This is a genomic window from Sphingomonas sp. FG14 (genome assembly GCF_057809675.1).
Genome location: NZ_JBMDKK010000002.1, coordinates 569,080 through 625,165 on the forward strand (window position 1 = coordinate 569,080; position 56,086 = coordinate 625,165).

Here is a 56,086-nt window from a genome sequence, read left to right on the forward strand (position 1 = left end):
ACGCTGGCGCGGCTTGCGGAGGCGACGCCAGGTGGCGGGACGACGCCTCGACGCTGAGGAGCGTGCGCTATGGGCGCGCGTGATCGCAAGCGTGACGCCGATCTCCGGACGGACCGAGACCGCCGCACCGGTTGAATCGGCGGCCGCGATGGCGCCCGCACGCCGCAAGGCTGCACCCATCGAACGCAGCGCCGTCGCGGCCGTGCCGCCGCCTGCCGGAAGCGCTGTCGCCTCGTCGGCCAATACGCTCGACGGAGGTTGGGACCGACGATTGCGGCGCGGCGTGATCGATCCGGACATGACCGTCGACCTGCATGGCCATACGCTCGATTCCGCGTGGCGCATGCTCGATTCAAGCCTGGCGCGGGCGATCGCCGGGGGCACGCGGGTGATCTTGCTGGTGACAGGCAAGCCGCCGCGCGGCGACCGGCGCGGGCGCGGCGCGATCCGTGGCGCCGTGGGCGACTGGCTGGCCTCATCACGTCATGCCCGTCGTATCGCGGCGGTGCGCAATGCGCATCCGCGTCATGGCGGCACCGGCGCGCTCTACATCATCCTCAAACGCGACCGCCTAACATCGTAAAGCTGATCTTTACGGATTTGTGGGAGAAAAAATTAATCCAGATGGCTGGATTGGGGACACCTCAGTGTCGCGCAGCGTGGGAGCATGATGGAAGGGATTTCGCTCAAGAGCCGGGCCATTGCATTCGCGATGTGCGTGGGCGCGGGATCCTTCATCCTGTCGATCATCGCGGGTGGCACCGGCGCGATGAACGGGCCGAGTGGTAGCGCGGCCGCCGCGAACGCGCTGGTGGTCGCCATCGTTTGCGCCGCGATGAGCTGGGCGTCGGCCGATCGCGCGCTCGCATCCGTCGCCGCGGCGGTCGACAGCGCGATCAAGCGGCTCGCCCAGGCGGCGCACGGCGATTTCGAAACGCGGACCCCTGCCGAGGTCAGGGAATTCCTGCCCGAACTGGCCGACAGCATGGATGCGCTGTTCACCGAGACGCGCTCGACATTCGACAGCATCCACAATCTGGCGATGTACGATCCGGTGACGACGCTGGCGAACCGCACCAATTTCCGGCGCGACGTCGAACGGATCCTGGCCGAACTGCCGGCGGATGCGCGCTCGGCGCTGCTTTTCGTCGATCTCGACAACTTCAAATCGGTGAATGACTCGCTCGGCCATGCGCATGGCGATCAGTTGCTCGCGAAGGTCGCGAACCGGTTGCGCGCGGTGATCAACGCGGAGGAGCTAACGGGCAGGGGCGGGACCGGGCGGGTCGGGCGGCTCGCCGGCGACGAATTCACGATGTTCCTGCCCGACATCGCATCGACCGAGGATGGACAGCGCGTCGCGCAGCGCATCCTTTATGCGTTGGGCGAAGACATCGATCTGTCAGGGCATTCGATCCGTGTCGGCGCGTCGATCGGCCTTGCCTTCCATCCCGATCACGGCCGTTCGCTGACGACGTTGATGAAGGCGGCGGATGTCGCCATGTATCACGCCAAGGCGTGCGGGCGGGCGCAGGTGCAGACCTATACGGACTCGCTTGCCGACGCGCTCGATGTGAAGCTGCGCCTTGAGCGTGATCTGCGGCGGGCGTTGACGGAGTCGCGCTTCGAGCTGGCGTTCCAGCCCCAGGTCGAACTGGTGGGTGGCCGAACCTTGTCGGCGGAAGCGTTGCTGCGCTGGAACCACCCGGAACACGGCTTGCAATTGCCCGGCACCTTCATCGAAACCGCCGAGGAGAGCAGCCTGATCGTCGAGATCGGCGATTGGGTGATCAACGCTGTCGCCGCCACGGCCGCGCGCTGGGAGAAGCTTGGGCTCGATCAGCGGCTGGCGATCAACATCAGTCCCCGCCAGATCGAGCAGCGCGATTTCTTCATACGGTTGCGCGATCGACTGGCGCATCATGGCGCGACGCCGCGGATGCTGGAGCTCGAGATCACCGAGGGGCTCGCCATGACCTGTGGGGAGACGGTGTTCAGTGAAATGGCGGCTCTGCGCGACGAAGGCGCGTTGATCGCGATCGACGATTTCGGGACGGGCTATTCGAATTTCTCGCGCCTGCGCGATATGCCCGTCGATCAGGTGAAGCTCGATCGCAGCATGATCGCGGATGTCACCAGTTCGGAACAGGCGCGCGCGATTGTCCATGCCGTCATTGGTCTGATCCATGGGCTGGGGCATCGCGTGATCGCGGAAGGTGTGGAAACGCGCGAACAGGCGGATGTGCTGCGCGTGATCGGCTGCGACGCGGTGCAGGGCTATGCGGTCGCGATGCCGATGGCCGAGCATGAATTCCTGCGCTGGACCGATGGCGGGCGCAAGGCGCTGATCGCCTGAGGATCTGTCAGGCCGGCCCGAGCGCTCGTCTGATCACCAGCCCGAAAATGTCGGTCAGCGCCACGATATCCTGAATCGCCGCCGCTTCGTCGAGCTTGTGCATCGTCGCGTTGAGCAGGCCGAATTCGACCACGGGGCAAAGCCGCGCCAGGAAACGCGCGTCCGATGTTCCACCTGTGGTCGACAGTTCGGGCACCAGTCCCGTCACGTCGCGGATGGCGCCGGAAACGAGATCGGACAACGCGCCGGGCTTCGTCAGGAAGGCTTCGCCGGAAATCCGCGCGGTGAGTGTCGCACGTGGCGATTCCTCCTCGCAGATGGCGCGGATGCGTTCGGTCAGCGCTTCGCCGGTGTGAAGCGCATTGAAGCGGATGCTCAGTCGCGCGGTCGCCTTCGCCGGGATCACGTTGGTCGCGGGATTGCCCACCTCGATGTCGGTGATCTCGATATTGGAGGGCTGGAACCATTCGGTGCCCTGGTCGAGTTCGATCGCCTCGATACGTGAAAGGATGCGGACGAGCGGCGGGATCGGATTATCGGCCAGATGCGGATAGGCGACATGGCCCTGCGTACCGGCGACATCGATCCACATATTGACCGATCCGCGCCGGCCGATCTTGATCATGTCGCCAAGTCGCGAAACCGATGTCGGCTCGCCGACCAGGCACAGGTCTGGGTGATGACCATTGGCCGTCATCCACTTGATCAGCTCGACAGTGCCGTAGACGGCATAGCCTTCCTCGTCGCCGGTGATGATCAGGCTCAGCGTGCCGGGATGATTGGCATGGCGCGCGGCGGCGGCGACAAAGGCGGCGATCGATCCCTTCATGTCGACCGCGCCACGCCCGTAAAGCAGGTCGCCCCGAATCTCGGGCGTGAAGGGATCATTGGTCCAGCCATCGCCCGGCGGCACGACGTCCAGATGCCCCGCATAGGCGAGATGCGGTCCGCCGCTGCCGCGCACGGCGAAGAGGTTTTCGACCGGCCCGTCGGGCGCTTCACCCGCGACGAAGCGGTGGACGGAGAAGCCTGTGGCGACCAGCGCCTCTTCCAGCACATCGAAGACCACGCCGGTGGCGGGCGTGACGCTGGGGCAGGCGATCAGGCGGGTGGCGAGATCGACGGGATCGATGGACGGAATCATGCCCGGCGCCTACCGATAGTCATGCGCTTTGCATAGCGGGAGGAATGATGCCGAAGCTCGATCTGGACGCGATTCCGCAAACCAACGCCACCGGCTATCCCGCCGAGTATGCCGATGTGGTGAAGGATCGCTGGTATCGCCGCCTCGCCCCGGCGATCGGCATCGCCGATTTCGGCGCCAGCCATGTCGTGCTGAATCCGGGAGCCTGGTCGTCGCAACGGCATTGGCATGAGGGCGAGGACGAACTGGTGGTGATGATCGCTGGCGAGGCGGTGCTGGTCGACGACAATGGCCGTCATACGATGCGGGCCGGCGATATCGCGGCCTTTCCCAAGAATGACGGCAACGGCCATGTGTTGATCAACGAAAGTGCCGCCGACTGCGTTTATGTCGCGATCGGTCGGCCCGCCGCGACCGATTGCCATTATCCCGATATCGACATGCATCTGTTCGCGTCACTCGGCGAACAACGACGAAAGGACGGCCGCCAGTTCTGACAAGGGGGCGGGAGTTCGAGACGTCACTCTGCCGGCGGAAGGACCGGCACGAACAATCCGCGTTTGCCGATGCCGAGCGCGACATTGGTGGTGAAGCGGCGGACATTGGAATTGTCAGCGATCATCCGTGACATCAGCGCATCGTAGGAATCGACGTCGGGCGCGGTGATGATCAACACGAAATCGGCGCTGCCGGTCACATAATAGACTTGCTGCACCTGATCTTCGTCGGCGAACCAGCGGCGCAGTTGCGCCAGCAGTTCAGGTCGCTCACGCTCGATCTCAAGCGCGACGATGAAGAAGGTCGGCTTGCCGATCGTGGCGGGATCGACGATCGCGACCGTGGCCGCGATCGCGCCTTCCGCCTTGAGCCGGCGCAGCCGCCGCAAGGTCGCGGAGGCGGAAAGGCCGACGCGTTCACCGATCGCGTCCGCGGTGAGTTCGCCGTCGCGCTGGACGATGTCGAGGATCCTGCGATCGAAACTGTCGAGGGTGCTGCGCATGATGGCGGCACTTTAACATCCGAATTTGCCGATTTCAGGCGTTTATTGGCCATGATTCGCCGAAAGATGGCAATATCGGACGACTATCCTTCGGCCATGACCTATCCAACTGCATCCGGCATCCTTGCCGCCGTTGACCGGATCGATCCGGTCTTTCTCGATACGCCGCTCCGACGGTCCGACACGCTCGACAGATTGTTCGGTGCGGCAATCACCTTCAAGGACGAGACCGCAAATCCGATCCGTTCGTTCAAGGGACGCGGGGCAGGCGCTTTCCTGGCCGGCATGGATGCTCCACCGCCGCTGATCTGCGCGTCCGCCGGTAATTTCGGCCAGGGCCTGGCCTGGGCCGCGCGAGGCGGAGGGCTTCCGCTCATCGTCGTCGCGTCGCGCGGCATCGTCGTCGCCAAGCGTGAGGCGATGGAGCGGCTGGGTGCCGACGTACGCCTGCTGGGGCGCGATTTCGACGATGCGAAGCGGATTGCCCGGGTAATGGCTGATGAGGAAGGGCGGCTGTTCGTCGAGGACGGTGCCGAAATCGTGATCGCCGAAGGCGCCGGTACCCTGGCGCTGGAAATGACCGAACGGGCCGGGCCCTTCGATGCGATGCTGGTGCCGCTCGGCAATGGCGCGCTGGCTTCGGGCGTGGGCACATGGATGAAACACGCTTCGCCACGTACCGAGGTGGTTCTGGTGGCGGCCGAGCGGGCGCCGGCCATGGCGGAGTCGGTGCGCACGGGACGTATCGTTGAAACGCCGGAAGCACCCACCATCGCCGACGGCATCGCGGTGCGCGTTCCCGTTCCCTATGCGGTCGAATCGGTGCGCCGGATCGCAGACGACGTCGTGCTTGCGAGCGAGAATGCGATCCGTAAGGCGATGGCGCTCGTCAGGGACCATCTCGGGCTGGTTGTCGAACCCGCGGGCGTTGCAGGGCTTGCCGCGATGGTCGCCGATCCCGAACGGTGGCGCGGGCGCAGCGTCGCGATTCCGCTGTGCGGCGGCAATGTCGATCCGCCGTCACATGAAATATCAGGCCCCGTCACGGAGGATACACAGTCATGATCGACCACCTTGAGCTCAGGACGCGCGATCTGGCCGCCAGCGTTCGTTTCTATTCCGATCTGCTCGCGCCGCTGGGTTATGCGCTGAAGGTGGACGGGGTCGCCAAGGGCTTTGGCGACGGGCGCTCGCTCGACCTGTTCCTGGTGGAAGGCGATCCGGCGTCCGATGCGCATTTCGCCTTCGCCGCGCCCGATCGAGCCACCGTCGACGCCATTTATGCGGCGGGCGGCAATGCCGGCCATCGACTGGACCGGGCACCCGCGCTCGCGCCGCATATCCACCCTGACTATTACGCCGGCTATCTGCGTGATCCTGATGGCCGGCTGGTCGAATTCGTCAGCCACGCCGCCGAGTAGGCGGATCAGACACCCTGCGGGCGCTCGAACTTCTCGATCACCCAGTCCTCCTCCTGCGCGCCGGCGATCCAGTCCTGCATGAAGGGATGGGTGATCACCGCGCGCATATAGGGCTCGGCGAAGCGTGCTACGGGAAGCTGATAGGTGATGAAGCGGGTGATCACGGGCGCGAACATGATGTCCGCCGCGCCGAAATCGCCGAACAGGAAATCACCTTCTCCCCCGAAGCGAGCGCGAGCCTCTGCCCAGAGCTGCATGATGCGGACGATATCCTGCTTGACGGCGTCCGATGGTTCGCGGGCTTCGTAGATCTGGCGGATATTCATGCTGTGCTCGCGGCGAAGCGCGGCGAAGCTCGAATGCATCTCGGCCGCCATCGATCGCGCCATGGCGCGCGCGGCGGCGTCTTCGGGCCAGAAACGCTCGCGTCCCGCCTTCTCCGCGAGGTACTCGATGATCGCCAGGCTGTCCCACACCACGGCGTCGTCGTCCCACAGGATCGGCACCTTGCCCGATGACGGCGCGAACTCGTCGCCCTCGCGGCGCTGATCCCAGTCCTGATCGTAGAGCGGAACGACATTCTCTTCGAACGGCAGGCCCGACTGACGCACCGCCAGCCAGCCGCGCAGCGACCAGGAGGAATAGGCCTTGTTGCCGATGAAGAGCTTGAGCATCCATGTCCTCCGCTTCTGCCCGCCGCTGAATCACGCGACGGAGGACCGATAGAGCATCGCGTGGAAAAGTGGGAACTGGTTTTCCGTATCGGCGATGCCCTCGACAGCAGACATCGCAGAAAAAAGGTCGGCACCCAAAGGCGCCGGCCCCTTTTGTTAATAGCTCTGTGAAGCTCAGGCCGGCGCGGGCAGCAGGCCCTTGCCGCCGGCGATGCGCATCATCGCCTTTTGCAGCTTCTCGAAGGCGCGCACCTCGATCTGGCGGACGCGTTCGCGCGACACGCCATAGACCTGGCTCAACTCCTCGAGCGTCTTGGGATCCTCGGCCAGACGGCGTTCGGACAGGATGTGCTTCTCGCGATCATTGAGATCGGTCATCGCTTCCACCAGCATGGTGTGGCGAACGTCGCGTTCCTCGGCATCGGCGATGCGCTCGTCCTGCAGCGGACCTTCGTCCTGCAGCCAATCCTGCCACTGGCCGTCGCCATCCTCACGCATCGAGACATTGAGCGACGTATCGCCGCCCATCGCCATGCGCCTGTTCATGCTGGTGACGTCATCCTCGCTCACGCCGAGATCGGTTGCGATCTTGGTGACGTCCTCTGGGCGCAGATCGCCATCCTCGAACGCGTCGAGCTTGTTCTTCATCCTGCGCAGATTGAAGAACAGCTTCTTCTGCGAGGCGGTGGTGCCCATCTTCACCAGGCTCCACGAGCGCAGGATGAACTCCTGGATCGAGGCGCGGATCCACCACATCGCATAGGTGGCGAGGCGGAAGCCGCGATCGGGCTCGAATTTCTTCACGCCCTGCATCAGGCCGATATTGCCCTCGGAAATCAGTTCCGAGACGGGCAGGCCGTAGCCGCGATAGCCCATGGCGATCTTGGCCACGAGTCGCAGGTGCGACGTGACGAGTTGTGCCGCCGCTGCCGGATCCTGATGCTCCTGATAGCGCTTGGCGAGCATATATTCCTGCTCGGGCGCCAGGATCGGAAACCTCTTGATCTCAGTCAGATAGCGATTGAGGCTCTGTTCACCACCCAGAGCAGGGATCGTCGCGGGGACGTTGGTGTTGCCGGCCATGGTCTTCATTCACTCCCTTCGACCGCCCTATAGAGGCACGGTCTTTCTTGAAACTTCTATACCACCAATGAGCTGAACAGTTCCTGCATATCCGCAGGCATTTTGCTATCGAACGCTAAAGTCGCGCTTGTGATCGGATGACGGAAGCCGAGGTGCGCGGCGTGCAGCGCCTGGCGATGGAAATCCAGTCGCTTCAACAACAGGCGCTGCGCCTCTTTCGGGCGCCCATAGACCGGGTCTCCCAACAGGGCATGGCCGATCGATGCCATATGGACGCGAACCTGGTGGGTCCGCCCGGTTTCCAGCCGGCATTCGACCAGCGCCGCATCGCGCAGCGGCTCGATCGTCCGATAATGCGTCACCGCGCGCTTGCCGCCCGCGACGATCGCGATCTTCTTGCGGTTGGCGGACGAACGCGCCAGCGGCGCGTCCACGGTGCCGGCCGGCGGCGCGGGGTGGCCGCCCACGATCGCGCGGTAGCGCCGATCGATCGAGTGCGCGGCGAACTGCTTGGCGAGTCCTTCGTGCGCCCGGTCCGTCTTCGCGGCGACCATCAGGCCCGACGTGTCCTTGTCGATCCGATGGACGATCCCCGGTCGCGCGACGCCGCCGATTCCCGACAGGCTGCCGCCGCAATGATGGAGCAGCGCGTTGACCAAGGTGCCGTCCGCATTGCCGGCCGCCGGATGGACGACGAGGCCCGCCGGCTTGTCGATCACGATCAGATGTTCGTCCTCGAACGCTATTTCCAGCGGAATGTCCTGCGCCTCGTTATGCGCCGGCTCGGGTAGTGGAATCTCGATCGCGAACGCCATGCCCGCCATGGCCTTCGCCGAAGGATCGCGCACCGGGTTTCCGGCGGCGTTGGAGACCTTGCCGCCAGCGATCAGCGCCTTGATCCGTTCGCGCGAAAGCGTGGGTACCGCGTCGGCAAGCGCGCGGTCCAGACGCCATCCGTCCGCGCTTTCCGCGATCCGTGCATCGACAGTGGAAACCCCCCGGTCCATCGCCTACGGAGATGGTGATGACGATGCGAATTTCAAGGGGCTTGCTCGAACGGTTGCATGGCGAGGCTGCTGCCGCGCCCGGCCATGAAATCTGCGGGCTGTTGCTGGGAAATGACGCCGAAATCCTGGATGCGGTGGCCACCCGGAACGTGTCTCCACGGCCCGAGGACAGCTTCGAGATCGACCCTCAGGCATTGTTCGCCGCAGTGCGCGCCGAGCGATCGGGCGGGCCGGCCTGGATCGGTCATTATCACAGCCACCCGCGCGGGCGGGCTGAGCCTTCGGCGCGTGATCGTGAGGCGGCGGCCGGAACTCCGGTGAAACTCTGGTTGATTCTGGCGGGCGGCAGCGCCGAATTGTGGCGCTTGGGCGACGATGCGGAGGGGCGACAGATTTGCCAACGGATCGCGCTGGTTGCATGAGGCGGCTGCCTTCGCCAGAAGGGCCGCCAATCGAATGAAGGGATCGGGATGTCGATCAACACCGTGGATTTCGCCAGCCTGCTTTGCTCGCGGCTTTGCCACGACCTGCTGAGTCCGGTCGGTGCGCTCAACAACGGGCTGGAATTGCTGGCGGACGAGCATGATCCGGAAATGCGGGCGCGTTGCCTGGAGCTGCTCAGCGAAAGCGCACGCACATCTGCAAACAAGCTGAAATTCTTCCGCCTGGCGTTCGGCGCGGCGGGTGGTTTCGGCGAGGAAGTGGATTCGCGGGAAGCCAAGGCGGCGATCGAGGGGCTTTTTGGCGTCGATGGCCGGATCGAACTCGGCTGGATGGTCGGTGAGGCCGCGCTTAGCAAGACGGCGATCAAGGTGCTGCTCAATCTGGCGCTGATGGGCGGCGATGCGCTGGTGCGTGGCGGCCGGCTGGACGTTGGCGCTGAGCGTAACGGCGTGAAGACCGAGATCGTCGTTCGTGCCGAGGGGCCGCGTCTGGTGCTCGACGCCGAACTGCGCAAGGCGCTGCTGGGCGAGGTCGCACCCGATGCGCTGACGCCGCGCGCCGCCGCGGCCTGGCTGGTTCACCAGATCGTGTCCGAAACCGGCGGCGTGATCCAGGTCTCGGAGCCCGACGATCCGGCGCTGTTGTTCGGCGCGGTGATCGGCGCCGATCCTGGCAAGGCCTGGCCGATCCCTCAGCCCGCCGCCAGCCTTGGCGAATAAGATCGGGGCGCAGCCATAACGGCTTCTTAACCACGCCTCCGCCATGACGGCTTTCCAAGCTGCTGGCGGACCCAATGGACGATATCCTCGCCGAATTCATCGCCGAGACTCGCGAGACGCTTGAGGCGCTTTCGGGCGAGCTGGTCGCGTGGGAGAATGATCCCGCCGACCGCGAACGGCTCGATGCGATGTTCCGCTTCGTCCACACTGTGAAGGGGAGCTGCGGCTTCCTCAATCTCGATCGTCTGGAACGGCTGAGCCATGCGGCGGAAGATGCGCTGGCGCAGGTTCGTGACGGCGCCCGCCCGGCCGACCGGGCCTTGGTGAGCGCCGTGCTGGCGATCGTCGATCGTATCGCGGAACTCGCGGAGGCGCTGGATACCGGCGAGGCGGTCCACGGCAGTGATGATCATCTGATCGCGGCCGTGCGCGTCGATGGCGGCGCGATCGATCCGCCGGCCGAAACCCAATCGCATGCGCAGCGCGGCGCGGCGCGCAGCATCCGCATTTCGCTCGATCTGCTCGACCGGATGATGGCGGGGGTGTCCGATCTTGTGCTCGCGCGAAACGATCTTTCGCGGCGCTTGCAGGACGCCGATCTCGGCATCGCGGTGGAGGGCGCCTTCGAGCGTCTTTCGCTGTGCGTGGCCGATATGCGCGACACGATCACCCGCACGCGCATGCAGCGGATCGAGAAGCTGTTCGCTTCGATCCCGCGCCTCGTCCGTGACCTTTCGGCCGAGCTTGGCAAACCGGTCGATCTCGGCATCGAAGGCGGCGATGTCGAACTTGATCGCGAGATGATCGAGCTGATCCGTGATCCCCTGACCCACATCATCCGCAACGCGCTCGATCACGGTATCGAAGGCCCGGAGGAGCGCGCGCGCATGGGCAAGTCGGCGCAGGGGCGGCTGCGCGTGACCGCGCGCCAGTCGGGCAATCAGATCATCATCGAGGTTTCCGACGACGGGCGCGGCATTGATTCGGAGCGATTGGTGGCTCGCGCCGTGGCGGACGGCATTATTCCTGCCGATCGCGCGGAGCGCTTGTCACAAGAGGCGCGGCTGGCCCTGGTCTTCGAACCCGGCCTGTCGACCGCGAGCGCCGTCACCGCGCTTTCAGGACGCGGCGTCGGCATGGATGTGGTGCGCGCCAATATCGAGCGGATCGGCGGCGTCGTCGATATCGCGAGCGTGATGGGCCGGGGGGTGATGCTCAGCCTGCGCATGCCCTTGACGCTTTCGATCATTCCGGCACTTGTCATCGGGGCGGGCAGTCATCAGTTCGCGATCCCACGCGCCGCCATTCGCGAAATCGTGCGTGAGAACAACGCCGCGCTCGCGATCGAGACCCTCGCCGGCACCGTGATCGCCCGGCTGCGTGAGGAGCGTATTCCGGTCGTATCGCTCGAAGCGATGCTCGGCGTGGAGCCTCTGCCGCAATCGATGCCGCGATCCTTCGTCATCCTCAATCCGGCCGGCGGGGCGCTCTACGCGCTCAGTGTCGCCGAACTGCATGACCACCAGGAACTCGTGATCCGCCCTGCTTGCCCGACGATTATGGCGGCTGGCGCCTATGCTGGCATGACATTGCCCGACACCGGGCTGCCCATGCTGCTGCTCGATCCCGCCGGCATCGCCGATATGGCAGGTATCGCCGCGACGGCCGGCGTTGACGAGGTGGCTGCACCGATGGTGACGGAGGATGACGGGGTTTCGACGCTGCTCTTCCGGGATCTGGACGGTGTCGAACGCGGTGTGCGCCTGAGCGTGATCGAACGGATCGAGGAGGTGGCGGGCGATCAGATCCGTTTCGGGGCGGGGCGCTTGCGCATGGCGGTGGAGGGACGGATCATTCCGATGGTCGGGTTCGACAATCTGACGGATCGGGCGACGGTGAATGTGCTGAGGCTCAACGACGGCAATGTCGAACTTGCTTATGCGATCGAGGAAGTGATCGATATCGTCAGTCTCTCGAATACGGTGGTACAGGCGCGCAATCAGGGCATCGTGGCGGGGGTGGCGTTGTTCGAAGGGCGCCAGATCGAGCTGCTGGATCCGCACTGGCTGTTCGCCGACGCGGTCGGATCGGTTCCCCTCGGTGTGGAGCGACCGCTCTGCCTGCTCGGTGACCGCGACGACATCTGGACGCGCGAGGTGCTGCGTCCACTGGTCGAGGCAGCAGGCTATCGGGTTGCGTTTGATGGAGAGGCGTCGCCCGATGACGCGCATATCGTGATCGCTGGTGAAGATGATACAGCCGGAGCAACCGTGCCGGAAGGACGATTGCTGCGGCTGCGCAGCGATATCGCCGCGCGCGCCTCCGATCCGTTCAGTGTTTATCGCTACGATCGTGCCGGGTTGATGACCGCCCTTCAGGCCGGTCGCGCGCGGCGGGAGGGGTGAGCCGGTGCGGACGCTGTATCTGATCGCCGAACTCGCCGGACAACGCATCGCGCTTGACGCGGCGCATATCGATTCTGTCGTCCATGTCTCGCACGTGACGCCGGTTCCGCTGGCGCCCCGCCATCTTCTGGGGCTTGCGGCACTACGCAGCCGGGTCATCACCGTGATCGATTGTCGCGCCGCGCTCTCGCTCGATCCAGTTGCGGCGGCGGCGGTGCGAACCGCCGTGGTGATCGATGTCGAAGGGCATCAATATGGGCTGGTCGTCGATCGGGTGGAGGATGTGCGAGAGATCGTGGCGGTTCCATCACCCGTCCGCGCCCGACTGGGTTCGGGCTGGAACCGCGCGGCGCAGGGCATGATGGACGACGGGGATTCGTCGCTGCTCCTGCTCGATCCGGTACGGTTGATCGCTGGCGCGCCACAGGCGGAGGCCGCTTAACCCCATGCTTACGCTTTGCATTTATCGCTTTTCAGGGGCCGCGTTCGATCGAACGCGAAGAGGTGGTTAGCATGTCCAGAAAGTGCCTGGTCGTCGATGATTCCAAGGTGATCCGCAAAGTGGCGCGTCACATACTGGAAACGCTCGATTTTTCGGTGGATGAGGCCGTTGATGGCAGCGACGCGCTCAACCAGTGCATGGCGGCGCCGCCTGACGTGATCCTGCTCGACTGGAACATGCCGGTGATGAGCGGCATGGAATTCCTTCGCGCACTTCGCGCAACCCATCTCACCGTGCGGCCCAAGGTCGTGTTCTGCACGACCGAGAACGGCATGGGGCACATCCGCGCGGCGATCGACGCCGGCGCCGACGAATATGTGATGAAGCCCTTCGATCGCGAGACGCTGGAGACCAAGCTGCAGTTGGTCGGGTTCGCCTGATCGGGCCGGCGATGGCGGGTCGGACTCTCCACGCGCAAGCGATATCGGCAAACGCCTCCGCGCTTCGGCCAATCCGGCTGATGATCGTGGACGATTCGGCGGTGGCGCGCGCGGTATTGTCGCGGATGATTTCCCAGGATCCGGCGTTCGAGATCGTCGATGCCGTCGCGAGCGCCGCCGAAGCGATCTCGCGGCTCCGCCAACTGGTCGATCCGCTTGACGTGATCCTGCTCGATATCGAAATGCCTGGGCGCAGCGGCATTTCCGCTTTGCCGGAACTGATCGCCGGTTCTGGTGGCGCGCGTGTGCTGATCGTTTCGGCACTGGCCGACGATGGCGCCGCCGCGACCGTTCAGGCCCTGACATTGGGCGCGGCGGATACGCTGCCAAAGCCGGGTACCGGCAGTTTCGGCGGCCAGTTCTCAGAGGTGTTGCGAGAGAGGCTGTTGCGCCTGGCGTGCCGTGATGCGGGTTCGGTGCAGACCGGTCCGCCCGTGGCTCCGCCCCGTGCCGCCGCCCCCGCATTCCGTTTTCGCGCCGAGCACGCGCTACTCGCCTGCATCGCCATCGGCGCGTCCACTGGCGGGCTTCATGCCATCGCCGCTCTTTTGCGTGCCCTGCCGCCCGCGTTCAACGTCCCAATCCTGATAACGCAGCACTTGCCCTCCGCATTCATGCCTTTCTTCGCCGATCAGATGCAGAGCCTGTCGGGACGAAAGGCGCTGGTGGCGCGAGAAGGCATGCCCGTTTTGCCTGGGCGATTGCATATCGCGCCGGGCCACGCGCATCTGTGCGTTGAGGAACATCACGGGCGCGTGACGGTGCGCCTGCTTCAGCATCGGACGGAGACGGGATGTCTGCCGTCGGTTGATCCGATGTTCTCGTCCGTCGTGCCGGTCTATGGGGCTGGGGCGGTCGGGGTGGTGCTGAGCGGCATGGGACGGGACGGGACCATCGGGGCGCGGGATCTGGCAAAGGCTGGAGCCGATGTCTTCGCCCAGAATGTCGAAAGCTCGGTGATCTGGGGAATGCCGGGCAGCGTCGCCAAGAGCGGGTTGGCAAGCGCGGTGCTGACGCCGGAGGAGATCGCGCATTGCCTGCAGAAGCGCTGGGAAAGCGCATGACCGCGGCGAGCGCGAATGCCATCCGCGTGCTGGCCGGCCTGCTTCAGGTCCGTACCGGGCAGCAGCTTGCGATCAGCCGGATCTGGCGTATCGAGACGTCGCTGAAACCGTTGTTGCGAGAACGCGGTTTCGATACGATCGACGCGCTCGCCGCCGCGGTGGTGCTCGATCGTGAAAGCGAGCTTGCGGGCGCGGTGGTCGATGCGCTGCTCAACAACGAAACCTATTTCTTCCGCGATCATGCGGTGTTCCGGTTGCTCGATGGGCCCGCGCTCGACATGATCCGGGCGGCGCGCGAACCGCGCCGGCGGTTGCGGATCTGGTCCGCCGGCTGCTCGACCGGCCAGGAAGCCTATTCGCTGGCGATCATGCTTGCCGACGAGGGTGAGCGCTGGGCGGGATGGACGATCGATATCCTCGGCACCGATGTCTCGGGCGACGCGATCGAGCGAGCGCGGCTCGGCCGCTTCTCGCAATTCGAGATCCAGCGCGGATTGCCGGTTCGCGTGATGTTGCGCTGGTTCGATCAGGTGGGCGAGAGCTGGATCGCGAAACGACAGCTCCGGCGCATGATCCGTTTCGAACGCCATAACGTCCTCGATCGGCCACCGCAGCCGGCGCATTTCGATCTGATCCTGTGCCGCAATGTCCTGCTCTATTTTCCGGCGGAGGCGCGCGCGGACGCGTTCGATCGCCTCTCGACCGCTATCGCACCAGACGGCGTGCTGATGCTCGGCGCGGGCGAAACGGTGCTGGGCCAGACGGGCAAGTTCACGTCGGAGCGGACGTTGCGGGGGCTTTATCGGCCAAGCTCGCATCGCCCGCATCAATCGCACCGCGCCGCCTGATTGATTCGGATATCGCCAGATATCGCGCGCGAGGCGCTTCCACCGCGCGCCATCAGCCTTTATGGCCCCAGGAGTGACTGCCCCGGCCCCGATCCGCTTCGGCACCCGCGACCTGCTTGTCGCGGCGATGATGAACGTCCTGTGGGGACTCAACATCATCGCCGTGAAGATGGGCGTGGAAGCGACCGGGCCGCTCACCGCCGCTGCGCTCCGCCAGGCGATCGTCTTCATGGTATGCGCGTCCGCGCTCCGCATCGTGCCCGGACGGATGCGGGAACTGATCGGGCTCGGCCTGTTGTCGGGCGGCATTTTCTACATGTTCGTCAACGCGTCGCTGTTCGTGGCCGACAATGTCAGCGCACTGGCGATCGCGGGGCAGGTGGGGGTGCCTTTCTCGATGATACTCGCCGTGGTGTTCCTGGGCGAACGTATCCATTTCATCCGCATGGCCGGCATGGGCCTCGCCTTTCTCGGGGTCGCGCTGCTTGTGTTCGATCCCGCCGCGGGACGCGAAATCCCCGGCATGCTCCTGACGGCGGCGGGCAGCTTCATCTGGGCCGTCTCCTCGCTGATCCAGCGGCGGCTGCGGGGCGTGCCCGTGCTCACCATCTATGCCTGGATGGGGCTGGTCGGGACGATCGTGCTCATGCCGGTCGCGGTCGTCTTCGAGCCCGGGGTGGTCCGCTCGCTGCCCGATCTGCCACTCGGCGATTTCGGTTGGATCGCCTTTTCCGCGATCGGATCGACGATCGGCGGGCATGGGGCGATGTCGTGGCTCCTTCAGCGCCATGCTGTCAGCGCCGTCGTTCCGCTGACGCTGGCGGCGCCGGTGATCTCGGTGGTGGTGGCGTCGCTTTTCTTTGCCACGCCGCTGACGCCGCTTATGATCGCCGGTGGCGTGGTTGCGCTTGTGGGCGTGGCGATCGTCACCATCCGCACCGCGCGCGTGAATGAAGGGGAGGGCAAATCAGCTTGATCGACAGGTCGTCCCCGGATCTCCCATCGCCCAATTTCGACGAACGCGCCGCACCGGTTTCGATGATCGTGCTGCATTATACCGGCATGGCCGATGCGGATGCCGCGCTCGCGCGGCTGACCGATCCGCAAGCGAAGGTGTCCGCCCATTATCTGGTCGACGAGGATGGCCGGCTGGTCAATCTGGTTCCCGAGGACAAGCGCGCCTGGCATGCCGGGCGCTCGCACTGGCGCGGCATCACCGACATCAACAGTGCCAGTATCGGCATCGAGATCGTCAATCCCGGGCATGACCACGGCTATCGCCCGTTTCCCGATGCGCAGATCGAAGCGCTGATCCCGCTCGTCGCCGATATCAAGGATCGCCATGCGATCACGCGCGGCAATATCGTCGGCCATTCGGACATCGCACCCACGCGCAAGCGCGATCCGGGCGAACTTTTCCCCTGGGGGAGGCTGGCGCGGCTGCGCCTCGCATTGCCAAGACCGACCCGCAACCTGCTCGATCCTGAATGGTCTGATGCCGGTTTCCTCTTGGCGCTCGAGCGCTTCGGATATGAGGTGGCCGATCCGCTGGCCGCTGTCGTCGCTTTTCAACGCCGCTTCAGGCCCGAGTTGATTGATGGCGAGATCGATGGCGAGTGCAGGGCGATCCTGCTCGCGCTTTTGCTGCCGCGGCCGCAGGGAGATGACTGAGCGCGTCATCAAGTCAATTTCGATAAGAGCTCGGTTCACGCTCTGGGTGGAAGCATGAAATGCTTTCACCCCGAACGATCCCGCTCTATAGCGCCCCGGCCAGAGGGCCGGGCGACCGCGGCTTCGTCGTAAGACGGGGGCGAGGAAAGTCCGGGCTCCACGGAATGACGGTGCCGGGTAACGCCCGGCGGGGGCAACCCCAGGGACAGTGCCACAGAGAGCAGACCGCCCAGCGCCTCGGCGCTGGGTAAGGGTGAAAGGGTGCGGTAAGAGCGCACCGCGCGGCCGGTAACGGAAGCGGCATGGTAAACCCCACCGGGAGCAAGACCGAATAGGGACGGCGCATGGCCTCATTCCGGCCGGTCGTCCGGGTTGGTTGCTTGACCCCCGATGCGAATCGGGGGCTAGAGGAATGGTCGCCCAGTCCCGCTTTGTCGGGATGGACAGAACCCGGCTTACAGGCCCTCTGGCATTTTCATCGCTTTTCGGTCCGAAATGGTGCGGGTCGCGGTTGCAATCGGCACGGGGTGATCGCAGCCTGGACGGGCAGGGGGAGTATGTCATGCGTTCGATGAAGATGGCGGCGTTGCTGATGGCGGCGATCGCGCCAAGTGGCGGGCTGGCACAGCAGCCGAGCGTGCAGCAGCAATTCGAGACGGCCTCGGATCTGCTCAAGGCCGCGAAGTGGGCCGAAGCGCTGGCGGCGTTCGAAGCGCTGGAGGCTCGCCTCGCCAACAATGCGCGCAGCCTGGCGGTCGTTCGCGTACGAAAGGGCGATGCGTTGCACCGCCTGGGCCGCAATGCGGAGGCGGTCGCGTCTGTGAAGGCGGGGTTGGCCGATCTGCCGGCGACGGATCAGAGCTTGAGGGAGGACCGGTATCTCGGGATCATGTTCCTCGGCAATGTCGATGCCGCCGCGCTTGATTATGCCAGCGCGGTTTCTCGCTATGCGAGTGCTGAGGCGATCGCGAAGGGGCCGCACGAACAGATACGCGCTGCTTATTCCAAGCTGCGGGTGAATGTCTTCATCGATCCGGAGGGCGCGCTGCGCGACGCGGATCGGATCGCGCCGATGCTGGAGGCACCCGAATTCGACGGCCCGACGCGCGCGCGCTTCTGGGTGACGCGCGGACGGATCCTCCTCAATCTCGGGCGCCATGCGGAGGCCAAGGCGGTGTTTGGCAAGGCTGTCGCCGCGCTTGGGGGCCTGTCGCGCAAGGTCGATGTCGATGACATTGTCGCGCGGTCCGACTATGCGATTGCCGCCATGCTTTCCGGCGATGAGGAGGGCGCGCGCAAATATCTCGCCTATACGGGTGCGGGGCGATTCCCTGATCGCGATTTCATGACCGGTGCGGAGATGATGGCGCCGCCATGTGGCGGACCGGACGGGTTGCAGCCCGATGATGTCGCCGTCGTCGAATTTTCGATCGGCGATGACGGCGCGGTGACCTCGGCCCAGCCGATCTATGCGTCGCGCCGCGGAGAGGTCGCGCTGGAGTTTGCGCGCGTCGCCGCAGGCTGGTCCTGGTCCCGCGACGAGTTGAAGAATATTCCCGCCTTTTTCCGCGCCCTCACGCGTGTCGAAATCCGGTGCTCGACCAGTTCGGCGCGGCCGTCGGTGGTGTCGCTGCTGATGCCCGCGCTCGACGGCTGGCTGGCGCAGCGCGGGGTGAAGGGGGTTGAACTTGGCGAAAGTTCGGCGGTGCGCCGGCTCGCGCCGCTCGAGCAGGAACTGGCGAAACGCGAAAAGGCCGGGGGTGTAGGGTCGCTCGAACTTGTTCCGGTCCTGACCCAGCTTGCCGGTTTGCCAGTGCTGCCGAGCGATCGGGCGCTGGCCTATGCGGAACGTGCACTCGCGATTGTCGAGGAAGAAAAGGCGCCGGCGGAAGCACGGCTGGCATTGGCCCAGTTCGTCTGGCGTGCCCGTGGATCGGGCGCGCGCGACAGCCGGACCTATCCGGCCGCGCTCCAGGCGGCCCTGACCGATCCGGGCTTCTCCGCCAGCCCGCATGCCCGGTCGGCGCTTCGGCTGATGCTCGTCGATGGTTGGGGAAAGCGCCGCAATGCCGAATCGGCAATTCTTCTCCGTGAAGTCGCGGACGATGCAGGGCTCGCGCCGAATGATCCTTTTCGGGTTGGTGCACTGATCCGCCTGGCGTCACAGGAGCAGCGCGCCGGCAATATCGAGGTTGCACGCGCGGCCTTTGAAAAGACCGGGTTGGCGGCCGAGCAATGTGCATTGGCAGACGCACCGCCGGCGCTCAGATATAGCGGGGCATCGTCGAGCGATTTCCCCGATGAGGCGATGCGTTGGGGATTCAGCGGCTGGGCCATCGTCCAATATGATGTCGCCGCGAATGGCGTGAGCGCCAATCAGCGTACCTTGATGGCTTATCCGCCTTTTGTTTTCGGCAAAGCTGCCGTGGGCGTGATCAAGCAGTCGCGCTGGGAAGCGAGCTATCGACCGGCCGGCGGCCTTGGTTGTGGCGGCAGCACCAAGGGTGTTCGTTTCATCATGGGTCAGTAACGGAAAAGCCGAAGCTTGCTCCGACTACGCAACCGATCTTGCCAGACACGGTTGTTGCGCTACTAACCCTTTGCATGTTGGGGGGAAGCCGCTCGGTCCGTTCGCTGTCGCCGGTGCTGCTCGGCTTCGCCCTGCTTGTGGCGATGGTCGTCGGCAGCCTGTGGGTGGCGCGCGAGCAGTCCCAGGCCGCCACCGACGCGCGCCGGGTCTTCAGCTATCATGCGGCGCTCACTGAAACCCTGTCCGCTCTCAAGGATGGGGAGATCGGGCAGCGCGGCTATGTGCTGACGGGCGATGCCAGATATCTCGTGCCCTATGATTCGGGGCGTTCGCGGATCAATCCCGCGCTCGACGATGCGCAGCGCCATGCGTCGAATGACGCCGATGTGGTCGCGCTGCTGAGGCCGCTTGTCGATCGCAAGTTCGCCGAGATGCAGCGGACGATCGATCTGGTTCGCGCGGGTAAGGGCGGATCGGCGGTCTCGCTGGTCGATACCGACCAGGGCATCGAACTGATGGACCGTATCCGAACGATCATCGGCACCGAGCGGGCAAGTGCGCGTCAGGCGATCGAGTTCGGGCAGGAGCGGGTTGCCCATCGTGCTCTCATGTTGATGCTGGGCCTTGTCGTCGGGCTTGGAATCCTCCTCGTCACCGTCCTTCTCTGGTGGCGTTCCCAATGGGCGCAGTTCGCGGAGATGCGTCTCGCCCGTGACGAAGCGCAGGCCGCGTCGGCCGCATTGCGTGAACAGATGGCGGCGCGCGAAACCGCCGAGGGCGCGCTTCGCCAGATGCAGAAGATGGAATCGATCGGACAGCTCACTGGCGGGATCGCGCATGATTTCAACAATATGCTCGCGATCGTCCTGGGCAGCCTCGATCTTGCGCAGCGCCGGTTGACCAGCGATCCCGCGCGTGCGCTCACATCGATCGGCCATGCGCGCGAAGGTGCCGAACGCGCGGCTACGCTGACCGCGCGGCTGCTCGCCTTCTCCCGCCAGCAGCCGCTCGCGCCGGAGCCGGTCGACGCGAACAAGCTGGTGGCGTCCATGTCCGAATTGCTCAGGCGGACGCTTGGTGAGCAGGTGATGGTCGAAACCGTCCTGGCCGGCGGTTTGTGGCGGTCGCATGCCGATGTCAGCCAGCTTGAGAATGCGATCGTCAATCTGGCGGTGAATGCGCGCGATGCTATGCCCGAGGGAGGAAAACTGACGATCGAGACCGCCAACACGCATCTCGACGACGCCTATGCCGCTGCCCGGGCGGAGGTTCAGCCGGGCCAATATGTGCTGATTTGCGTTACCGACACGGGCGGCGGCATGAGCGAGGAGGTGATCGAGCGGGCCTTCGACCCTTTCTTCACCACAAAGCCCGTCGGCAAGGGAACGGGATTGGGGCTCAGTCAGGTTTTCGGCTTCGTCAAACAGTCGGGCGGCCATGTCGCCATCTATTCGGAACCCGGCGACGGGACGACGATCAAGCTCTATCTGCCGCGCTTCTTCGGTGCGGCGGAACCGGCGCATCTGCCCGCTGCCGAAACTGAAGTGCCCCTTGGCAGCACCGACGAGGTGATCCTGGTGGTCGAGGACGAACAGCGCGTCCGTGACTTCTCGGTCGAAGCCCTGCGCGAGCTCGGTTATGCCGTCATTTCAGCCGGGGGCGCCGCCGAGGCACTGGCGTTGCTGGAGGAGCAGCCGAGGGTCGCGCTACTCTTCACCGATGTGGTGATGCCCGAGATGGACGGTCGCCGTCTGGCGGAGGCGGCACTGGTCAAATGCCCGGATCTCAGGATCCTCTACACGACCGGTTATACCCGCAACGCCGTGGTTCATAACGGCCGGCTCGACGCGGGCGTCAACTTCCTCGCCAAGCCTTACTCGATCGCGCAACTCGCCAGGAAGATCCGGGGCGTCCTCGACGAAGCCTGATCGGGAGTCCTGTTTACAGTTGGGCGCGAATGCGTCACGTTCCGTCCCGGCAACAGGGAGGCGGTTTCCATGAGCATTGTCGATCGTGCGAAGAATATTCTTCTGACCCCCAAGACCGAATGGCCGGTGATCGCGGCGGAGCCCGCGACGACGGGCAGTTTGATGACCTATGCGGCAATATTGTCGGCGATTCCGATGATCGGCTCGATCCTGTCCGGTGTGCTTTTCACAAGCGCGCTCGGCTTCGGTTTCGGAATCAATTTCGTGATCGTGTCCGCTCTTGTCAGCTTCGCGATCAGCTTGGGCGTGGTTTTCCTGCTGGGAATCATTTCAGGAGCGCTCGCGCCGAGCTTTGACGGCAAGAACACCGCGCAGGCGGGTCTGAAGCTGATCGTCTATGCCTCGACCCCGGTATGGGTGGCCGGCATTCTCAACATCGTGCCAGGGCTCAACATCATCGCGATGCTGGCCGGCCTGGCTTATGGCATCTACCTCATCTATCTCGGCTCGACACCTTTGATGGCGGTTCCGGAAGCGAAGACCGGTGGTTACACGGCGGTCGTGGTCGTGATCTGGATCGTGCTGAGCTTCGTGATCAACATGATCCTGGGCGCGGCGATTATCGCCGCGATTGTCGGCAGCGCAGCGGTGGGCGCCGCTGCGATCGGTTGAACTTTGATGGGCGCGCGCCGGGAAATTCCGGTGCGCGCCCATTGCGCCTGCGGGCCGCTTCGCTACATCGGGAGCAATGACCCGATCTTCCCGATCCTATGACTGGGGCTTTCCCCGCTGGCGCGGCTATGGATCGTCGCGCGAGACGACGAAGGTAAGGCTATGCGACCGGGAGGGGTGTGACCGCCCTGGCGACCGGCCGGCGCCCAAGTCGCCGAACAGCAATGAGCGCTGGTATTTCTGCGAGGAACATGCCGGCGAATATAATCGCAACTGGAATTATTTCGAAGGTCTGACGGCCGAGGAGGCCGCGGCGCGCGAGGCGCGCGAGCGGCGCGAAGCCTCCGGGTTCGAGCAGGCCCGCCATTATGGCTGGGGTGGTCCGGGCGACGGCACGCGCTCGCGCGACGAGCTTAATGCGCTGAAGGCGCTCGAACTTGAGGACGACGCCGATTTCGAGGCAATCAAGAAGGCCTGGCGCCGGCTTGCCAAGGAAAATCATCCCGACGTGAAACCCGGCGACGCGGCTGCTGCGGTGCGTTTCCAATCGATCCAGGCGGCGTTCGAGATATTGCGTCAGGCCGAGGAGCGGCGCCCGCGCTGATGCGTCTCGTCCGTTCCAACTGGCGGACCGCGTTGCTGATCTGCCGCAAATGCTCGAAGCGCCAGCATGGCGGCTTTGGTCCGAAGGGCAAGACGCCGCTCGCCAAGGCGCTCAAGAAGGAGCTTGGCGGCAAGAAGGGGCGTAAAGCGCCGGTCGGCATCGTCGAAGTGAAGTGCCTGGGGGTCTGTCCGCGCCATGCGGTGACGATGGTCGATGCCCGCCGCCCTCGCGACTGGCTGCTGGTGAAGCCGGGAACTCCAGTGGGCGAGATCATGGAAGCGGTGGGGTTGGAGGAGGAAGATCCGCTGGTTGCCCACTCTTGATCAGTCGCTCCGGCTTGCGTTGGAGCGACAGGTTATTGAGAGGTGCCCGCGTAACGCCCGGCGGTCTCGCGGATGAGCGCGATCATATTGGGAATGCCCTGAGTGCGGTTCGAACTGAGCTGATTGCGGAGATCGAACGGCGCGAGCGCCCCTTCGATATCGAGGGCGAGAATCTCCGTGCCCGTCCGATTCTGGACGATCTTGAGAATGAGCGCGATGATACCCTTGGTTATCGCGGCGTTGCTGTCGGCCAGGAAATGGAGCCGGCCTTCGTCGGTCACGGTGGGATAGACCCAGACTGCGGCCGAGCAGCCGCGAACCAATGTGGCGTCGGTCTTGAGAGCGCCGGGCATCTCGTCGAGCGAGCGGCCCAGATCGATCAAGAGGCGATAGCGGTCGTCGCCATCGAGGAATTCATATTCTTCGCGAATATCGTCGAGCGTAGGATCGGCCATGTGCCGCGCTTAGCGGCAGCAAGGCAGGGCGGCAACGCCCCTCAGGCGGCCGGTGGAAACGGTGCGGGCCTGGGCTGTTCGGTGGTGACGGAGCGTCGAGGCCGTGGCGCGTGCGCCGGTGGGGCTTCAGCCTGCTCCATCATCCGCCCGAACAGGCTGGCCGAGGATTTGCGTCGGCCGGTCATAGGTCCACGCCCGCCGCGATCGCTTCAAGCTTGCGGATTCGTTCCTTGAGATCCGCGATCTCGATGCGCGATCCCGCTGAACTCGGGGCGATCTCGCTGCTGCGTGCGTGCTGCTGAAGCTCGGCGCGCTTCAGTTCCAGCCACCCCCGCCAGCCGCGCAGCGCGCCGACGGTCAGGATGCCGATCCCCGACAGGGCGGAGAGGGCGATGATGACGATGGAATAAGGGTCGGTCATTGGTCTTCCCCATCTGTTCGATCGGTCGGATGCTACACCCGGTCGCGATCCCTGAGCTTTTCGATCTCGCGATCGAGGCTGCTCGTGCTGTCGGTCGCCAGGCGCTCCAGCACCGCGATCCGCTCCTTCAACTGCTTTACTTCGTCGCGCAGGCGGTCGGATTCGGCATCGCGAGCCGGCGGGACATTGCCATGCTCATGCTTGCCGCCGCTCCGATATTTCGCGCGGAGAACGCTGGCGATCATCACGATCCCTACGATCGCCACTACCATTTCTGCCGGGTTCATCTCTTGTTCCTCCGGATTGTGCTCAGTTGGTCTTGCCGCGAAGCTGTTCGATCTCGCGGGTCAGCGAGTGCGCTTCGTCGGTCACGATGCGTTCGACATTGGCGAGGCGATCCTTGATCGATCCGATCTCGGCGCGAAGCTGCGCATTTTCCTGCGTCAGCAGTTTCACTCGCTCCACTGCCTCGTCGTTCTTGCGCGGATAGATCGCCTGGCCCCATGCGCCGTCGAGCGGATAGCCGTGGCGGATGCGCATCCAGGTGGTGATCACCCATCCGGCGACCGCCACGACGACGATGATACCAAGCACCGGTCCCAGCGACTCAATGATGCCCTGCGCCACTGTCAGCTTGTCTTCCATGATTTTCCCTTTCCCAGTCGGGTTTAGCGCAGTGCGTCGATCTCGTCGGACAGGCGGCTGGTGCGATCGGTTGCGATCCGTTCCAGCACCGCGATCCGTTCCTCGAGCCTGCCGATCTGATCCTTCAACTGGCCATTTTCATTTGAAAGCAGTTCGATTTTTCGATCGGCGCCCGGATTGCTTCGATCAACGGTACCGCCCCATTCACCTTCCAGGGGGTAGCCGTGGCGTGCCCGGATCCAGCTTGTTACCACCCAACCCACGGTGCTGATCGCGATGATGGCGACGATGAAACCTGGTCCGGCCCAGCTCATCCTGTTTCTCCCCTATGCGTCGTTCAATCAGCGCAGCCGGTCGATCTCGTCGGCGAGCGCGGTGTTGCGGCTGGTATAATAGAGTTCGACATCGGCCAGGCGACGATCGATATCGCGGAACTTGGAACGCACCTCGCGGGTGCTGCGCGCCGGTGAACGGCGGACGCCCTGCCAGAACTTCTGATCCTCGACGTCGATGTAGAGGCCGGCCGGCTTGCGCGGCGTGATCCAGGCGGTGATGAAATAGGCCGGGATCGTCCAGCCGCCGGCTGCGAAGGTGAGAAGGACGATGCCGATGCGGACGAAGGTGACGTCCACGCCGGTATAGTCTGCGATTCCGGCGCAGACGCCCAGCCATTTGCCGTTCTGCTTGTCGCGATAGAATTTGGTGCGGCGTTCGGACATTTGCTTACCCCTTCGATTATATTTCGTTGCGGCGCCGGCGGTCGTCTTCGATCCGGTCAAGGACGGAGTCGGTATCCTTCAGGCGCCAGTTGGGATTGTCGGCGGCGACGATGCGCTCGATCGTGTGGAGCCGGTCGTCGAGGCGGCGGGCCAGTTCGTGCAGTTCGTCGAGGAGGTTTTCATCCTCCCGCGTGATGCTCGCCGCCTTTTTCCACTGGGTCACATAGTGAAGGATGATCCAGGGCAGGCCGACCAGCGGCGTGACGATGCCGACGATGGCGACGATTTCGCCCATGAGCTCAGCCCTCCTGGCCGGTCGTCCGGGCCTTCAGCGCGGCAAGTTCGGCATCGACCTTCTCGGACGAGCGGAGTTCCGCGATCTCCTCTTCCAGCGTCTTGCCGGGGGCGCCCAGCGCCAGCGCGTCGGCGCGGCCCTCGGCCATATCGACGCGGCGTTCGAGCAACTCGAAGCGCGAAAAGGCGTCTTCCACCTTCTGGCCGGCATAGGCTTCACGCACGCGAGCGCGGTTCTGCGCGCTTTCCAGTCGCGTGACGATCGAGTTCTGGCGGGCGCGGGCTTCGCGCAGTTTCGCCTGGAGTTTCGCGATATCCTCTTCCGAGGCGCGCAGCGCGTCGTCGAGCACGGTGATCTCCGAATGGAGTTGTTCAGCCATGTCCGCGGCCTTCTGGCGCTCCATCAGCGCGGCCTTGGCCAGATCCTCACGATCCTTCGACATCGCCAGTTCGGCCTTTTCCATCCAGCTTTCCTGAAGCTTTTCCAGCTTCACGATGTGACGGCGCATTTCCTTCTGATCCGCGATCGTCCGCGCGGCCGACGCCCGAACCTCGACCAGCGTCTCCTCCATTTCGAGGATGATCATGCGGATCATCTTCGCGGGATCCTCGGCCTTGTCGAGCAGGTCGGTCACATTGGCGGCGATGATGTCGCGGGTTCGAGAGAAAATGCCCATCTGAAACTCCTAAACTAAAGTCTGGTCGAATAAGGGGCCGGGGCGGCGCAAGGGATACCGCCCCGGCTGTGTTTGTCGTCAGGCCAGCGGCCGGACGACGGGGGCTTCGTGAGCGCCGGTTTCGGCGGCGCGTGCCGGGCCGACCGCGCTCAAGACGCAGGTGGCGCTGAACAGCACGGTGCAGACGACGGCGGTGAAGGTCTTGGCAACCCGATTTTCGGTGATGCTGGTCATTGAAAGTCTCCCTGAAACTTGGCCTGAGTGTGAGGCCTTGATGGCTTGCCCTCCCATAAGCATGTGCCGTGCCAATTTTTGAGAATGGCGGAAAACGGCCAGATTTTCGCTTTGTGTGGAGCGAAGTGCCAGATTTTGATTGCCAAAATTTGGCAAATTTCGCTAATTGATGGGCATGGATCGCGACAGCAGCTTCATCGGCCAATCCACCGCCTTTCTGGACTCCGTTGAACGTGCCAGCCGGGCGGCGGCGCTCAATCGGCCGGTGCTGGTGATCGGCGAACGCGGCACCGGCAAGGAACTTGTCGCCGAGCGCCTTCACCGCCTCAGTCAGCGCTGGGATGGACCCTTGGTCACGATCAATTGCGCGGCGCTGCCCGAGACTTTGATCGAGGCCGAGCTGTTCGGACACGAAGCCGGCGCCTTCACTGGCGCGACGCGCGCGCGCGCTGGCCGTTTCGAAGAGGCCGATGGGGGCACGCTCTTCCTCGACGAACTGGCGACTTTGTCCGCATCGGCGCAGGAGCGATTGCTGCGCGCCGTCGAATATGGGGAGATCACGCGCATCGGCGCGAACCACGCCGTGCGCGTCGATGTTCGGATCGTCGCCGCCACCAACGAGCATCTGCCGGCTTTGGTCGATGGCGGCCGGTTTCGCGCCGATCTCCTCGACCGGCTGAGCTTCGAGGTCGTGACCCTGCCGCCGCTTCGCGCGCGCGAGGGCGATGTGCCGGTGCTGGCCGATCATTTCGCGCGTCGTATGGCGGCCGAGCTCGACTGGCCGCACTGGCCGGGCTTTTCCGCGGATGCGTCGGCGGAGTTGCTCGCGCACGATTGGCCGGGCAATGTCCGCGAGCTGCGCAACGTGATCGAGCGGGCGGTCTATCGCTGGGACGATCCGGAGCGTCCGGTCGATCGCATCATCTTCGATCCCTTCGCTTCACCCTGGCGCCCGCGTGGCGCGGCGGAGAAGGGGAGCGTCGAGCCGCCGCCCGCACCTGCGGCCGATCCCGCGCCAGCCGCGCCGCGCATCGTGCAGGAGGTGGAAATGGCGGAGGTGACCGATCTGCGCCGCGCGGTCGATGCGCATGAGCGGCGTATTCTGGAGGCGGCGCTGGCGCGCAACCGCTTCAACCAGCGTGCAACCGCTAAAAGTTTAAATCTTAGCTATGATCAGCTCCGTCATGCGTTGAAGCGTCACGACCTGCTCTGATAACTGGCCCCGGGTTTGATTCGGCTCTCCGCCGGAGCCAGGCCTTCTCAAATTTCGCTTTCAGCCCCGAAACGAAAATCCACGAGACAAAATCGCACTTGAGGCGTTGAGCAGACGCATCCCAAATCGGAGGAACGAATGGCTTTCACACTTCCCGACCTGCCCTATGACAAGAGCGCGCTCGAACCGCACATGTCGGCCGAGACGTTCGACTATCATCATGGCAAGCATCACAAGGCCTATGTCGACAAGGTCAATGGCTGGATCGGCGAAAAGGGGCTGGAAGGGCTGACGCTTGTCCAGACCATCGAAAAGGCGAAGGCCGATGGCGACAAGGGGCTGTTCAACAACGCCGCCCAGATCTGGAACCACAGCTTCTTCTGGCAGTGCCTGACGCCCGAGAGCGCGGCTCCGTCGGCCGCGCTGCAGGCGCTGATCGACGAAGCCTTCGGATCGACCGACGCGCTGATCGCCAAGCTCAAGGACGAGTCGGTTGGCCATTTCGGTTCCGGCTGGGGCTGGCTGGTATTGAAGGACGGCAAGCTGGCGGTCACTTCGCTCCATGATGCCGACACGCCGGTCGTCTACCCCGACCTCAAGCCCTTGCTGACGCTCGATGTCTGGGAACACGCCTATTATGTCGATTATCGCAATGCGCGGCCCAACTATCTGGACGCGGTGCTGAAGTCGCTGATCAACTGGTCGTTCGTCGAGCAGAATCTCGACGGCAAGGGCGTCGAGCGCGCCGACCAGGCGCAGTGATCATGGTCTGATCCGTGATGATAGCGAGCGGCGCAATCTGGAGGGGGCACAGCTTCTCGATTGCGCCGCGAGTTGCAGATCGCGGCAAAACCATGGTTTTTGAATGACCGGCGGGGGTCAGCCCTCCGCCGGTTTTTCTTCGACCACGTCCTTCGGTTCCATGGACAGCCCATGGCGCATCATCATCGGAATGTTGGCGAGCGCAAAGACCATCGACAATATGGTGACGCCCCATACCTTCAGGGTCAGCCACAGGTCGAAGTCGAGCAGCGCGCGCATCGCTTCGTTGAGCAGCGCCATGCCCGCGAAGAAGATCGCCCAGTTGCGCGAGAGCTTCATCCAACCGGCCTCGTCGAGCCCGTCATAGGCCGCCTGCAGCAGGAATTTGAGCAGCGGCTTCTTCATGGCCAACCCGACAAACAGGCCGATCGAAAACAGCAGATAGATGATCGTCGGCTTGATCTGGATGAATCTGGGGTCGTTGAAATAAACGGTCAGCGCGCCGAAACCGATCACCAGGATCGCCGACAGCCAGAGCATCGGCGAGACCTTGCCCAGCTTCAGCCTGGAGATGATCACCGCGACCGCGATCGCCGCCATGAAAGCGATCGTTCCGGCGATCACGCCGGTGAATTTATAGGTGAGGAAGAAAACCAGCAGCGGCCCGAAATCGAGCGCCATGCCCAGTCCGCCGGGATGCTTGTTCTGTTTCGCCGTTTCTTCGCTCATCGCCCGGTTCCCGCAATCGCCCCGGCCAGTTCCTTCGGATCGAAGGGGCGCAGATCGTCCAGGGTTTCGCCGACGCCGATCGCATGGATCGGCAGGCCGAATTTTTCAGCGGCGGCCACCAGAACGCCCCCGCGCGCGGTGCCGTCCAGCTTGGTCATCACCAGTCCGGTCACGCCCGCGACCTCCTTGAATATCTCGATCTGCGACAGTGCGTTCTGGCCGGTCGTCGCGTCGAGCACGAGCACCACATCATGCGGCGCCGCCGGATTGAGCCGGCCGAGCACTCGGCGGATCTTGGCGAGCTCGTCCATCAGTTCGCGCTTGTTCTGCAGCCGGCCGGCGGTGTCGACGATCAGCACGTCGATGCCGGTCGCGGTCGCCTGCTTGACCGCATCCCAGACGATGCCGGCGGAATCGCCGCCTTCGGGGCCGCTGACGATCGGCACGCCGATCCGTTCAGCCCACACCTTGAGCTGGCCGATCGCGGCCGCACGGAACGTGTCGCCCGCAGCCAGCATCACGCCATAATCCTGTTCCAGGAACAGATGCGCGAGCTTGGCGATCGTCGTGGTCTTGCCTGATCCGTTGACGCCGATCACCAGGATCACCTGCGGGCGCGGAAACGCCTCTACCTCAAGCGGCTTGGCGACCGGCGCCAGCACCTTCTCGACCTCCTCGGCGACGAGCTGGCGCACGCCGGCCTCGTCGATGCCGCGCTCATAACGGCCATCGGCCAGCCGTTCGCGCACGCGGCCCGCCATGCCCGGGCCAAGATCGGAGACGATCAGCGCTTCCTCGATCTCGTCGAGCGTATCCTCATCAAGCGCGGACTTTGTGAACAAGCCGGTGAGATTCTCGCCCAGCTTGTCGGACGTGCGTTTGAAGCCGCCGATCAGCTTCTTGTGCCACGGTGTCTCGCTCATGCGGGTTCGCCGACAAGCCGGGCGTTATCGACGCCGGTGATCTTCACGTTCAATAATCCTCCAACGTCATTCCCGAACTGTCCTTTCCCGTTTTCACGGCAAAGGCGGAGCGAGTTGATGCGTGCGAAATTGCCCGCATGGCCGCCGCCGTCGCGTTCGATCAAAATCTGCTGCACGCTACCGACCAGCCCGTTCAGCCAGGTCGTCTGCCGCCGCGCCGCCGCTTCGCGCAGGCGGCGTGCGCGCGCCTTGGCGACTTCGCGTTCCACCTGCGGCATGCGCGCGGCAGGGGTCCCGATCCTTGGCGAATAGGGAAAGATATGCGCGTGGACGATGTCGCAATCGTCGATCAGCGCAAGCGTGTTCGCGAACATCGCCTCGGTCTCGGTTGGAAAGCCCGCGATCAGATCCGCGCCGATCGCGATCTCCGGGCGCGCCGCCTTCAGTCGCTCAACGATCGCCACGGCCTGCGCGCGGCTATGCCGCCGCTTCATGCGTTTGAGGATCATGTCGTCGCCGGCCTGAAGCGACAGGTGCAGATGCGGCATCACGCGCGGTTCCCCGGTCAACAGTGCGAACAGCCGGTCGTCGATCTCGACCGAATCGAGCGAGGAGAGCCGAAGCCGGGGCAGGGCGGGGACATGCTTCAGTATCCGCTCGACCAGGGCGCCGAGCGTCGGGCTGCCCGGCAGGTCGGGGCCGTAGCTCGTCAAATCGACGCCGGTCAGCACCACCTCGCGATAACCGGCCTCCACGAGTGCTGCGATGCGCTCGATCACCGCGCCCGCGGGCACGGAGCGGCTGTTGCCGCGGCCATAGGGGATGACGCAGAAGGTGCAGCGATGGTCGCAGCCATTCTGCACCTCCACAAAGGCGCGGCTATTGTCGGCGAAGCTCGACACCAGGTGCGGTGCGGTCTCGCGGACGGCCATGATGTCGGAAACGCGGACGCGCTCATCTCCAGTGACGGCTAGAAAGGCGCCCGCGTCCAGCTTCTCGTGATTGCCGAGCACAAGCGAGACCTCGGGCATGGCGGCGAAACGCTCGGGCTCGATCTGGGCGGCGCATCCGGTGACGATGATCCGTGCGTCGGGGCGATCGCGGCGGGCGCGGCGGATCGCCTGGCGCGTATGGCGCACCGCTTCGGCCGTCACCGCGCAACTGTTGACGATCACAAGGTCGTCGCCGGCCGGTGCCAGCGCGCGCATCGCTTCGCTTTCCGCGATGTTGAGGCGGCAACCGAGCGTGATGATCTCGGGTCCGCTCATGCCGGCCGGCTCCACATCAGCCAAGCCAGCCAGTATCGATCTCGCCCGAGAAGACATGCGTGGCGGCGCCGGTCATGATGATCGACTCGCCGGGCTGCCAGGCGATCTCCAGCGCGCCGCCGGGCAGGCTGACGGTGACCGGGCCGGCGGCCAGCCCCAGCCGGATGGCGGCGACGGCGGTCGCACAGGCGCCGGTGCCGCAGGCCCGGGTCAATCCCACGCCGCGTTCCCAGACGCGCAGGTCGATCGCGGCCGGGCCGGTGATCGTCGCGACATTGACGTTGATCCGCTCCGGAAACAGTGCATCGGTTTCAATGCGCGGTCCAAGCGTGTCCAGCGGCACCGCCTGCGTGTCCGCCACGAAGAAGACGACATGCGGATTGCCGACATTGACCGCGCTGGGCCGTTCCAGCCCATCCCAGCCGACCGGCATGTCACGCGTGTCCATGGCATAGGCGAGCGGAATGGTCTGCCAGTCGAAACGCGGCTGGCCCATGTCGATGGAGACGCCGCCGCCGACTGCGCGGCCATGAAGAATGCCACCCAGCGTCTCGATCCGGACATCGCTGCCGAGCAGCCGGGCGACGCAGCGCGTGGCGTTGCCGCATGCCTCGACCTCGCCGCCATCGGCATTGAAGATCCGCATCCGCGCATCGGCCTCGGTCGAGGCCTCGATGATGACAAGCTGGTCGAAGCCAACGCCGGTGTGGCGATCGGCGATCGCGCGGACATGCGCCTCGCTCAGCGAGACCGGCTGCACGCGCGCATCGATCACGACGAAGTCGTTGCCGAGGCCGTGCATCTTGTGAAAGGCGATGCCCATGGCCCGCATCTAGAGACTGGCCGGTGAAGTCGCAATGGCCGCGCGCGGCGGCGAAGGCGGCTTCGATGCTGGTGCGTGGCGATCAGGCGGTCTTGCGCACCGTCTCGGTCGGATCGGTTTCGTCGTTGCGCGCGCGCAGCGCCGGCAGCAGATGCTTGTCGGCCAACAGGCGGCGAACCTGGGTGACCGGGATTGGCTTGCCGAAATACCAGCCCTGGCCCTTGTGGACGCCCAGCACGCGCAGCCGCTGCATGATCTCTTCGTCCTCGATGCCCTCGGCGGTGACGGGCAGGCCCAGGCTGTCGCCCAGCCGCGTGATCGCGTTGACGATCGCCGCGCTTTCGGCATTTTCGTTGATCGAGGAAACGAAGCTGCGGTCGATCTTGATGCGGTCGAACGGTAGCGCGCGAAGATGCGCGAGCGAGCTGTAGCCGGTACCGAAATCGTCGAGCGCCAGCCGAATGCCCTGGTTTTTCAGGCTGCCCACGATCGACTGGGCGAGCGAGAGATTCTCGAACAACGAGCTTTCCGTGATCTCGACTTCGAGCCGGGTCGCGGGGAAGCCGGTTTCCACCAACAGCTTGACCAGCTTCTGCGCCAGCCAGGGATCCTTGAGCTGCGCGGGCGAGATGTTGACCGACAGGCTCAGCGACGGATCCCAGTCGCGGCCATGCTCCATCGCCTGGCGGATCACCGACATCGACATTTCGGAGATCAGGCCGGTTTCCTCCGCGACCGGCACGAACTGGTCCGGAGAGATCAGCCCCTGTGCCGGGCTTTCCCAGCGCGCCAGCACCTCGAAGCCGTGGAGGCGGCCCGTGGCGAGATCGACCTGCTGTTCGTAATAGGGGACGAACTCACCCTTGGGGATGCCCGTGCGCAGTCCGGCTTCCACGGCGTTGCGCGTTTGCAGGTCGCGCTCCATCGACGCATCGAACCAGCAATAACGGTTCCGGCCCGAATTCTTCGCGGCATACATGGCGATGTCGGCGCGTCGCATCAGCGATTCGACGCTGTCACATTCGATCTCGGAACGCGCGATTCCCACCGAGACGCTGATATGGACATGGGCGCCATCCGCGTCGAAGGGCTGCGCCAGTCGAGAGACGATCTGTTCGGCGATGCGATCGACGGTTTCGCTGTTCTGGGGATCGAACAGAAACGCGCAGGCGAATTCGTCGCCGCCCAACCGGGCGGTAAGCGAAACCGGGGGCATGGCGCGCTGGATCTCGGCTGAGACGGTGCGCAGCAGCGCGTCTCCGGTGGCGTGGCCATGGACGTCGTTGACGTTCTTGAAATTGTCGAGATCGAGCATCAGCATCGCGACGCATTTCTGGCGGCGATCGGCGCGCGCCAGCATCGCGGCGCCTTCCTCGGCAAGCGAGCGACGATTGAGGAAGCCGGTCAGCGGGTCAGTCGAGGCAAGCTGGCGCGCGCGTTCCTCGGCGGCGGTGCGTTCGCGCACTTCGCGGGCAAGGTCGCTGTAACGGCGCCAGCCGAACAGGATCAGCGCCACGTTGAGCAGCAGCATGATCGCGACGGTGCGGTTGGGGCCGCCGCCGACGCCGGTGATCGCGTCGATCGTGCCGCTCACCACGTTTCCGCCGGTGCCGACGAACAGCAGGATGGCCGCAACCGTTATGCCGCCGGTCAGCAAGTCGCGGCGTGCGCTGTTCACGGCCGAACTGCGCCGATGGAGTTCGCTGCTTTCCCCGCCCATGATCTGCCCCATATTCCCTGATCAACCGCCGTTCTTGCGTGAAATGCGTATAAATAGCGTTAAGCGCGCATGTTCCGGGACGGGGCGGGCGCCCTGGCTTGCGCGCGGCCGCGCTTTCCGCTAGTGGCGGCGCCAGATCGTTCCGAATGGTTCGAGGAAATGGCACACGCTGGCCGACGAGGTTTCGTCCGCCGGCGTTTCTTGCGTTTCGCGAATTTTCGGTACGGAAGTGGAGCGTGATGATGTTCGAATCTCTGAGCGAAAGGCTGGGCGGCGTATTCGATCGCCTTCGCGGGCGCGGCGCGCTTGGCGAGGCCGATGTGCGCGCGGCGATGCGCGAAGTCCGTATCGCGCTGCTCGAGGCGGATGTCGCCCTGCCGGTGGTCCGCGAATTCGTCGACAAGGTCACGGAACGTGCCGTCGGCCATCAGGTCACCAAGTCGGTCACGCCCGGCCAGCAGGTCGTCAAGATCGTCAACGACGCGCTCGTGGAGATGCTGGGCGGCGAGGCGGGCGGCGAAGCGGCGGAACTGGACCTTGGCGTCACTCCGCCCGCGATCGTCATGATGGTCGGCCTTCAGGGGTCGGGTAAGACCACCACGACCGCCAAGCTCGCCAAGCGCCTGGCCGAAAAGGAACGCAAGAAGGTGCTGATGGCGTCGCTCGACGTCAATCGCCCGGCCGCGCAGGAACAGCTCGCCACGCTGGGCGGGCAGGTCAGCGTCGCGACGCTTCCCATCGTCGCCGGACAACAACCGGTCGATATCGCCCGCCGTGCACTCAATGCCGCGAAGCTGCAGGGCTTCGACGTGCTGATGCTCGACACCGCGGGCCGCCTCCATGTCGATCAGGCGTTGATGGAGGAAATGAAGGCGGTCGCGGACGTCGCGCAGCCGCAGGAAATCCTGCTGGTGGTCGACTCGCTGACTGGCCAGGACGCGGTCAACGTCGCCAAGAGCTTTTCGGAGCAGGTGCCGCTGACCGGCGTTGTGCTCACCCGCATGGATGGCGATGCGCGTGGCGGTGCCGCGCTGTCGATGCGCGCGGTCACCGGCAAGCCGATCAAGTTCGCGGGCGTCGGCGAAAAGCTCGACGCGATCGAGCCCTTCCATCCCAGCCGTGTCGCCGGCCGCATCCTCGGCATGGGTGACGTCGTCAGTCTGGTCGAGCGCGCCACCGAGACGATACAGGCCGACGAGGCCGAGAAGCTCGCGCAGAAAATGGCCAAGGGTCAGTTCGATATGAACGACCTGCGCTCGCAGCTTCAGCAGATGAAGCGCATGGGCGGTCTTGGCGCGCTGGCATCGATGATGCCGGGCGTGAAGAAGGTGCAGAACGCGATGGCCAACGGCCAGGTCGACGATCGCATCCTCGTTCGCATGGATGCGATCATCGGATCGATGACGCCCAAGGAGCGCACCAAGCCCGAACTGCTCAACGCCAAGCGCAAGATCCGCGTCGCAAACGGCAGCGGCACCACCGTCCAGGACGTCAACCGGCTGCTCAAGATGCATCAGGAGATGGCGACCGCGATGAAGAAGATCCGCAAGATGGGCGGGTTGAAGGGGCTCGGCGCGCTATTCGGGCGTGGCGGTCTCGAAGGGGTTATGGGCAGCGGCGCGCTGCCGCCCATGGGCGGCCTGCCGGGGCTTGGCGGCCCACCGGGTCTGCCCCCCGGTTTCGGGAAGTTTCGGAAGAAGTAATCGGTTCAATCAGTTCAAAATATTGAAAAGAAGGAAGAAGAAAAATGGCAGTTTCCATTCGCCTGTCGCGTGGCGGTTCCAAGAAGCGTCCTTATTACCGCATCGTCGTCGCCGACGCGCGTTCGCCGCGTGACGGCAACTTCATCGAGAAGATCGGCACCTATAACCCGCTGCTCGCCAAGGATTCTCCCGATCGCGTGAAGCTCGACGCCGATCGCGCGAAGCACTGGTTGTCGGTCGGCGCGCAGCCCACTGATCGCGTCGCCCGCTTCCTTGACGTCGCGGGCGTCAAGGAGCGCGCCGCGCGCAACAATCCCAAGAAGGCCGAGCCGGGCGAGAAGGCCAAGGAACGCGCCGAGGAGAAGGCCGAGAAGCTGAAGGCGGCCGAGGAAGCGGCGGCGGAAGCCGCCGCGGCGCCCGCGCCGGTTGAAGAGCCTGCGGTCGAGGAAGTCGCCGCCGAGCAGGCCGAAACCGTCGAAGTCGTTGCGGAAGCCGTCGAGGCCGCGACCGAAGAGCCGACGCCTGAAGCCGAAGCCGTTGCCGAAGCGGTTGCCGAGGAAACCCCGACCGCTGAACCGGCCGCCGAGGAAAAGGCCGAGGGTTGATCCCTTGACCGATCGCACCGTCACGCTGGCCGTCATCATCGGCGCGCATGGCGTGACGGGCGAGGTGCGCCTGAAGCTGTTCACTGATAGTGTGGACGGGCTGAAGGCGCACAAGAGCTTCAACGATGGAGCTCTGACCCTGAAAAGCGTGCGCGATGGCCCCAAGGGCGCCATCGCCCGCTTCGCCGAAATCCCCGACAGGACCGCCGCGGAAAAGCGCCGCGGCACCGAGCTTGCAGTTCCGCGCGATGCGCTGCCGCCACTGGGTGAAGGCGAATATTATCATGCCGATCTGATCGACCGGCCTGCCGTCTCGACCGATGGCGAGGTGCTGGGCGTGGTTGTCGCCGTCGAGAATTTCGGCGCGGGCGACATTCTCGAGATCGAACGCCCCACGGGCAAGCGCTTCATGGTGCCGATGAATGAACAGGCCGTGCCCGAATGGGGCGATCGCGTGGTGATCGACGCGGAGTTCGTCGCCGCCGATTGACGGCCAAATGCCCCGGTTGGCGGACCGGGCACCCATTATTTTCCGCTTTCTCGAAAAAAATACGTCAGGAATCCGCGCCGGGCGTCGTCATGCCATAGAGAAACCCTCCATGGGATGGCGACGTCAGGCATCGTGAACCTTGCAAGGATCAGTCGCGCGAACCAGGCGGGCAGGGATGTGCCATGAGCACGGCCCTGCCGCCGCTGGAAGCCGAGGACTCGCGGATGGTCGCGGATCTGTCGGCGCGTTACGCCGACGCGATCCGACGCTATTTTTCCCGGCGGCTGGCGGGCGCGGGCGATGTCGAGGATCTGACGCAGGAGGTTTTCCTGCGGTTGCTGCGGCGCGCGCGGCTGGGAGATATAGACAATGTCGAGGGCTATATCTTTCAGATCGCGGCGAATCTGCTGCGCGAGCGTGGGCGTCACAGGATCCGGCGCAGGCTGGACGAGGAGCAGGCGTTCGACGACGATTATGCCGATGCGTATGACGAATTGTCGCCCGAACGGATCCTGCTCGGCAAGGAAGCCTATCGCCTGATGGTGCAGGCGTTGCAGGAACTGCCAGAGCGCGCGAGGACGGTGTTTGTCCTCAACCGTTTCGAGGAGATGACGGGCGTGCAGATCGCGCAGCGTCTGGGCGTCGCGGTCAGCACCGTTGAGAAGGACATGATGCGTGCCGTCGCCTATCTGAGGACCAGGCTGCAATGATCCGGCCAGACCAGGGCGCCGATGATGGCACGCCGCCACAGGAACAATCCGCGCTTTACTGGCTCTCGCGCCGGCGGTTGAAGCTGATGACCAAGCGGGACGAAGCATGTTTCGAAGCATGGCTGAGCGAGCCGGCCAATGCGCGGGCCTATCGGGATGCAGAGGCCGGAATCGAGCAATTCGGCATGGTTGCGTCCGATGAGGATGTCCGCAGGATGCGCGAAGCGGCGCTTGCCATTGGGCCGGCACGCAGGCGTATTGCCATTCCGTTACGCCTTGTCGCGGCCACGGCCGCCGTTGCGATGGGGGCCGGTATCTGGTTCGCAGTCGATCATCCGGGCGCAGAAATATCACCGCTGGCGTCGATCGTTGACGGAGGCGGTCAACCAGCCGTCGCGGTCGCGACGCGGCGTTATGCGACCAGGATCGGCGAACGATCGCGCTTCACGCTCGATGACGGATCGATCGTGTCGCTCAACACCAACAGTGTGCTGGAGGTCGCTTTCACCGCCGGGCAGCGCAATGTGCGACTGCTCCAGGGCGAAGGGCTGTTTCAGGTCACCAAGAACAAGGATCGTCCCTTCATCGTCACCGCAGGCGGCCTGCGGACGACGGCGATCGGAACGGCGTTCGACGTTCGGCTCGATCGCGGACGCGTGCGGGTCGTCCTTACCGCGGGACGGGTGATCGTCGATTCGGTCCGAAGCGGTACGGCGCCAGGTTTGCCGGCGATCGACCCCGTCAGCCTGCAGCCGGGCGAGCAGCTTGCCGTCGATGAAAATCATGCCGTGGTGGTCAGTGCGGCCGATGTCGAGCGGGCGACCAGCTGGCGGCAAGGGCAGTTGATCTTCCGCGACGAGCCGCTCGCTTCGGCACTGGCCGAGATGAACCGCTACACGCGCGATCAGATCATCGTCCAGGATCCAAAGATTGCGGGATTGCGGATCAGCGGCGTTTTCAGCACCGCGCGGCCGGAGAATTTCCTGGCTGCGATGGCCGCATTCTATCCGTTGGAGGTTCGCCGTCCGTCGCAAGGCGTGGTCATTCTCGATTGGAGCGGAGCTCCATCGGAACAATAGAAAAAATTTCTCCAGAGTCAGGAGGGATTCTCTGATTACGTCATCTTTCTCTTCCGAGGCCGCGAGACGGCGGTGATCGCGCCACGGGCGCAGGGAGAGTGTAATGCGTACAGGTGGATTTGGTGGCGGGCGGTCCTGGGTCATTGTCGGGGTCGCGCTAGCGGTGGCGGCGTCGCCGGCCGCCGCGCAGGCGAGGCGGAGCTTCGACATTCCGCGTCAGGATCTGTCCAGTGCGCTGGAGTTGTTTGGAAAGCAGAGCGGTGCGGAAATCGTCTTTGATGCGAACGACATGCGTAACCGGTTGTCCGGGCCGGTGCGCGGGCAGGTCAAGCCCGTGCAGGCCTTGGACAGGATCCTGCTGGGAACCGGCCTTACCTTCCAGCAGGTCAATGCCAGCACCTTCCTGGTGAAGCGCGGCGGAGGCGCGCGGAATGGTCCGGCTTACGCCGCTGTCGAAGCGCCGGCCGCGACCGAAACCGACCCGGAGGATGTGCCGGATATCGTGGTGACCGGGCAGAAGCGCCTTGAGCGGGCGCAGGACGTGCCGATCTCGATCAGCGTCGTCGGTATCAGGCAGCTTGAACGCCTGCATGCGAGCAATCTTCAGGATTATGCGGCTTATGTGCCCGGTCTGATCGTCGATAGCGGTGGATCCGCCGGCCAGGCGTCGATCACGATGCGCGGGTTGAACGCGCGTGGCGATACCACGATGGTCGCCACCTATATCGACGAGGCGCCGCTGGGATCGAGCAACGGCTATTCCGCCGAGGCGGCGACCTCGTTCGACATGATGCCCTATGATCTGGAACGGATCGAGGTGCTGCGTGGCCCCCAGGGCACGCTTTACGGCGCGAACAGCATGGGCGGTCTGCTCAAATATGTGACGCGCGCGCCTGACTTGAGCGCCTTCGAAGTGCGTGCCGGCGGCGAAGCCTTGGCGATAAAGGGCGCGTCCGATCTCGGCTATGCCGGCCGCGTCAGCCTCAACGCGCCGATCGTCGACGGCGAACTCGCGGTGCGTGCCAGCCTGTTCCGGCAGCATACGCCCGGCTTCATCGATAATGCGGTCACCGGCAGGAGGGACCAGAACACGCTGCAGCAGCAGGGTGGTCGCATCGCCCTGCTCTGGAAGCCGAGCGATCAGCTCTCGATCAAGCTTACCGGCATTACGCAGCGCATTGTGTCCGACGACAATGCGATCGTGGCGCGTGACACCGGCGACGGTGTCGCGCTGGGACCGCGTGGCGGCGATCTGACGAACACGAACCTCTTGCGTGAGCCGTTCAGGAAGTCGGTGCATTTCCTTGCATCGACCTTGACCTGGAAGATGGACTGGGCCGAGTTCACCTCGGCCACCAGCTATTCGCGATCGAACCTGTTGGGGGTGCAGGACATGTCGGCGATCTTCGGCGCGGCACTCCCGGAACCAGGGCTGTCCGGGCTCGAATCGCGAGCGCGCCTGAGTCGCTTCACGCAGGAGCTGAGGCTGGCTTCGCGGCCCGGCGCACTGCAATGGATGCTCGGCTTCTATTTCAATGACGAGCGCACCGAGGCGAGCCAGCTCATCACCGCCAAGGATATGGTCATCGGCGCCGGGGTGCCGGAATTCGATCCGATCCTGTCCGCCGATCTCGACAGCAGCTATCGCGAGATCGCGGGTTTCGCGAACGCGACTGTCAAATTGTCAGAGGCATTCGGCATTACCGGTGGTGTGCGATGGGCGTGCAATACGCAGCGCTTGCGCCAGACTGGCCACCGCAACCTGATCGAGCCGGCCGCGGAGGGCATGTTTCGCGGCCGCTCACGGGACGATGTTGTGACCTATGCGATCAGCCCGCAATATCGCCTCAGCCGGAACGCAATGTTCTATGCGCGCGTGGCCAGCGGTTATCGGCCCGGCGGACCGAATCCGATCCTGCCCGGCGTGCCACGACAGGTGGATGCGGATACCATCGTCAACTACGAAGCCGGATTCAAAGGCGATCTGTTCGATCGCATCCTTCATGTCGATGCGTCCATCTATCGGATCGACTGGAAGAATATCCAGGTCGAGGCGAAGACCGACCAGAATCTGAGCTATGGCGCAAATGGGGGCAGGGCGCGCAGCCAGGGCGTCGAATTCGCGGCGGTGCTGCAGCCGATCAAGGGCCTGACGCTCGGTCTCAACACCGCCTACACGGATGCCTTTCTTACCGAAGCGGTGCCGGATGAGGGGTGGGCGAACCGGGCACGCCTGCCGGCCGCCCCACGTTGGACGCGGTCGCTTACCGCCAACTACGGTGTCGCGATCGGTGGCGAATGGCGCGCCGACCTTGGAGCCGGCTATCGCTATGCCGGCAAGCGACGAAACAGCGTCGAAGGGACAGAGAACGGCCTGGTCCTGCCGGCCTATGACGCGATCGACTTGCAGGCGGGTATTTCCAGCGGGCGCTGGAACTTCGGCCTCTATGTCCGCAATCTCGCGGATCGCAGGGCCTATACCAACGGCGCCTTGATCTCCGCTTTCGCCGACTATGTCTCGTCCGTCGTGCTGCAGCCACGGACGATCGGCCTGAGCCTCGATGCGACCTTCTGACGCCGGGAGAAAGACCGTGACCGTTTCCGCGAAGACGATCGCCCTCGGCTTGCTGGCAAGCCTGCTGATGGGCGCAAGTGCGTTGCTGATCGCCGCCCGGCCGGAGTCGGCAACGGCGCGGGCGCCAACTGCCGAGTTGGTTGGAGCATCCGGCCAAACCGCGATGCTCGAACCCTTTATCGATGGCTTGATGAAGGCGGAGATGGACCATGGGAAGATTCCCGGCGGCGTCATCTCCATCGTGAAGGACGGCAAGCTGCTGTTCGCGAAGGGCTACGGCTTCTCCGACGTCGAACGCGGGACGCCGGTCGACCCAGAAAAGCACCTGTTCCGTATCGCATCGACCACGAAACTCTTCACCTGGACGGCGGTGATGCAACTCGTCGAACAGGGCAAGCTCGACCTTGATACGGACATCAACACCTATCTGCGCACCTTCAGGATTCCCGCGACCTACAAGCAGCCGATCACGTTGCGTCACCTGATGACGCACACGGCCGGGTTCGAGGAGGGAAGCGTTGGATTCAGCATCACCACCGATCTGAACGGAGCACCATCGATCGCGCAGAAACTGGCCGCGCACATCCCGGCCCGGGTGCGGCCGCCTGGTCAGATGGCATCCTATTCGAATTATGGCGCCGCGCTGGCGGGCCTGATCGTGGAGCAGGTCAGCGGCATTCCCTATGACGACTATATAGAACAACGCATCTTCGCGCCGCTCGGTATGCGATATGCCACGGTGCGCGAACCGGTGCCTGCCGCGCTCGCGCCGTACAACGTGGTGGGGTATGCCCGCGAAGGTGGGGGCTTCGTGCGCAAGCCCGCCACCTATGAGGGCGGGTTCCGCCCGGCGGGGTCGGGATCGATCTCCGCGATCGATATGACGCATTTCATGCTCGCGGCGTTGCAGGGCGGCAGCTACGGCGGCAAATCCATTCTGACGCCGGCCAGCATGCAGCGGATGCAAAGCCCGGCCTTCACGCTCGATCCGCGCATTCCCGCGCTGGGGCTGGGATATTATGGACAGAATGTCGGTGGCGAACGCGCCTGGGCGCACGGCGGCTCGGATCCGCTGTTCAATACCGAGATGTATCTCTTTCCGGCTCGGCAGCTCGGCATCTTCATCTCGTTCAGCGGCGGGCAGGGTGATGTCGCCGCCGAGAATTTGGCCAAGGCGCTGATCGCCCGGCTTTACCCCAAGTCACAATCGGCGCCGAAGACCATCGCGGCCGGCTCGCTCGAGAAATATGCAGGCACCTACGAATTCACGCGGCGCAGCCACACCAAGATCGACAAGTTCTACGGTCTGTTGTCGCAGCTTTCCGTGTCGGTCTCGCCCTCGGGTGATCGGCTCAGCATGGGATCGGGTGATGAGGAGGTGCAACTGGCGCCGATCGCACCTGATCTGTTCCAGGAAGTCGGCGGAACACGGCAGATCGCCTTTCGTACCAACGCCGCAGGCGATGTCACGCACATGTTCCTCGATTTCCTGTCGTTCGCGCCGCTCGAACGGGTGCCTTTCTTAGACGGATCGGGATTCTGGTACCCGATGCTCGGACTGGTCCTGACGCTCTTCATCTCCGCCATCCTCGGCCTTTTCTATCGGGCGCGCCTGATCGCCGCGATGCCATGGCCTGAACGCAAGCTGGTCTGGTTGTCGGCGGCGGTTGCGATCCTGGGAATGTTCAGCGTCATGGTTCCTGGTTTCCTGTTGATTTCGACGGATCTGGTCGGCCGGCTTAGCCATGTTCCGGGCTCATGGAAGATCGCGCTGGCGATGCCGATCCTCTTCATCGGCCTGACCGCCATATTCCTGGCAATGCTGCCAAGGGCCTGGGCCGGGAAATACTGGAACCTGCGCAACCGCCTCTATCACACGGCGATGGGCGTGGCCGCGATCTTGCTGACCTTGTTCTTCCTCAAATGGAATCTGGTCGGCTGGAATTTTGGATGAACGGGATCGTACAATGAAGTCTTATCGCTGCGTTTCACGCACTCTCGCGATCGCCGGGCTGCTGCTATCGAGCTGCTGGACGATTTCTCCGGCCGTGGCATCCGATCCGATGCAGGATATCGATCGTCTCTTCGCGACCTGGAAGACGGGTACGCCGGGCTGCGCCCTCGGCATCGGCCGCAAGGGGCAGCCTGATTTGGTACGCGCCTATGGCGACGCCGATCTCGAACATGGTGTCGCGATCGATGCGGATACGGTGCTGGAGGCGGGATCGTCGTCCAAGCAGTTCACGGCGGCGGCCGTGCTCCGCCCGGCGGAGCGCGGCAAGATCGCGCTGACCGACGATATCCGGAAATACCTGCCGGAGCTGCCGGACTATCGCCAGGTCATCACGATCGATCACATGCTCAATCACACCAGTGGCCTGCGCGACTGGGGCGGGGTGCAGATCATCGCCGGATGGCCGCGTGCGACGCGCATCTACACGATGGATGACGTCCTGCGGATCGCCGCGCGCCAGAAGTCGCTCAATTTCGCGCCGGGCACGCGCTATTCATACACCAACACCGGCTACAACCTGTTGGCGCTGATCGTCGAACGGGTGAGCGGCAAGTCTCTCAACGATTATAGCCGGGTTGAGTTCTTCGGGCCGCTCGGCATGTCGCGCACGCAGTGGCGCGACGAGTTCAGGCGGATCGTGAAGGACCGCGCGACCGCTTATGTGCCGTCGTCCCAAGGCTATATCCAGCGCATGCCGTTCGAGAATGCCTATGGCAATGGCGGGCTGCTGACGACGGTTGGCGATCTGCTGCGGTGGAATGCCGCGCTCGCCGACGGCAGGCTCGGTGCCTTTGTCACCAAGGGACTCGAAACCCGTGCAGTGCTTCGCTCGGGTCAGGAGGTCAATTACGCCAGGGGGCTGATCGTCAGCGATCATCGCGGATATCGCGAAGTCGCGCATCCCGGTGCGACGGCCGGTTATACGGCCTGGCTAGGGCGGTATCCGCAGACCGGGCTTTCGATCGCCTTGCTGTGCAACGCCGCGGATATCGACGCCACCGGCCTGGCGCATGGAATCGCGGATCTGTTCCTGCCCCCGATCCTGTCGTCCGTGGCGTCAAGCGCGCGGTCGCCTGTAGTCGGGGCAGTTCCCGATGGTTTGTTCGTCGAGGAGGCGACAGGCATGCCGCTGACACTGAAAAGCGAAGCGGGGAAGCTGTCCCTATCCGGGCAGATCGAGCTGAAGCCGGTCTCTGAAACAGAATATCAGGCCGATGGCGTGACATTGCGCTTCGAAGGGCGGGAAAGCTTCGCACTACGGGATGAATTTGGAGCGATCTCGCAGTACCGAAGCGTGGCCAGATTCCTCCCGACGATAGAGGAGCTGCAAAACTTCGCGGGCGAATATGTCAGCGATGAAGCGGACGCGACCTACATCGTCGCGCTGCGCGATGGCCAGTTGACGATGGCGTTGCGCGAACGGCCCGACGAAGCGTTCCCGCTTTCGCCCGCTTATCGGGACGCCTTCACGATCGCGGACACGCTCGTCCGCTTTCGCCGCAGTGGCAATGGTGCGATCTCCGAACTCTCCGTTGGAAACGAGCGCGTCTGGGATCTGCGCTTCATGCGGAGTCCGGCGCGCCGCTGAGTGCGGTTCACGAATTTCAAGGACATTGAGCGTGCCGGTGGTGCGCAGGAGAAGAACATGAAACGCCGCCGGATGTTGGCCTGGTCGCTGGCCGCCGCTTCGATCGCCGCCGGGCACACACCGACGCACGCGCAGGCACGGGATATTATTGCCCCGAAATCCTTATCCATCGATTCCAGAAGCGTCGACGTTCTGGTCGACGCCGCGATGCGGACGTTCGGAACGCCCGGCATATCGGTCGGGATCGTCAAGGATGGCGAACTCGTCTTCGCCAAGGGGTATGGCGTCGGCGATATCGGCAATCCGGCTCCGGTCACGCCGGAAACGATCTTCGCCATTGGCTCGAACACCAAGGCGTTCACAGCCGCTGCCCTCGCTTTGCTGGTCGACGAAGGCAAGATCGGCTGGGACGACAAGGTGATCGATCACCTGCCTGAATTCAGAATGTACGATCCCTATGTCACGCGCGAGTTCACCATTCGCGACCTGCTGACGCATCGTAGTGGATTGCCGTCCTATGCCGGGGATCTGCTGTTCGTGCCAGCGACCGATTTCACCCGCGAAGACGTCGTCCGCACGCTCCGATATCTGAAGCCGTCGTCCAGCTTCCGCTCGCGCTATGCCTACGACAATCTCCTCTACATCGTCGCCGGGCAGATCATTCCGGCGGTCACGGGGCAGAGCTGGGAGGATTTCGTCGAAACCCGGCTGCTCCGCCGGCTCGGCATGGCCCCATGCGCTGTCAATCGCAGCCGGCTGCAAGGCGTGACCAATGCCGCGGCGCCCCATTCGATGGTTGGCAGCGCGATGCGGAAGGTCGCGCCCGATGATCTCGAAATGGCGGGGCCGGCGGGATCGATCCAGTGCAATATTCCCGGCATGGCCAAATGGATGAACATGCTGCTCGCGGATGGCGGTGATGCGGCGGGAAAGCCCTTGCTCAGCAAGACGCAGAGCCTGGAGCTGTGGACGCCGCAGACCCTGTTGCCGATCGATCGCGAAGGTTTGGCGGCTGCGGCCGGCATGCGCTTTCAATCCTACGGCCTCGGCTGGAGCGTCGCCGACATGCGGGGCCAGACCCTGGTCTATCATGACGGCGAAGTCGGCGGCATGAGCTCGATGGTCGCGCTCCTCCCCGAATCCCGCTTCGGCGTCGTCGTCCTCGCCAATCAGCAGCATCAGGCGACCAAGATCGCGATCACACTCCAGATCGTGGAGACCTTCCTGGGCGGTGACGGCCAGGACTGGGTGAAATTGCTGAAAGAAGCGACCGATCAGGAAGACGATCAGGTCCGTAAGGTCGCCGCGCAAGTTGAAACCGTGCTGAGCGGCAAGGCGGCCGCGCCGGCGCTGCCGCTTTCGGCCTATGCGGGAACCTATGCCGATGCCTGGCGTGGCGATGTCTCGGTCAGCCTGGGCAAGGACGGGCTGGTGATGCGCTTCAGCCGCACCAAGGGCCTTGAAGGGCGACTTTATCCCTACAGCGGCGATATGTTTGTCGTGAAGTGGAACGATCGCAGCCTGAACGCCGATGCCTTTGTCCGTTTCTCGCAGGATTTCGGACGTCAGGTCGAAGGATTCACGATGCGGGCGGTCTCGCCGACGACCGATCCGAGCTTCGACTTCCGCGATCTCAGCTTCCGGAAGCGGAAGGGCTGAGAATCTCCGATGCGGTAATTTCCAGACGGCCACCGAGCGAAATGCTTCCACCTCAAACGATCTGGCCCTAGAGCCTTCCGTCCGGGATTGAAGGGCGGAGGACGGCATGGGTTCGAGATTGACTATTCTGGCGGCGGTATCCGCGCTGTCGATCGCTTGCCCCGTATCGGCGCAGACCGTGACTCAGCCCGCTTCGGCGCCGGACATCGAGCGGATCGTGCCGGAGGTCGATGCGATCTTCGCGAAATTCCAGGCCGAGGCGCATGTGCCGGGCATGGTCTATGGCATCGTCCGTGACGGCCGGCTGATCCACGTCAAAGGCATCGGCGTTCAGGAGTTGACCGCGAAACGCGGCGTCACACCCGACAGCCTGTTTCGCATCGCGTCTATGACGAAGGCGTTCACCGCGCTTTCGATCCTGTCTCTGCGTGATGCCGGCAAGCTGTCGCTTGACGATCTGGCCGAGAAATACGTGCCCGAGATGCGCGGCTGGACCTATCCCACCAAGGATTCGCCGCGAATCCGTGTGCGTGACCTGCTGCATCATGTCGGGGGGCTGGTGACCGACGATCCCTGGGGGGATCGCCAGCAGGTGCTGCCGCACGACGAATTCGCCGCGATGATCAAGGCGGGTGTGCCCTTCAGCCGCGCCCCGCAGATGCAACACGAATATTCCAACTATGGTTATGCGCTGCTCGGGCGGATCATCGCCAGTGCGTCGGGCATGCCCTATCGCACCTATGTCGAGCGCACGATCCTGAAGCCGCTGGGCATGAATTCGAGCGGATTCGAGGTGACTGAAGCGCCCCTCGAGCGTCGCGCGATCGGCTATCGCTGGGAGAATGATGCCTGGTCGGAAGAGCCGACGATGAAGGACGGCGCCTTCAATGCGATGGGCGGGCTTCAGGTGAGTGCCAATGATTATGCCAAATGGGTGGCGTTCCTGCTCTCCGCCTGGCCGCCGCGCGACGATGCCGATAATGGCCCGGTCAAGCGCTCCACGGTGCGTGAGATCGCGCAGGGCCTCAATTTCGTCTCGGTCCAGCGCCGCATCGGTTCCAGCGGAGCCGATGCCTGCATGGAGGCAACGGGTTATGGCATGGGCTGGCGCGTCGCGCAGGACTGCGACCTCGGCCTCACCATGGCGCATGGCGGCGGCTATCCCGGTTATGGATCGCACGTGATGCTGATGCCCGAATATGGCGTGGGTATCTTCGCGCTGTCGAACCGCACCTATGCCGGCCCGTCCGCACCGGCCTGGGATTCGGCGGTGACCATGCTCAAGGCCGGACTGCTCAAGCGGCGCGAGGCGCCGACCGCGCCCGCGCTCGCGAGCCTGTTCGAGGCGTCGCGCGCGGCCTATGCGGCGGGGGACCTCGCGCCGCTCAAGGGCAGGCTGGCGATGAATTTCCTGCTCGATCGCTCGGCCGAGAATTGGAAGCTGGTGTTTGCGGATCTCAAGAAGCAGGTCGGTGCGTGTCCGGCGGCCCAGCCGCTGACGCCGACCGGTGCGATGTCCGCGACCTTCCGCCTCGATTGCGAGCGCGGCAAGCTGGAAGGTACGCTGCTGCTCGCGCCGACCACGCCGCTTACCGTCCAGGCGCTGCGCTACCGGGGCGTGCCGCAATAATGGGTTTCGCCTGCCAGATCCTGACGCTGTATCCGGAGATGTTCCCCGGGCCGCTCGGCATGTCGATCGCCGGGCGGGCGCTCGCGGAGGGCAAATGGTCGTGCGAAACGATCCAGATCCGCGATTTCGCGACCGACAAGCACCGTTCGGTCGATGATACGCCCGCTGGCGGCGGGGCGGGCATGGTGCTGAAGCCGGATGTGCTCGCGGCCGCGGTCGATCATGCGTCGGCGCGCCAGCCGGATGCACCGATCCTGGCGATGACGCCGCGGGGTCGTCCGCTGACCCAGGATCGGGTTCGCGCGCTCGCGGCCGGTCCTGGCGTCACCGTATTGTGCGGCCGGTTCGAGGGATTTGACGAACGCATTTTCGAAGCGCGCGCGATCGAGCCGATCTCGATCGGCGACTATATCCTCTCGGGCGGGGAAACCGCGGCGATCGTGCTGCTCGACGCTTGCATTCGGCTGCTTCCCGGCGTAATGGGCGCCGCTTCAAGCGGAGATGACGAGAGCTTCGAAACGGGGCTGCTCGAATATCCGCATTATACCCGACCTGTCGAATGGGAGGGGCGCACGATCCCCGAAGTGCTGCGATCGGGGGATCATGCGAAGATCGCCGCCTGGCGTAAAGCCCAGGCGGAGAACGATACACGGCTAAGGCGGCCGGACCTTTGGGAGCGCCACGGTGGCGCTCGGGTCGGGTCGCCCTCTGGCGCGCAGCGAGAGAAGAAGGACAGATGAGATGAACCTCATCCAGACGCTCGAAGCCGAGCAGATCGCAAAGTTCAACGAAGCCAAGTCGATTCCCGATTTCCGCCCCGGCGACACGCTGAAGGTCGGCGTGAAGGTCGTCGAAGGCGAGCGTACCCGCGTGCAGAGCTATGAGGGCGTCTGCATCGCCCGCGCCAGCAAGGGCATGGGCTCGTCGTTCACCGTCCGCAAGATTTCGTTCGGCGAGGGCGTCGAGCGCGTCTTCCCGCTCTATTCGCCCAACATCGATTCGATCGAAGTGGTGCGCAAGGGCGCCGTTCGCCGTGCCAAGCTCTATTATCTGCGTGGCCGCACCGGCAAGTCGGCGCGTATCGCCGAGCGCCGCGACCCTCGCCAGGATGCCTCGAAGGCCTGATCGGCTTTCGCGCCTTGCGAATGACAGTTATCGAACGGGCGTCGGTGCAAGCCGGCGCCCGTTTGCTTTTTCGGAGTTCCGGATGCTCAGAGCCTTGCTGTTGTCGACCATGCTGGCGACTGCCGTGACGATGCCCGTTGCCGCGCAGGCTGAGGGACAGGCGCAGTCGCCCCGGCTGACGCTCAAGCGCATCTACGGCAATCCCGCGCTGGCTGGCCCGGCGCCGCGCGCGCTGCGGCTGTCGCCCGACGGCAAATGGCTGACTTCGCTGCGTAACCGCGCCGACGAGAAGGAGCGCTACGATCTCTGGGCGGTCGATACCGTAACGGGCGCCGAGCGGATGCTTATCGATTCCGCGAAGCTCGGCAGCGGCGCCGCGCTGAGCGAGGCGGAGAAGATGCAGCGCGAGCGCGCCCGCATCGCCGATTACAAGGGCATCGTCAGCTACGACTGGAGCCCGGATGCACGCTCGATCCTCGTGCCGCTCGACGGCGACCTCTATCTCGCCGGGCTCGATGGCGGCACGCGCAGGCTGACCGATACCGCGACCAGCGAACTCGACGGTACCGTCAGCCCCAGGGGCGGTTTCGTATCTTTCGTGCGCGATCAGAACCTTTTCGTCCATGATCTTGCGACGGGCGTCGAGCGCCAGCTCACCAAGGACGGTGGCGGAACGCTCTCCTGGGGTGTGGCCGAGTTCGTCGCGCAGGAGGAGATGGATCGTCGGCGCGGCCATTGGTGGTCGCCCGACGAAAGCCATGTCGCGGTGGCGCGCGTCGATGAAAGCGCGGTGGAAGTGGTCACGCGCGCGGCGATCGGCGCCGACGGCACCAGGGTCTATGACCAGCGCTATCCCAAGGCGGGCACACCCAATGCGAAGGTCGATCTTTATGTGATGCGCGCCGACGGGTCGGATGCGGTCAAGCTCGATCTGGACGATGACCCCGATTATTATCTGGCCCGCGTCGATTGGGCGCCCGACGGCAAGTCGCTCTACATCCAGTGGCAGAATCGCGCGCAGACCAAGCTTTATCTGCTCAAGGCCGATATCGCGACGCGCAAGATCGTGCCGGTGATCGAAGAAGAGGCGAAGACCTGGCTCAACCTGCACGAGGATTTCCGCGCGCTGCGCGACGGCAGCCTGATCTGGGCGTCGGAACGTGACGGCTACAAGCATCTCTATCGCTGGGAAAAGGGTAGCCTGACCCAACTCACCAAGGGGCCATGGGTGGTCCAGAAGCTGGTGGGCGTCGATCAGGGGAAACGCCGCCTCTATTACACCGCCAATCCCGACACGCCGACGGAATGGCAACTCTACGCGCTCGACTATGCTAAACCGGGTGCGAAGCCGTCGAAGCTGACCGAAGCGGGCTTTGACAACGACGCGGCGATGGATCGGTCCGCGAGCCGCTTCATCGTCACGCGATCGAACCAGGGCCAGCCCCCGCAGACCTATCTCGCCGACAGCAACGGCAAGAGGCTGCAATGGATCGAACAGAATGCGGTGACGGGCGATCACCCCTATGCGCCCTACATGGCTGCCCATGCGGTGCCGAGCTACGGCACGCTGAAGGCGGAGGATGGCACGACGCTCCATTACGAGTTGCGCACGCCAAAGCTTGAGCCCGGCAAGCGCTATCCCGTGATCCTGCAGGTCTATGGCGGCCCCAATGGCGGGCGGCAGGTTTCGAATGTCTGGGAAGGGGGCTTGCCGCAATATTGGGTGCAGCAGGGCTGGATTGTCTTTTCGATCGACAATCGCGGCACGCCCGATCGCGGCAAGGCGTTCGAGGACCATATCTATCATCATATGGGCAATACGGAGGTCGCCGATCAGTTGAAGGGCGTCGACTGGTTGAAGGCGCAAGCTTTCGTCGATCCGAAGCGGATCGTCGTCAATGGCTGGTCATATGGCGGTTACATGGTCCTCAAGCTGCTCGAAAAGGCGCCGGGCGTCTTTGCGGCGGGCGTGTCGGGGGCGCCGGTCACGCGCTGGGAACTGTACGACACCCATTACACCGAGCGCTATCTCGGCAACCCGGCCAAGGATCCGAAGCCTTATCAGATCTCCGACGCGATCGCCGATGCCGGCAAGATCCGCGATCCACTGCTGCTGATCCATGGCATGTCCGACGACAATGTCGTGTTCGACAATTCCACCGCGCTGATGGCGAAGCTCCAGCAGGAAGCGATCCCGTTCGAAACCATGGTCTATCCCGGGCAGGGGCACCGCGTCGCCGGACCGGGGATCAGCGAACATCTGTACGGGACGATCGAGAAATTTCTGGCGCGGCACATCGCCGAATAACCTGCCGCCCGCCAGGCAGGATTCGCCGAAATCCTGATGCGGGTTACTCCATGTTAAGAGCATGGTGGCAAACAGGCTTGGCGAGTTGGAAGCATGTTTGACGCAAAACTGGTTGATGAACCCGCACGTGTCGCCGCGTTGAGGGGTTATGACGTGCTCGATACGCCGGCCGAGGCGCCGTTCGACAAGATCACGAATCTTGTGCGAACCGTGCTGGGCGTGCCGATGTCCGCTGTGTCGCTGATCGACGGCGACCGGCAATGGTTGAAATCGCATCCGGGCATGGACGGCAACGAGACGACGCGTGACGTCGCCTTTTGCGACTATACGATCCGAGCGCGCGAGCCGCTGGTCGTCAACGATGCGTCGACCGATGCCAGGTTCCGCGACAATCCGCATGTCGTGGGCGACCCCAATATCCTGAGCTATGCCGGCGTGCCGCTGGAGACGCCCGATGGCTATAATATCGGCTCGCTCTGCGCGATCGACACCTGTCGTCGCGAGTTCGACGCCGCGCATATCGAGATATTGAAGGGGCTTGCCGCGCTGGTCGTCGACCAGCTCGAACTACGCCGCATTGCCGAGCGTGATCATCTGAGCGGTGCGCTCACCCGGCGCGCCTTCGTGGCGGAACTCGACAAGGCGATATCGCTTCATGTCCGGCATGGGCGTCCGGCGGCCCTCGTCCTTCTCGATATCGATCATTTCAAGACGATCAACGACAGCTACGGCCATCCGGTCGGCGATCTCGCGATCCGTGCGGTCGCCGATTGCTTCGCGGGGATGAAGCGCCCCGCCGACGCGTTCGGCAGGGTGGGCGGCGAGGAGTTCGCGCTGCTGCTGCCCGAAATCTCGGAGGAAGATGCACTGATTGCCGCCGAGCGCTATCGCGCGGCGATCGCGGATATCCGGATCGATCACGATCCGCCCTTCCGCATCACCGCGAGCTTCGGCGTCGCCGCGTTGACCGCTCAGCGCGAGAGTAGCGAGACCTGGCTCGCGCATGCCGATGCCGCGCTGTACGATGCCAAGCGCTCCGGCCGCAATTGCATTCGCCGCGCGGCGATGGTTCCGGAAACGATCGCGGCATGATCCGGGGCCGGTGGTCGTACAAACCGCTTCCACCGCGATCGATCAGGCTCTAGAGCGCAGGCCTTCCAACGAGGAGTGCGTTGAAATGGGCTACCGGGTGGTGGTTGCCGGCGCGACCGGCAATGTCGGGCGCGAAGTGCTGAACATTCTGGCGGAACGCGAATTCCCGGCCGACGAGGTCGCAGCCGTCGCATCGGCACGCAGCCAGGGCGACCAGATCGAGTTCGGCGAGACCGGCAAGATGCTCAAGGTCCAGAATATCGAGCATTTCGACTGGACGGGCTGGGACATGGCGATCTTCGCCATCGGTTCCGAAGCCACCAAGAAATATGCGCCCATCGCGGCCGCCGCCGGTTGCACCGTGATCGACAATTCGTCGCTCTACCGCATGGACCCCGACGTGCCGCTGATCGTGCCCGAGGTGAATCCCGAAGCGATCGATGGTTATCGACGGAAGAACATCATCGCGAACCCCAATTGCTCGACCGCGCAAATGGTGGTGGCGCTCAAGCCGCTGCACGATGCCGCGAAGATCAAGCGCGTCGTCGTTTCCACCTATCAGTCGGTTTCCGGCGCGGGCAAGGCGGGCATGGACGAGCTGTTCGAGCAGAGCCGCGACATCTTCGTGGGCGATCAGGCCGAACCGAAGAAATTCACCAAGCAGATCGCCTTTAACGTGATCCCCCATATCGACAGCTTCCTGGATGACGGCTTCACCAAGGAAGAATGGAAGATGGTGGTCGAGACCAAGAAGATCCTCGATCCCAAGATCAAGGTAGTGGCGACCTGCGTGCGCGTGCCCGTCTTTGTCGGCCATAGCGAGGCGATCGCGATCGAGTTCGAGGATGAGATTTCGGCCAAGAAGGCGCAGTCGATCCTGCGCGAGGCACCGGGCGTGATGCTCGTCGACAAGCGCGAGGACGGCGGGTACGTCACCCCCGTCGAATGCGTCGGCGAATATGCCACCTTCGTCAGCCGTGTCCGCGAGGATCCGACGGTCGACAACGGACTGGTGCTGTGGTGCGTCTCTGACAATCTGCGCAAGGGAGCCGCGCTCAATGCGGTGCAGATAGCCGAATTGCTGGGCCGTCGTCACCTGAAGAAGGCGGCCTGAGCGAGCAGGCCGGCGATGGTCCGGCCTATTCCGCGATCACGGCTTCCAGCTTGCCCTTTGGCTTCTGGAGCAACAGCACCATCGGAATCACGGCGATGGAAATGATCGCCATCAGGTGGAAATCGTCGAGGTAGGCGATCATCGCCGCCTGGCGGTTCACTTCGGCGTTGAGCATGCCGAACACGCCGTCCGAAAGCACGCCGAAGCGGCCCAGCGCACTCAGGTCGAGCGAGGGTACGGTCCCTGCGGTCACGTGTTGCGACAGGTCGGCATGGCTGATCTGGCTGTTGCGGGCGAGGAACACGGTCACCATCGAGATACCGGCCGACTGGCCGATATTGCGCATCAGGTTGAGCAGGCTGGCGCCGTCGGTCCGGTAGTGAGCGCTGAGCGTCGCGAAGGCGAGCGAGTTGAGCGGCATGAAGATCAGGCCCATGCCCAGCCCCTGGATGAAGCCGGAGGTCACCACCGGCCAATAATCCATCTCAAGCGACCAGCCCGACATCTGGAACAGCGATACGCCGAAGATCACGAAACCCACCGAGACGACCAGGCGCGTATCGACCCGCCCCATCAACTGGCCCGCCAGCCACATCGTCACCAGCACGCCCAGCCCGCGGGGCGCCATCATCATGCCGGTGTCGATCACTGGATAACCGAACAATTGCTGGAGCATCGACGGGAGCAGGGCCATCGGCGCCATGGTCGACATGCCGATGACCAGCATGAAGATCATGCCCATCACCAGATTGCGGTTGCGGAAGATATGCCGGTCGAACAGCGGCGCCTTCGCGGTCGCGAGGTGGACGATGCCGACCCAGAGCGCCGCCAGTGCGATGCCGCCTTCGATGATGATCTCCCAACTCGCGAACCAATCCTCCTGCTGCCCGCGATCGAGCATCAACTGGAAGGCGGCGACCGCGATCGAGATCATCGCGAAACCCATCATGTCGAAAGACCGCGTCTGCTTCGGGCGTGAAGGCAGCAACGCCCACAAGATGCCGAGCGTCAGCAGGCCGACGGGCACGTTGACGTAGAACACCCAGCGCCAATTGTAATTCTCGGTCAGCCAGCCGCCGAGCACCGGGCCCATGATCGGCCCGATCATCACACCCATGCCCCAGACTGCCATGGCCTTTGCCTGGCGTTCGGGCGGATTGATATCGAGCATGGCGGTCTGCGACAGCGGGTTGATGAACGCCGCGGCGATGCCCTGCATGACGCGGAACAGCACCATTTCCTCCAGGCTCACGGCGATGCCGCACAGCATGGAGGCGACGATGAAGCTCGCGACCGCGACGAGGAACAGGTTGCGCGATCCGAAACGACCGGAGAGCCAACCCGTCGCCGGGATCGCGATCGCGGAGGCGACGATATAGCTGGTCAGCACCCAGGTGACGCTGTCCATCGTCGCGCCCAGGCTGGTCTGCATGTGCGGCAGCGCGACGTTCGCGATGGTCGTGTCCAGGATCTGCATGATCATGGCACCCATGATGCCGACGGTCAGCAGCCCGCGATGCTTGACGGCAAGCATCGCCTGGCCGGGCGCGGGGTCAGTCACGGTGGCCCTTGGTATCGACGGTCACGCCTGCGCTGAGCCCGGCGATCATCGTGCGGGGCGGGGCATTGTCGATGGCGATCCGCACCGGCACCCGCTGTGTGACCTTCACCCAGTTGCCGTTGGCGTTCTGTGCTGGCAACACCGAGAATTCGGATCCGGTGCCCGCGCCGATGCTGGCGACATGGCCGGCGATCTTGAGTTCGGGATAGGCATCGAGCTTGATGCGGACCGGCTGGCCCACCGTCATGTGGTCGAGATCGGTTTCCTTGTAGTTCGCCTCGATCCAAGCATCCTGGCTCATCACCAGGCTGAGCGCGGGAAAGCCGACCGGCGTGATATTGCCCACCTGCAGGCGGTTCGTCTGGCTGACGATGCCGTCGGCGGGTGCGCGGACGACGGTGCGCGACAGGTCCAGCGCGGCCTTTTGCCGTTGCGCCATCGCCGCCTGGATCGCTGCGGGCGTACCCGACGCCGTGGTGCCGCTGCCGAGCTGCGTGGTCGCGCGCGCCGCATCGGCCTGCGCATTGGCGAGCCGGGCCTTGGCGGCTGCCACTTCATGGCGGGCGGCATCCAGGCTGGCGCGGGTGGTGAAGCCGCGCTGCATCAGCGCGCTCTGGCGATCATAGGTGGCCTGGGCGAGCTGGATGTCGGCGCGGGCGCTTTCGATATCGGCGGCGGCGCCGCCGGTATCGGTCGACAATGTCGCGACCTGGACGCGCGCGGTGGCGAGCGCGGCATCGGCCTGCGCCAGCGCGATGCGATAGGGCTCGGGATCGATGACGAACAAGATGTCGCCCGCCTTGACCCGCTGGTTCTCCTTCACGCGGACCTCGACGATCCGTCCGGTCACGTCGGGGCCGATCGAGACCATGTCCTGCTGGACATAGGCATTGTCCGTGGAAACGTAGCGGCCGCCGGTCAGCCAGAAATAGCCGCCGATCGCCGCGATCAGCAGCGGCACCGACAGCATCAGCGCCAGTCGGCCCCATTTGCGGCGCGGCTTCTCGGCTGCGGCGGGCATGTCGAGAGTGATCGGCTTAGCATCCTCGACGGTGACGGGTTCGCCAAGATCAGCCATGGGCACGCACTCCGCACTCGTCGCTTCGCTGCGACAG

General features: G+C 64.3%; 59 protein-coding genes and 1 other RNA gene (2 of these 60 running past the window's edge). 38 read left to right on the forward strand and 22 right to left on the reverse strand.

Annotated elements, in window-relative coordinates; all coding sequences use genetic code 11:
- The 3 genes from mltA to ACODTA_RS10810 all read left to right on the forward strand — a co-directional run.
- Positions 1–57, forward strand: partial view of a murein transglycosylase A gene (mltA, locus tag ACODTA_RS10800; protein WP_489065914.1) — the 3' end only. 1,242 nt of this gene lie to the left of the window's left edge; only the last 57 of its 1,299 coding nucleotides appear in the window; its start codon lies beyond the left edge, outside the window; its stop codon occupies positions 55–57.
- Complete coding sequence (locus ACODTA_RS10805) at positions 32–583, forward strand: Smr/MutS family protein (protein WP_489065915.1); 552 nt, start codon at positions 32–34, stop codon at positions 581–583. The genes mltA and ACODTA_RS10805 overlap by 26 nt, the downstream gene beginning before the upstream one ends.
- A gap of 87 nt (positions 584–670) precedes the next feature.
- On the forward strand, positions 671–2,356 hold the full coding sequence (locus ACODTA_RS10810; RefSeq protein ID WP_489066198.1) for a putative bifunctional diguanylate cyclase/phosphodiesterase: 1,686 nt from the start codon (positions 671–673) through the stop codon (positions 2,354–2,356).
- Positions 2,357–2,363: 7 nt separating this feature from the next.
- Here the strand turns inward: ACODTA_RS10810 and dapE are convergent, their stop codons facing one another.
- Positions 2,364–3,500 (reverse strand): succinyl-diaminopimelate desuccinylase, encoded by a 1,137-nt coding sequence (gene dapE / locus ACODTA_RS10815; protein ID WP_489065916.1) that lies wholly within the window; start codon positions 3,498–3,500, stop codon positions 2,364–2,366.
- Positions 3,501–3,547: 47 nt separating this feature from the next.
- Here dapE and ACODTA_RS10820 point away from each other — a divergent pair, with 47 nt between their 5' ends.
- Positions 3,548–3,997, forward strand: a complete 450-nt coding sequence (locus tag ACODTA_RS10820) for a cupin domain-containing protein (RefSeq protein ID WP_489065917.1) — start codon at positions 3,548–3,550, stop codon at positions 3,995–3,997.
- Between the two features lie 23 nt (positions 3,998–4,020).
- On the opposite strand, the gene ACODTA_RS10825 is transcribed toward ACODTA_RS10820, so the two are convergent.
- On the reverse strand, positions 4,021–4,500 hold the full coding sequence (locus ACODTA_RS10825) for an Lrp/AsnC family transcriptional regulator (RefSeq protein ID WP_489065918.1): 480 nt from the start codon (positions 4,498–4,500) through the stop codon (positions 4,021–4,023).
- 96 nt (positions 4,501–4,596) lie between these two features.
- Between ACODTA_RS10825 and ACODTA_RS10830 the strand changes: the two genes are divergently transcribed.
- Positions 4,597–5,565: a threonine ammonia-lyase gene (locus ACODTA_RS10830; RefSeq protein ID WP_489065919.1), complete on the forward strand. Its 969-nt coding sequence runs from the start codon at positions 4,597–4,599 to the stop codon at positions 5,563–5,565.
- Complete coding sequence (locus ACODTA_RS10835; RefSeq protein ID WP_489065920.1) at positions 5,562–5,921, forward strand: VOC family protein; 360 nt, start codon at positions 5,562–5,564, stop codon at positions 5,919–5,921. Before ACODTA_RS10830 ends, ACODTA_RS10835 begins: the two co-directional genes overlap by 4 nt.
- A gap of 5 nt (positions 5,922–5,926) precedes the next feature.
- On the opposite strand, the gene ACODTA_RS10840 is transcribed toward ACODTA_RS10835, so the two are convergent.
- The 3 genes from ACODTA_RS10840 to ACODTA_RS10850 all read right to left on the reverse strand — a co-directional run bounded on the left by ACODTA_RS10840 (position 5,927) and on the right by ACODTA_RS10850 (position 8,685).
- Positions 5,927–6,595 (reverse strand): glutathione S-transferase family protein, encoded by a 669-nt coding sequence (locus ACODTA_RS10840; protein ID WP_222989924.1) that lies wholly within the window; start codon positions 6,593–6,595, stop codon positions 5,927–5,929.
- 174 nt (positions 6,596–6,769) lie between these two features.
- Positions 6,770–7,678, reverse strand: coding sequence for an RNA polymerase sigma factor RpoH (gene rpoH, locus ACODTA_RS10845; RefSeq protein WP_489066199.1), 909 nt, complete (start codon positions 7,676–7,678; stop codon positions 6,770–6,772).
- Between the two features lie 56 nt (positions 7,679–7,734).
- Entirely contained in the window at positions 7,735–8,685 is a 951-nt protein-coding gene (locus tag ACODTA_RS10850; RefSeq protein ID WP_489065921.1) for an RluA family pseudouridine synthase, read from the reverse strand.
- 17 nt (positions 8,686–8,702) lie between these two features.
- Here ACODTA_RS10850 and ACODTA_RS10855 point away from each other — a divergent pair, with 17 nt between their 5' ends.
- The 15 genes from ACODTA_RS10855 to ACODTA_RS10925 all read left to right on the forward strand — a co-directional run bounded on the left by ACODTA_RS10855 (position 8,703) and on the right by ACODTA_RS10925 (position 22,835).
- Positions 8,703–9,107, forward strand: coding sequence for a M67 family metallopeptidase (locus tag ACODTA_RS10855; RefSeq protein ID WP_489065922.1), 405 nt, complete (start codon positions 8,703–8,705; stop codon positions 9,105–9,107).
- A gap of 48 nt (positions 9,108–9,155) precedes the next feature.
- Complete coding sequence (locus tag ACODTA_RS10860; protein WP_489065923.1) at positions 9,156–9,848, forward strand: histidine phosphotransferase family protein; 693 nt, start codon at positions 9,156–9,158, stop codon at positions 9,846–9,848.
- 74 nt (positions 9,849–9,922) lie between these two features.
- A complete protein-coding gene (locus ACODTA_RS10865) occupies positions 9,923–12,253 on the forward strand; it encodes a chemotaxis protein CheA (protein WP_489065924.1) in 2,331 nt (776 codons plus the stop codon).
- A 4-nt stretch (positions 12,254–12,257) separates the two neighbouring features.
- On the forward strand, positions 12,258–12,695 hold the full coding sequence (locus ACODTA_RS10870) for a chemotaxis protein CheW (protein ID WP_489065925.1): 438 nt from the start codon (positions 12,258–12,260) through the stop codon (positions 12,693–12,695).
- Positions 12,696–12,766: 71 nt separating this feature from the next.
- Entirely contained in the window at positions 12,767–13,135 is a 369-nt protein-coding gene (locus ACODTA_RS10875) for a response regulator (protein ID WP_489065926.1), read from the forward strand.
- 80 nt (positions 13,136–13,215) lie between these two features.
- Entirely contained in the window at positions 13,216–14,259 is a 1,044-nt protein-coding gene (gene cheB, locus ACODTA_RS10880) for a chemotaxis-specific protein-glutamate methyltransferase CheB (protein ID WP_489065927.1), read from the forward strand.
- Complete coding sequence (locus ACODTA_RS10885; protein WP_489065928.1) at positions 14,256–15,107, forward strand: CheR family methyltransferase; 852 nt, start codon at positions 14,256–14,258, stop codon at positions 15,105–15,107. The genes cheB and ACODTA_RS10885 overlap by 4 nt, the downstream gene beginning before the upstream one ends.
- A 73-nt stretch (positions 15,108–15,180) precedes the next feature.
- Positions 15,181–16,083 (forward strand): DMT family transporter, encoded by a 903-nt coding sequence (locus tag ACODTA_RS10890; protein ID WP_489065929.1) that lies wholly within the window; start codon positions 15,181–15,183, stop codon positions 16,081–16,083.
- Between the two features lie 62 nt (positions 16,084–16,145).
- Entirely contained in the window at positions 16,146–16,778 is a 633-nt protein-coding gene (locus ACODTA_RS10895; RefSeq protein WP_489066200.1) for an N-acetylmuramoyl-L-alanine amidase, read from the forward strand.
- A gap of 99 nt (positions 16,779–16,877) precedes the next feature.
- Positions 16,878–17,252, forward strand: an RNA gene (rnpB, locus tag ACODTA_RS10900) — RNase P RNA component class A.
- A gap of 88 nt (positions 17,253–17,340) precedes the next feature.
- Positions 17,341–19,308, forward strand: coding sequence for a hypothetical protein (locus ACODTA_RS10905; protein WP_489065930.1), 1,968 nt, complete (start codon positions 17,341–17,343; stop codon positions 19,306–19,308).
- A 74-nt stretch (positions 19,309–19,382) separates the two neighbouring features.
- Positions 19,383–21,236, forward strand: a complete 1,854-nt coding sequence (locus tag ACODTA_RS10910; protein ID WP_489065931.1) for a CHASE3 domain-containing protein — start codon at positions 19,383–19,385, stop codon at positions 21,234–21,236.
- 69 nt (positions 21,237–21,305) lie between these two features.
- Positions 21,306–21,908 (forward strand): Yip1 family protein, encoded by a 603-nt coding sequence (locus tag ACODTA_RS10915; protein ID WP_489065932.1) that lies wholly within the window; start codon positions 21,306–21,308, stop codon positions 21,906–21,908.
- Positions 21,909–21,984: 76 nt separating this feature from the next.
- On the forward strand, positions 21,985–22,512 hold the full coding sequence (locus tag ACODTA_RS10920) for a J domain-containing protein (protein ID WP_489065933.1): 528 nt from the start codon (positions 21,985–21,987) through the stop codon (positions 22,510–22,512).
- Positions 22,512–22,835, forward strand: coding sequence for a hypothetical protein (locus ACODTA_RS10925; RefSeq protein ID WP_489065934.1), 324 nt, complete (start codon positions 22,512–22,514; stop codon positions 22,833–22,835). The genes ACODTA_RS10920 and ACODTA_RS10925 overlap by 1 nt, the downstream gene beginning before the upstream one ends.
- A gap of 32 nt (positions 22,836–22,867) precedes the next feature.
- Here ACODTA_RS10925 and ACODTA_RS10930 read toward each other — a convergent pair whose 3' ends face one another.
- The 9 genes from ACODTA_RS10930 to ACODTA_RS10970 form a co-directional block, all read right to left on the reverse strand.
- Positions 22,868–23,290, reverse strand: a complete 423-nt coding sequence (locus tag ACODTA_RS10930; RefSeq protein WP_489065935.1) for a SufE family protein — start codon at positions 23,288–23,290, stop codon at positions 22,868–22,870.
- 181 nt (positions 23,291–23,471) lie between these two features.
- Positions 23,472–23,711, reverse strand: a complete 240-nt coding sequence (locus tag ACODTA_RS10935) for a hypothetical protein (RefSeq protein WP_222989939.1) — start codon at positions 23,709–23,711, stop codon at positions 23,472–23,474.
- Positions 23,712–23,743: 32 nt separating this feature from the next.
- Positions 23,744–23,998 (reverse strand): hypothetical protein, encoded by a 255-nt coding sequence (locus ACODTA_RS10940; RefSeq protein WP_489065936.1) that lies wholly within the window; start codon positions 23,996–23,998, stop codon positions 23,744–23,746.
- Positions 23,999–24,020: 22 nt separating this feature from the next.
- Positions 24,021–24,356 carry a hypothetical protein gene (locus ACODTA_RS10945; protein WP_489065937.1) on the reverse strand — a complete coding sequence of 112 codons (336 nt, stop codon included), beginning with the start codon at positions 24,354–24,356 and terminating at the stop codon, positions 24,021–24,023.
- 23 nt (positions 24,357–24,379) lie between these two features.
- Complete coding sequence (locus ACODTA_RS10950) at positions 24,380–24,670, reverse strand: hypothetical protein (RefSeq protein ID WP_489065938.1); 291 nt, start codon at positions 24,668–24,670, stop codon at positions 24,380–24,382.
- Between the two features lie 27 nt (positions 24,671–24,697).
- Positions 24,698–25,075, reverse strand: a complete 378-nt coding sequence (gene pspC, locus ACODTA_RS10955) for an envelope stress response membrane protein PspC (RefSeq protein ID WP_489065939.1) — start codon at positions 25,073–25,075, stop codon at positions 24,698–24,700.
- 16 nt (positions 25,076–25,091) lie between these two features.
- Positions 25,092–25,370: an envelope stress response membrane protein PspB gene (gene pspB, locus ACODTA_RS10960; protein ID WP_489065940.1), complete on the reverse strand. Its 279-nt coding sequence runs from the start codon at positions 25,368–25,370 to the stop codon at positions 25,092–25,094.
- 4 nt (positions 25,371–25,374) lie between these two features.
- Positions 25,375–26,046, reverse strand: coding sequence for a phage shock protein PspA (gene pspA, locus ACODTA_RS10965; protein WP_489065941.1), 672 nt, complete (start codon positions 26,044–26,046; stop codon positions 25,375–25,377).
- A 78-nt stretch (positions 26,047–26,124) separates the two neighbouring features.
- Positions 26,125–26,280 carry a hypothetical protein gene (locus ACODTA_RS10970; RefSeq protein ID WP_489065942.1) on the reverse strand — a complete coding sequence of 52 codons (156 nt, stop codon included), beginning with the start codon at positions 26,278–26,280 and terminating at the stop codon, positions 26,125–26,127.
- Positions 26,281–26,455: 175 nt separating this feature from the next.
- Between ACODTA_RS10970 and pspF the strand changes: the two genes are divergently transcribed.
- Together pspF and ACODTA_RS10980 are read left to right on the forward strand one after the other, a co-directional pair.
- Positions 26,456–27,493 carry a phage shock protein operon transcriptional activator gene (gene pspF / locus ACODTA_RS10975; RefSeq protein WP_489065943.1) on the forward strand — a complete coding sequence of 346 codons (1,038 nt, stop codon included), beginning with the start codon at positions 26,456–26,458 and terminating at the stop codon, positions 27,491–27,493.
- 138 nt (positions 27,494–27,631) lie between these two features.
- Positions 27,632–28,255, forward strand: coding sequence for a superoxide dismutase (locus tag ACODTA_RS10980; protein ID WP_222989947.1), 624 nt, complete (start codon positions 27,632–27,634; stop codon positions 28,253–28,255).
- Between the two features lie 117 nt (positions 28,256–28,372).
- Here ACODTA_RS10980 and ispZ read toward each other — a convergent pair whose 3' ends face one another.
- From ispZ to ACODTA_RS11005, 5 genes are all read right to left on the reverse strand, one after another.
- Positions 28,373–28,984 (reverse strand): septation protein IspZ, encoded by a 612-nt coding sequence (gene ispZ / locus ACODTA_RS10985; RefSeq protein WP_489065944.1) that lies wholly within the window; start codon positions 28,982–28,984, stop codon positions 28,373–28,375.
- Complete coding sequence (gene ftsY / locus ACODTA_RS10990; RefSeq protein ID WP_489065945.1) at positions 28,981–29,907, reverse strand: signal recognition particle-docking protein FtsY; 927 nt, start codon at positions 29,905–29,907, stop codon at positions 28,981–28,983. The genes ispZ and ftsY overlap by 4 nt, the downstream gene beginning before the upstream one ends.
- Entirely contained in the window at positions 29,904–31,175 is a 1,272-nt protein-coding gene (gene mtaB, locus ACODTA_RS10995) for a tRNA (N(6)-L-threonylcarbamoyladenosine(37)-C(2))-methylthiotransferase MtaB (RefSeq protein WP_489065946.1), read from the reverse strand. Before mtaB ends, ftsY begins: the two co-directional genes overlap by 4 nt.
- A gap of 16 nt (positions 31,176–31,191) precedes the next feature.
- Positions 31,192–31,998 (reverse strand): diaminopimelate epimerase, encoded by an 807-nt coding sequence (dapF, locus tag ACODTA_RS11000; RefSeq protein ID WP_489065947.1) that lies wholly within the window; start codon positions 31,996–31,998, stop codon positions 31,192–31,194.
- Positions 31,999–32,080: 82 nt separating this feature from the next.
- A complete protein-coding gene (locus ACODTA_RS11005) occupies positions 32,081–33,718 on the reverse strand; it encodes a putative bifunctional diguanylate cyclase/phosphodiesterase (protein WP_489066201.1) in 1,638 nt (545 codons plus the stop codon).
- A 239-nt stretch (positions 33,719–33,957) separates the two neighbouring features.
- Here ACODTA_RS11005 and ffh point away from each other — a divergent pair, with 239 nt between their 5' ends.
- The 15 genes from ffh to ACODTA_RS11080 all read left to right on the forward strand — a co-directional run bounded on the left by ffh (position 33,958) and on the right by ACODTA_RS11080 (position 53,410).
- Entirely contained in the window at positions 33,958–35,421 is a 1,464-nt protein-coding gene (gene ffh, locus ACODTA_RS11010; RefSeq protein ID WP_489065948.1) for a signal recognition particle protein, read from the forward strand.
- Between the two features lie 44 nt (positions 35,422–35,465).
- Positions 35,466–36,026: a 30S ribosomal protein S16 gene (gene rpsP, locus ACODTA_RS11015; protein ID WP_489065949.1), complete on the forward strand. Its 561-nt coding sequence runs from the start codon at positions 35,466–35,468 to the stop codon at positions 36,024–36,026.
- A gap of 4 nt (positions 36,027–36,030) precedes the next feature.
- Positions 36,031–36,516: a ribosome maturation factor RimM gene (gene rimM, locus ACODTA_RS11020; RefSeq protein WP_489065951.1), complete on the forward strand. Its 486-nt coding sequence runs from the start codon at positions 36,031–36,033 to the stop codon at positions 36,514–36,516.
- Positions 36,517–36,698: 182 nt separating this feature from the next.
- Complete coding sequence (locus ACODTA_RS11025; RefSeq protein WP_489065952.1) at positions 36,699–37,226, forward strand: RNA polymerase sigma factor; 528 nt, start codon at positions 36,699–36,701, stop codon at positions 37,224–37,226.
- Positions 37,223–38,305, forward strand: coding sequence for a FecR family protein (locus ACODTA_RS11030; protein ID WP_489065953.1), 1,083 nt, complete (start codon positions 37,223–37,225; stop codon positions 38,303–38,305). Before ACODTA_RS11025 ends, ACODTA_RS11030 begins: the two co-directional genes overlap by 4 nt.
- A 103-nt stretch (positions 38,306–38,408) precedes the next feature.
- The gene (locus ACODTA_RS11035) at positions 38,409–40,880 is read left to right on the forward strand and encodes a TonB-dependent receptor (RefSeq protein ID WP_489065954.1); all 2,472 of its coding nucleotides are present in this window, start codon (positions 38,409–38,411) and stop codon (positions 40,878–40,880) included.
- A gap of 16 nt (positions 40,881–40,896) precedes the next feature.
- Positions 40,897–42,834, forward strand: a complete 1,938-nt coding sequence (locus tag ACODTA_RS11040; protein ID WP_489065955.1) for a serine hydrolase domain-containing protein — start codon at positions 40,897–40,899, stop codon at positions 42,832–42,834.
- Positions 42,835–42,847: 13 nt separating this feature from the next.
- Positions 42,848–44,482, forward strand: coding sequence for a serine hydrolase domain-containing protein (locus ACODTA_RS11045; protein ID WP_489065956.1), 1,635 nt, complete (start codon positions 42,848–42,850; stop codon positions 44,480–44,482).
- Positions 44,483–44,539: 57 nt separating this feature from the next.
- Positions 44,540–46,141, forward strand: coding sequence for a serine hydrolase (locus ACODTA_RS11050; RefSeq protein ID WP_489065957.1), 1,602 nt, complete (start codon positions 44,540–44,542; stop codon positions 46,139–46,141).
- A 106-nt stretch (positions 46,142–46,247) separates the two neighbouring features.
- Positions 46,248–47,771 (forward strand): serine hydrolase domain-containing protein, encoded by a 1,524-nt coding sequence (locus ACODTA_RS11055; protein ID WP_489065958.1) that lies wholly within the window; start codon positions 46,248–46,250, stop codon positions 47,769–47,771.
- Positions 47,771–48,511, forward strand: a complete 741-nt coding sequence (gene trmD / locus ACODTA_RS11060; RefSeq protein WP_489065959.1) for a tRNA (guanosine(37)-N1)-methyltransferase TrmD — start codon at positions 47,771–47,773, stop codon at positions 48,509–48,511. Before ACODTA_RS11055 ends, trmD begins: the two co-directional genes overlap by 1 nt.
- Position 48,512: 1 nt before the next feature.
- On the forward strand, positions 48,513–48,896 hold the full coding sequence (gene rplS, locus ACODTA_RS11065; RefSeq protein ID WP_489065960.1) for a 50S ribosomal protein L19: 384 nt from the start codon (positions 48,513–48,515) through the stop codon (positions 48,894–48,896).
- Between the two features lie 82 nt (positions 48,897–48,978).
- Entirely contained in the window at positions 48,979–51,204 is a 2,226-nt protein-coding gene (locus tag ACODTA_RS11070; RefSeq protein WP_489065961.1) for a S9 family peptidase, read from the forward strand.
- 93 nt (positions 51,205–51,297) lie between these two features.
- Positions 51,298–52,296 carry a sensor domain-containing diguanylate cyclase gene (locus ACODTA_RS11075; protein WP_489065962.1) on the forward strand — a complete coding sequence of 333 codons (999 nt, stop codon included), beginning with the start codon at positions 51,298–51,300 and terminating at the stop codon, positions 52,294–52,296.
- A gap of 85 nt (positions 52,297–52,381) precedes the next feature.
- Positions 52,382–53,410 carry an aspartate-semialdehyde dehydrogenase gene (locus ACODTA_RS11080; protein ID WP_489065963.1) on the forward strand — a complete coding sequence of 343 codons (1,029 nt, stop codon included), beginning with the start codon at positions 52,382–52,384 and terminating at the stop codon, positions 53,408–53,410.
- Between the two features lie 25 nt (positions 53,411–53,435).
- On the opposite strand, the gene ACODTA_RS11085 is transcribed toward ACODTA_RS11080, so the two are convergent.
- The 3 genes in view from ACODTA_RS11085 to ACODTA_RS11095 are tightly spaced (each overlapping or abutting the next) and all read right to left on the reverse strand, a layout consistent with a single transcriptional unit that may run on beyond the window.
- Positions 53,436–54,971 carry a DHA2 family efflux MFS transporter permease subunit gene (locus tag ACODTA_RS11085; protein WP_489065964.1) on the reverse strand — a complete coding sequence of 512 codons (1,536 nt, stop codon included), beginning with the start codon at positions 54,969–54,971 and terminating at the stop codon, positions 53,436–53,438.
- A complete protein-coding gene (locus ACODTA_RS11090; protein WP_489065965.1) occupies positions 54,964–56,049 on the reverse strand; it encodes an HlyD family secretion protein in 1,086 nt (361 codons plus the stop codon). Before ACODTA_RS11090 ends, ACODTA_RS11085 begins: the two co-directional genes overlap by 8 nt.
- Positions 56,042–56,086, reverse strand: the final stretch of a protein-coding gene (locus ACODTA_RS11095) for a MarR family winged helix-turn-helix transcriptional regulator (protein ID WP_489065966.1). It continues 414 nt past the right edge of the window; 45 of the gene's 459 nt are visible here — the last part of the coding sequence; the start codon falls outside the window, past its right edge — the gene reads right to left on this strand; the stop codon is at positions 56,042–56,044. Before ACODTA_RS11095 ends, ACODTA_RS11090 begins: the two co-directional genes overlap by 8 nt.

Coding starts and splice junctions, on each gene's coding strand:
- ACODTA_RS10810 (WP_489066198.1), top strand. CDS start 671: ATGGAAGGGATTTCGCTCAAGAGCCGGGCCATTGCATTCGCGATGTGC.
- dapE (WP_489065916.1), bottom strand. CDS start 3,500: ATGATTCCGTCCATCGATCCCGTCGATCTCGCCACCCGCCTGATCGCC.
- ACODTA_RS10820 (WP_489065917.1), top strand. CDS start 3,548: ATGCCGAAGCTCGATCTGGACGCGATTCCGCAAACCAACGCCACCGGC.
- ACODTA_RS10825 (WP_489065918.1), bottom strand. CDS start 4,500: ATGCGCAGCACCCTCGACAGTTTCGATCGCAGGATCCTCGACATCGTC.
- ACODTA_RS10830 (WP_489065919.1), top strand. CDS start 4,597: ATGACCTATCCAACTGCATCCGGCATCCTTGCCGCCGTTGACCGGATC.
- ACODTA_RS10835 (WP_489065920.1), top strand. CDS start 5,562: ATGATCGACCACCTTGAGCTCAGGACGCGCGATCTGGCCGCCAGCGTT.
- ACODTA_RS10840 (WP_222989924.1), bottom strand. CDS start 6,595: ATGCTCAAGCTCTTCATCGGCAACAAGGCCTATTCCTCCTGGTCGCTG.
- rpoH (WP_489066199.1), bottom strand. CDS start 7,678: ATGGCCGGCAACACCAACGTCCCCGCGACGATCCCTGCTCTGGGTGGT.
- ACODTA_RS10850 (WP_489065921.1), bottom strand. CDS start 8,685: ATGGACCGGGGGGTTTCCACTGTCGATGCACGGATCGCGGAAAGCGCG.
- ACODTA_RS10855 (WP_489065922.1), top strand. CDS start 8,703: ATGACGATGCGAATTTCAAGGGGCTTGCTCGAACGGTTGCATGGCGAG.
- ACODTA_RS10860 (WP_489065923.1), top strand. CDS start 9,156: ATGTCGATCAACACCGTGGATTTCGCCAGCCTGCTTTGCTCGCGGCTT.
- ACODTA_RS10865 (WP_489065924.1), top strand. CDS start 9,923: ATGGACGATATCCTCGCCGAATTCATCGCCGAGACTCGCGAGACGCTT.
- ACODTA_RS10875 (WP_489065926.1), top strand. CDS start 12,767: ATGTCCAGAAAGTGCCTGGTCGTCGATGATTCCAAGGTGATCCGCAAA.
- cheB (WP_489065927.1), top strand. CDS start 13,216: ATGATCGTGGACGATTCGGCGGTGGCGCGCGCGGTATTGTCGCGGATG.
- ACODTA_RS10885 (WP_489065928.1), top strand. CDS start 14,256: ATGACCGCGGCGAGCGCGAATGCCATCCGCGTGCTGGCCGGCCTGCTT.
- ACODTA_RS10895 (WP_489066200.1), top strand. CDS start 16,146: ATGATCGTGCTGCATTATACCGGCATGGCCGATGCGGATGCCGCGCTC.
- ACODTA_RS10905 (WP_489065930.1), top strand. CDS start 17,341: ATGCGTTCGATGAAGATGGCGGCGTTGCTGATGGCGGCGATCGCGCCA.
- ACODTA_RS10910 (WP_489065931.1), top strand. CDS start 19,383: ATGTTGGGGGGAAGCCGCTCGGTCCGTTCGCTGTCGCCGGTGCTGCTC.
- ACODTA_RS10915 (WP_489065932.1), top strand. CDS start 21,306: ATGAGCATTGTCGATCGTGCGAAGAATATTCTTCTGACCCCCAAGACC.
- ACODTA_RS10920 (WP_489065933.1), top strand. CDS start 21,985: ATGACCCGATCTTCCCGATCCTATGACTGGGGCTTTCCCCGCTGGCGC.
- ACODTA_RS10925 (WP_489065934.1), top strand. CDS start 22,512: ATGCGTCTCGTCCGTTCCAACTGGCGGACCGCGTTGCTGATCTGCCGC.
- ACODTA_RS10930 (WP_489065935.1), bottom strand. CDS start 23,290: ATGGCCGATCCTACGCTCGACGATATTCGCGAAGAATATGAATTCCTC.
- ACODTA_RS10935 (WP_222989939.1), bottom strand. CDS start 23,711: ATGACCGACCCTTATTCCATCGTCATCATCGCCCTCTCCGCCCTGTCG.
- ACODTA_RS10940 (WP_489065936.1), bottom strand. CDS start 23,998: ATGAACCCGGCAGAAATGGTAGTGGCGATCGTAGGGATCGTGATGATC.
- ACODTA_RS10945 (WP_489065937.1), bottom strand. CDS start 24,356: ATGGAAGACAAGCTGACAGTGGCGCAGGGCATCATTGAGTCGCTGGGA.
- ACODTA_RS10950 (WP_489065938.1), bottom strand. CDS start 24,670: ATGAGCTGGGCCGGACCAGGTTTCATCGTCGCCATCATCGCGATCAGC.
- pspC (WP_489065939.1), bottom strand. CDS start 25,075: ATGTCCGAACGCCGCACCAAATTCTATCGCGACAAGCAGAACGGCAAA.
- pspB (WP_489065940.1), bottom strand. CDS start 25,370: ATGGGCGAAATCGTCGCCATCGTCGGCATCGTCACGCCGCTGGTCGGC.
- pspA (WP_489065941.1), bottom strand. CDS start 26,046: ATGGGCATTTTCTCTCGAACCCGCGACATCATCGCCGCCAATGTGACC.
- ACODTA_RS10970 (WP_489065942.1), bottom strand. CDS start 26,280: ATGACCAGCATCACCGAAAATCGGGTTGCCAAGACCTTCACCGCCGTC.
- pspF (WP_489065943.1), top strand. CDS start 26,456: ATGGATCGCGACAGCAGCTTCATCGGCCAATCCACCGCCTTTCTGGAC.
- ACODTA_RS10980 (WP_222989947.1), top strand. CDS start 27,632: ATGGCTTTCACACTTCCCGACCTGCCCTATGACAAGAGCGCGCTCGAA.
- ispZ (WP_489065944.1), bottom strand. CDS start 28,984: ATGAGCGAAGAAACGGCGAAACAGAACAAGCATCCCGGCGGACTGGGC.
- ftsY (WP_489065945.1), bottom strand. CDS start 29,907: ATGAGCGAGACACCGTGGCACAAGAAGCTGATCGGCGGCTTCAAACGC.
- mtaB (WP_489065946.1), bottom strand. CDS start 31,175: ATGAGCGGACCCGAGATCATCACGCTCGGTTGCCGCCTCAACATCGCG.
- dapF (WP_489065947.1), bottom strand. CDS start 31,998: ATGGGCATCGCCTTTCACAAGATGCACGGCCTCGGCAACGACTTCGTC.
- ACODTA_RS11005 (WP_489066201.1), bottom strand. CDS start 33,718: ATGGGCGGGGAAAGCAGCGAACTCCATCGGCGCAGTTCGGCCGTGAAC.
- ffh (WP_489065948.1), top strand. CDS start 33,958: ATGATGTTCGAATCTCTGAGCGAAAGGCTGGGCGGCGTATTCGATCGC.
- rpsP (WP_489065949.1), top strand. CDS start 35,466: ATGGCAGTTTCCATTCGCCTGTCGCGTGGCGGTTCCAAGAAGCGTCCT.
- ACODTA_RS11025 (WP_489065952.1), top strand. CDS start 36,699: ATGAGCACGGCCCTGCCGCCGCTGGAAGCCGAGGACTCGCGGATGGTC.
- ACODTA_RS11030 (WP_489065953.1), top strand. CDS start 37,223: ATGATCCGGCCAGACCAGGGCGCCGATGATGGCACGCCGCCACAGGAA.
- ACODTA_RS11035 (WP_489065954.1), top strand. CDS start 38,409: ATGCGTACAGGTGGATTTGGTGGCGGGCGGTCCTGGGTCATTGTCGGG.
- ACODTA_RS11045 (WP_489065956.1), top strand. CDS start 42,848: ATGAAGTCTTATCGCTGCGTTTCACGCACTCTCGCGATCGCCGGGCTG.
- ACODTA_RS11050 (WP_489065957.1), top strand. CDS start 44,540: ATGAAACGCCGCCGGATGTTGGCCTGGTCGCTGGCCGCCGCTTCGATC.
- ACODTA_RS11055 (WP_489065958.1), top strand. CDS start 46,248: ATGGGTTCGAGATTGACTATTCTGGCGGCGGTATCCGCGCTGTCGATC.
- trmD (WP_489065959.1), top strand. CDS start 47,771: ATGGGTTTCGCCTGCCAGATCCTGACGCTGTATCCGGAGATGTTCCCC.
- rplS (WP_489065960.1), top strand. CDS start 48,513: ATGAACCTCATCCAGACGCTCGAAGCCGAGCAGATCGCAAAGTTCAAC.
- ACODTA_RS11070 (WP_489065961.1), top strand. CDS start 48,979: ATGCTCAGAGCCTTGCTGTTGTCGACCATGCTGGCGACTGCCGTGACG.
- ACODTA_RS11075 (WP_489065962.1), top strand. CDS start 51,298: ATGTTTGACGCAAAACTGGTTGATGAACCCGCACGTGTCGCCGCGTTG.
- ACODTA_RS11080 (WP_489065963.1), top strand. CDS start 52,382: ATGGGCTACCGGGTGGTGGTTGCCGGCGCGACCGGCAATGTCGGGCGC.
- ACODTA_RS11090 (WP_489065965.1), bottom strand. CDS start 56,049: ATGGCTGATCTTGGCGAACCCGTCACCGTCGAGGATGCTAAGCCGATC.